Annotated in this window: 60 protein-coding genes, 2 tRNA genes and 4 pseudogenes; 26 read left to right on the plus strand and 40 right to left on the minus strand. The window is 64.4% G+C overall.

What is annotated here, in order from left to right:
• The 33 genes from ADT71_RS06580 to ADT71_RS35500 form a co-directional block, all read right to left on the minus strand.
• A partial coding sequence (locus ADT71_RS06580) for a hypothetical protein (protein ID WP_054435870.1) occupies positions 1-246 on the minus strand: 246 nt, incomplete at its 3' end.
• The gene (locus ADT71_RS06585) at positions 243-845 is read right to left on the minus strand and encodes a lysozyme (protein WP_054435871.1); all 603 of its coding nucleotides are present in this window, start codon (positions 843-845) and stop codon (positions 243-245) included. The genes ADT71_RS06585 and ADT71_RS06580, both read right to left, overlap by 4 nt.
• A 1-nt stretch (position 846) precedes the next feature.
• A complete protein-coding gene (locus tag ADT71_RS06590) occupies positions 847-1,206 on the minus strand; it encodes a hypothetical protein (RefSeq protein ID WP_132468726.1) in 360 nt (119 codons plus the stop codon).
• A 60-nt stretch (positions 1,207-1,266) separates the two neighbouring features.
• The gene (locus ADT71_RS06595; protein WP_156336499.1) at positions 1,267-1,572 is read right to left on the minus strand and encodes a hypothetical protein; all 306 of its coding nucleotides are present in this window, start codon (positions 1,570-1,572) and stop codon (positions 1,267-1,269) included.
• Positions 1,512-4,316 carry a hypothetical protein gene (locus ADT71_RS06600; RefSeq protein WP_054435874.1) on the minus strand — a complete coding sequence of 935 codons (2,805 nt, stop codon included), beginning with the start codon at positions 4,314-4,316 and terminating at the stop codon, positions 1,512-1,514. The genes ADT71_RS06595 and ADT71_RS06600 overlap by 61 nt, the downstream gene beginning before the upstream one ends.
• A gap of 1 nt (position 4,317) precedes the next feature.
• Entirely contained in the window at positions 4,318-5,559 is a 1,242-nt protein-coding gene (locus ADT71_RS06605) for a hypothetical protein (RefSeq protein ID WP_054435875.1), read from the minus strand.
• Positions 5,556-6,794, minus strand: coding sequence for a hypothetical protein (locus ADT71_RS06610; RefSeq protein WP_054435876.1), 1,239 nt, complete (start codon positions 6,792-6,794; stop codon positions 5,556-5,558). The genes ADT71_RS06605 and ADT71_RS06610 overlap by 4 nt, the downstream gene beginning before the upstream one ends.
• Positions 6,791-7,564, minus strand: coding sequence for a hypothetical protein (locus tag ADT71_RS06615; RefSeq protein ID WP_156336501.1), 774 nt, complete (start codon positions 7,562-7,564; stop codon positions 6,791-6,793). The genes ADT71_RS06610 and ADT71_RS06615 overlap by 4 nt, the downstream gene beginning before the upstream one ends.
• Positions 7,537-8,247 carry a transglycosylase SLT domain-containing protein gene (locus ADT71_RS31945; protein ID WP_369818191.1) on the minus strand — a complete coding sequence of 237 codons (711 nt, stop codon included), beginning with the start codon at positions 8,245-8,247 and terminating at the stop codon, positions 7,537-7,539. The genes ADT71_RS06615 and ADT71_RS31945 overlap by 28 nt, the downstream gene beginning before the upstream one ends.
• The gene (locus tag ADT71_RS31950; protein WP_054435879.1) at positions 8,142-9,371 is read right to left on the minus strand and encodes a hypothetical protein; all 1,230 of its coding nucleotides are present in this window, start codon (positions 9,369-9,371) and stop codon (positions 8,142-8,144) included. The genes ADT71_RS31945 and ADT71_RS31950 overlap by 106 nt, the downstream gene beginning before the upstream one ends.
• Positions 9,368-11,338, minus strand: a complete 1,971-nt coding sequence (locus ADT71_RS06630) for a hypothetical protein (RefSeq protein ID WP_054435880.1) — start codon at positions 11,336-11,338, stop codon at positions 9,368-9,370. Before ADT71_RS06630 ends, ADT71_RS31950 begins: the two co-directional genes overlap by 4 nt.
• Positions 11,338-11,814, minus strand: a complete 477-nt coding sequence (locus ADT71_RS06635; RefSeq protein ID WP_054435881.1) for a hypothetical protein — start codon at positions 11,812-11,814, stop codon at positions 11,338-11,340. The genes ADT71_RS06630 and ADT71_RS06635 overlap by 1 nt, the downstream gene beginning before the upstream one ends.
• The gene (locus ADT71_RS06640; protein WP_132468723.1) at positions 11,807-12,340 is read right to left on the minus strand and encodes a hypothetical protein; all 534 of its coding nucleotides are present in this window, start codon (positions 12,338-12,340) and stop codon (positions 11,807-11,809) included. The genes ADT71_RS06635 and ADT71_RS06640 overlap by 8 nt, the downstream gene beginning before the upstream one ends.
• Positions 12,333-14,018, minus strand: coding sequence for a hypothetical protein (locus ADT71_RS06645; protein WP_054435883.1), 1,686 nt, complete (start codon positions 14,016-14,018; stop codon positions 12,333-12,335). Before ADT71_RS06645 ends, ADT71_RS06640 begins: the two co-directional genes overlap by 8 nt.
• Positions 13,952-14,596 carry a hypothetical protein gene (locus ADT71_RS06650; protein ID WP_054435884.1) on the minus strand — a complete coding sequence of 215 codons (645 nt, stop codon included), beginning with the start codon at positions 14,594-14,596 and terminating at the stop codon, positions 13,952-13,954. The genes ADT71_RS06645 and ADT71_RS06650 overlap by 67 nt, the downstream gene beginning before the upstream one ends.
• Entirely contained in the window at positions 14,596-15,219 is a 624-nt protein-coding gene (locus ADT71_RS06655; protein ID WP_132468721.1) for a hypothetical protein, read from the minus strand. Before ADT71_RS06655 ends, ADT71_RS06650 begins: the two co-directional genes overlap by 1 nt.
• A gap of 21 nt (positions 15,220-15,240) precedes the next feature.
• Positions 15,241-15,441 (minus strand): hypothetical protein, encoded by a 201-nt coding sequence (locus ADT71_RS06660; protein WP_054435886.1) that lies wholly within the window; start codon positions 15,439-15,441, stop codon positions 15,241-15,243.
• 109 nt (positions 15,442-15,550) lie between these two features.
• Positions 15,551-15,991 (minus strand): hypothetical protein, encoded by a 441-nt coding sequence (locus ADT71_RS06665; protein ID WP_054435887.1) that lies wholly within the window; start codon positions 15,989-15,991, stop codon positions 15,551-15,553.
• Between the two features lie 61 nt (positions 15,992-16,052).
• Positions 16,053-16,970, minus strand: a complete 918-nt coding sequence (locus tag ADT71_RS06670) for a phage capsid protein (RefSeq protein WP_054435888.1) — start codon at positions 16,968-16,970, stop codon at positions 16,053-16,055.
• A gap of 244 nt (positions 16,971-17,214) precedes the next feature.
• Entirely contained in the window at positions 17,215-17,703 is a 489-nt protein-coding gene (locus ADT71_RS06675) for a hypothetical protein (protein WP_156336503.1), read from the minus strand.
• Between the two features lie 612 nt (positions 17,704-18,315).
• Positions 18,316-18,537 carry a hypothetical protein gene (locus tag ADT71_RS06680; protein ID WP_054435890.1) on the minus strand — a complete coding sequence of 74 codons (222 nt, stop codon included), beginning with the start codon at positions 18,535-18,537 and terminating at the stop codon, positions 18,316-18,318.
• A complete protein-coding gene (locus ADT71_RS06685) occupies positions 18,534-20,180 on the minus strand; it encodes a portal protein (RefSeq protein WP_054435891.1) in 1,647 nt (548 codons plus the stop codon). Before ADT71_RS06685 ends, ADT71_RS06680 begins: the two co-directional genes overlap by 4 nt.
• Before the next feature lie 97 nt (positions 20,181-20,277).
• A complete protein-coding gene (locus ADT71_RS06690; protein WP_156336505.1) occupies positions 20,278-20,967 on the minus strand; it encodes a hypothetical protein in 690 nt (229 codons plus the stop codon).
• Positions 20,968-21,021: 54 nt separating this feature from the next.
• A complete protein-coding gene (locus ADT71_RS06695; RefSeq protein WP_054435893.1) occupies positions 21,022-21,270 on the minus strand; it encodes a hypothetical protein in 249 nt (82 codons plus the stop codon).
• Between the two features lies 1 nt (position 21,271).
• Positions 21,272-22,816: a hypothetical protein gene (locus ADT71_RS06700; protein WP_132468718.1), complete on the minus strand. Its 1,545-nt coding sequence runs from the start codon at positions 22,814-22,816 to the stop codon at positions 21,272-21,274.
• The gene (locus tag ADT71_RS06705) at positions 22,813-23,427 is read right to left on the minus strand and encodes a hypothetical protein (protein ID WP_054435895.1); all 615 of its coding nucleotides are present in this window, start codon (positions 23,425-23,427) and stop codon (positions 22,813-22,815) included. Before ADT71_RS06705 ends, ADT71_RS06700 begins: the two co-directional genes overlap by 4 nt.
• A 1,334-nt stretch (positions 23,428-24,761) precedes the next feature.
• A complete protein-coding gene (locus tag ADT71_RS06710) occupies positions 24,762-25,424 on the minus strand; it encodes a hypothetical protein (RefSeq protein ID WP_054435896.1) in 663 nt (220 codons plus the stop codon).
• Positions 25,415-26,752: a hypothetical protein gene (locus tag ADT71_RS06715; RefSeq protein WP_054435897.1), complete on the minus strand. Its 1,338-nt coding sequence runs from the start codon at positions 26,750-26,752 to the stop codon at positions 25,415-25,417. Before ADT71_RS06715 ends, ADT71_RS06710 begins: the two co-directional genes overlap by 10 nt.
• Before the next feature lie 96 nt (positions 26,753-26,848).
• Positions 26,849-26,920, minus strand: a tRNA-Met gene (locus ADT71_RS06720).
• A gap of 18 nt (positions 26,921-26,938) precedes the next feature.
• Positions 26,939-28,144: a toprim domain-containing protein gene (locus tag ADT71_RS06725; RefSeq protein WP_082370191.1), complete on the minus strand. Its 1,206-nt coding sequence runs from the start codon at positions 28,142-28,144 to the stop codon at positions 26,939-26,941.
• Positions 28,145-28,300: 156 nt separating this feature from the next.
• Complete coding sequence (locus ADT71_RS06730; RefSeq protein WP_054435899.1) at positions 28,301-28,480, minus strand: hypothetical protein; 180 nt, start codon at positions 28,478-28,480, stop codon at positions 28,301-28,303.
• A gap of 40 nt (positions 28,481-28,520) precedes the next feature.
• Positions 28,521-28,748, minus strand: coding sequence for a hypothetical protein (locus ADT71_RS06735; protein ID WP_054435900.1), 228 nt, complete (start codon positions 28,746-28,748; stop codon positions 28,521-28,523).
• Positions 28,749-28,873: 125 nt separating this feature from the next.
• Positions 28,874-29,098 (minus strand): helix-turn-helix transcriptional regulator, encoded by a 225-nt coding sequence (locus ADT71_RS35500; RefSeq protein ID WP_082370192.1) that lies wholly within the window; start codon positions 29,096-29,098, stop codon positions 28,874-28,876.
• A gap of 95 nt (positions 29,099-29,193) precedes the next feature.
• On the opposite strand from ADT71_RS35500, the gene ADT71_RS30130 reads away from it, so the two are divergent.
• The 24 genes and pseudogenes from ADT71_RS30130 (at position 29,194) to ADT71_RS06845 (ending at position 40,484) form a co-directional block, all read left to right on the plus strand.
• Positions 29,194-29,559 (plus strand): helix-turn-helix domain-containing protein, encoded by a 366-nt coding sequence (locus ADT71_RS30130; protein ID WP_255351614.1) that lies wholly within the window; start codon positions 29,194-29,196, stop codon positions 29,557-29,559.
• A gap of 25 nt (positions 29,560-29,584) precedes the next feature.
• Entirely contained in the window at positions 29,585-30,001 is a 417-nt protein-coding gene (locus ADT71_RS06740) for a hypothetical protein (RefSeq protein ID WP_132468714.1), read from the plus strand.
• A 92-nt stretch (positions 30,002-30,093) separates the two neighbouring features.
• Positions 30,094-30,453: a hypothetical protein gene (locus ADT71_RS06745; RefSeq protein WP_132468713.1), complete on the plus strand. Its 360-nt coding sequence runs from the start codon at positions 30,094-30,096 to the stop codon at positions 30,451-30,453.
• Positions 30,450-30,752, plus strand: coding sequence for a hypothetical protein (locus tag ADT71_RS06750; RefSeq protein ID WP_054435903.1), 303 nt, complete (start codon positions 30,450-30,452; stop codon positions 30,750-30,752). Before ADT71_RS06745 ends, ADT71_RS06750 begins: the two co-directional genes overlap by 4 nt.
• Positions 30,749-31,012: a hypothetical protein gene (locus tag ADT71_RS06755; RefSeq protein WP_054435904.1), complete on the plus strand. Its 264-nt coding sequence runs from the start codon at positions 30,749-30,751 to the stop codon at positions 31,010-31,012. Before ADT71_RS06750 ends, ADT71_RS06755 begins: the two co-directional genes overlap by 4 nt.
• A complete protein-coding gene (locus tag ADT71_RS06760; RefSeq protein ID WP_054435905.1) occupies positions 31,009-31,200 on the plus strand; it encodes a hypothetical protein in 192 nt (63 codons plus the stop codon). The genes ADT71_RS06755 and ADT71_RS06760 overlap by 4 nt, the downstream gene beginning before the upstream one ends.
• 417 nt (positions 31,201-31,617) lie before the next feature.
• Entirely contained in the window at positions 31,618-31,914 is a 297-nt protein-coding gene (locus tag ADT71_RS31195) for a hypothetical protein (RefSeq protein WP_156336507.1), read from the plus strand.
• A gap of 368 nt (positions 31,915-32,282) precedes the next feature.
• Positions 32,283-32,507: pseudogene (locus ADT71_RS33080) on the plus strand (GapR family DNA-binding domain-containing protein); the annotation flags it as partial.
• Entirely contained in the window at positions 32,507-32,728 is a 222-nt protein-coding gene (locus ADT71_RS06775; RefSeq protein ID WP_054435907.1) for a hypothetical protein, read from the plus strand. The pseudogene ADT71_RS33080 and the gene ADT71_RS06775, both read left to right, overlap by 1 nt.
• Positions 32,721-33,089: a hypothetical protein gene (locus ADT71_RS06780; protein WP_054435908.1), complete on the plus strand. Its 369-nt coding sequence runs from the start codon at positions 32,721-32,723 to the stop codon at positions 33,087-33,089. The genes ADT71_RS06775 and ADT71_RS06780 overlap by 8 nt, the downstream gene beginning before the upstream one ends.
• A complete protein-coding gene (locus tag ADT71_RS31955; protein WP_054435909.1) occupies positions 33,089-34,141 on the plus strand; it encodes a DUF6551 family protein in 1,053 nt (350 codons plus the stop codon). The genes ADT71_RS06780 and ADT71_RS31955 overlap by 1 nt, the downstream gene beginning before the upstream one ends.
• A 228-nt stretch (positions 34,142-34,369) precedes the next feature.
• On the plus strand, positions 34,370-34,951 hold the full coding sequence (locus tag ADT71_RS06790) for a hypothetical protein (RefSeq protein ID WP_054435910.1): 582 nt from the start codon (positions 34,370-34,372) through the stop codon (positions 34,949-34,951).
• A pseudogene (locus ADT71_RS35505) lies at positions 34,944-35,162 on the plus strand (DUF4326 domain-containing protein); the annotation flags it as partial. The gene ADT71_RS06790 and the pseudogene ADT71_RS35505, both read left to right, overlap by 8 nt.
• 44 nt (positions 35,163-35,206) lie before the next feature.
• Positions 35,207-35,392 (plus strand): DUF4326 domain-containing protein, encoded by a 186-nt coding sequence (locus ADT71_RS33085; protein WP_054435911.1) that lies wholly within the window; start codon positions 35,207-35,209, stop codon positions 35,390-35,392.
• Positions 35,389-35,967, plus strand: coding sequence for a hypothetical protein (locus tag ADT71_RS06800; protein ID WP_054435912.1), 579 nt, complete (start codon positions 35,389-35,391; stop codon positions 35,965-35,967). The genes ADT71_RS33085 and ADT71_RS06800 overlap by 4 nt, the downstream gene beginning before the upstream one ends.
• Positions 35,964-36,866 (plus strand): hypothetical protein, encoded by a 903-nt coding sequence (locus ADT71_RS06805; RefSeq protein ID WP_054435913.1) that lies wholly within the window; start codon positions 35,964-35,966, stop codon positions 36,864-36,866. The genes ADT71_RS06800 and ADT71_RS06805 overlap by 4 nt, the downstream gene beginning before the upstream one ends.
• 46 nt (positions 36,867-36,912) lie before the next feature.
• A complete protein-coding gene (locus ADT71_RS06810) occupies positions 36,913-37,152 on the plus strand; it encodes a hypothetical protein (RefSeq protein ID WP_054435914.1) in 240 nt (79 codons plus the stop codon).
• Entirely contained in the window at positions 37,149-37,352 is a 204-nt protein-coding gene (locus ADT71_RS06815; protein ID WP_054435915.1) for a hypothetical protein, read from the plus strand. The genes ADT71_RS06810 and ADT71_RS06815 overlap by 4 nt, the downstream gene beginning before the upstream one ends.
• Before the next feature lie 87 nt (positions 37,353-37,439).
• Positions 37,440-37,745, plus strand: coding sequence for a hypothetical protein (locus ADT71_RS31960; RefSeq protein ID WP_197282934.1), 306 nt, complete (start codon positions 37,440-37,442; stop codon positions 37,743-37,745).
• A gap of 2 nt (positions 37,746-37,747) precedes the next feature.
• Positions 37,748-37,993, plus strand: a complete 246-nt coding sequence (locus ADT71_RS06825) for a hypothetical protein (RefSeq protein WP_054435916.1) — start codon at positions 37,748-37,750, stop codon at positions 37,991-37,993.
• A 32-nt stretch (positions 37,994-38,025) separates the two neighbouring features.
• On the plus strand, positions 38,026-39,036 hold the full coding sequence (locus ADT71_RS06830; protein WP_054435917.1) for a hypothetical protein: 1,011 nt from the start codon (positions 38,026-38,028) through the stop codon (positions 39,034-39,036).
• Entirely contained in the window at positions 39,033-39,341 is a 309-nt protein-coding gene (locus tag ADT71_RS06835) for a hypothetical protein (protein WP_054435918.1), read from the plus strand. Before ADT71_RS06830 ends, ADT71_RS06835 begins: the two co-directional genes overlap by 4 nt.
• A 322-nt stretch (positions 39,342-39,663) precedes the next feature.
• Positions 39,664-40,266, plus strand: coding sequence for a 5-formyltetrahydrofolate cyclo-ligase (locus ADT71_RS06840; RefSeq protein ID WP_231635661.1), 603 nt, complete (start codon positions 39,664-39,666; stop codon positions 40,264-40,266).
• 2 nt (positions 40,267-40,268) lie between these two features.
• A complete protein-coding gene (locus ADT71_RS06845; RefSeq protein ID WP_054435920.1) occupies positions 40,269-40,484 on the plus strand; it encodes a DUF2842 domain-containing protein in 216 nt (71 codons plus the stop codon).
• Positions 40,485-40,588: 104 nt separating this feature from the next.
• On the opposite strand, the gene ADT71_RS06850 is transcribed toward ADT71_RS06845, so the two are convergent.
• The 6 genes and pseudogenes from ADT71_RS06850 to thyA form a co-directional block, all read right to left on the minus strand.
• Positions 40,589-40,665 (minus strand) — tRNA-Asp (locus ADT71_RS06850).
• A gap of 266 nt (positions 40,666-40,931) precedes the next feature.
• Positions 40,932-41,528: a YdeI family protein gene (locus ADT71_RS06855; protein WP_054435921.1), complete on the minus strand. Its 597-nt coding sequence runs from the start codon at positions 41,526-41,528 to the stop codon at positions 40,932-40,934.
• A 13-nt stretch (positions 41,529-41,541) separates the two neighbouring features.
• A pseudogene (locus ADT71_RS06860) lies at positions 41,542-42,887 on the minus strand (dihydrolipoamide acetyltransferase family protein).
• A gap of 4 nt (positions 42,888-42,891) precedes the next feature.
• Positions 42,892-43,944 (minus strand): alpha-ketoacid dehydrogenase subunit beta, encoded by a 1,053-nt coding sequence (locus ADT71_RS06865; protein ID WP_054435925.1) that lies wholly within the window; start codon positions 43,942-43,944, stop codon positions 42,892-42,894.
• Positions 43,945-43,949: 5 nt separating this feature from the next.
• Positions 43,950-45,248, minus strand: coding sequence for a thiamine pyrophosphate-dependent enzyme (locus ADT71_RS06870; RefSeq protein WP_054435922.1), 1,299 nt, complete (start codon positions 45,246-45,248; stop codon positions 43,950-43,952).
• A gap of 153 nt (positions 45,249-45,401) precedes the next feature.
• Positions 45,402-46,366, minus strand: a pseudogene (gene thyA, locus ADT71_RS06875) (thymidylate synthase).
• A gap of 143 nt (positions 46,367-46,509) precedes the next feature.
• Here thyA and ADT71_RS34890 point away from each other — a divergent pair.
• Both ADT71_RS34890 and ADT71_RS06880 read left to right on the plus strand, forming a co-directional pair.
• A complete protein-coding gene (locus tag ADT71_RS34890) occupies positions 46,510-46,632 on the plus strand; it encodes a hypothetical protein (protein ID WP_255351613.1) in 123 nt (40 codons plus the stop codon).
• Positions 46,633-47,045: 413 nt separating this feature from the next.
• Positions 47,046-47,633: a hypothetical protein gene (locus ADT71_RS06880; RefSeq protein ID WP_054435923.1), complete on the plus strand. Its 588-nt coding sequence runs from the start codon at positions 47,046-47,048 to the stop codon at positions 47,631-47,633.
• Between the two features lie 545 nt (positions 47,634-48,178).
• Here ADT71_RS06880 and ADT71_RS06885 read toward each other — a convergent pair.
• Positions 48,179-48,841 (minus strand): SOS response-associated peptidase, encoded by a 663-nt coding sequence (locus ADT71_RS06885; protein ID WP_054435926.1) that lies wholly within the window; start codon positions 48,839-48,841, stop codon positions 48,179-48,181.
• Positions 48,842-49,162: the final 321 nt, after the last annotated feature.

The raw sequence follows: 49,162 nt of genomic DNA on the forward strand, positions 1-49,162 counted from the left end.
GCGCGCGGTGGCAACGTTGCGATCCTTCACCGCCACCGCCACCGCCGTACCGCCGGCGACGATCGCCAGCCCGGCCGGGAACAGCGTGCAGTATCCGGCAAGGTCAAATTCGCGCTGGTGGGCCAGCATGTCCCAAGCGATGAAAACATGGGCACCGGCAATGTAGGCCATGCCGCCGATGAAGCCGACCACGCGGTTGAGCTCGATCTGGCCGCCAGCACCGCGAAGGGCATTAGTCCAGCTCACGCCGCACCCCCAGCATAAAGCGCCGCCTCATCCGCGCGGCGGCGCTTCAGCCCCTCCATCACCGCACCGTCGTTGTAGATCCACTTGCCGAACTCGGCCGCCGTCCCGGCATAGTCACCGGCGACGTGGCGCCTCGTCAGCGTGGCCTTGCCGATCGCGCCGGTGTTGTAGTGGAACGAGACCAGCGCATCGAACTGCGCCTGCGTGGTGGGCGAACTGCCGATCGCCGCGCGCACTTCCTTTTCGTATCGCACCAGGTCGTTCACGAACCGCGCATCGCACTGCGCCTGAGACCAGACCGTGCCCGGGCCGATATCGCTGCCGGTGGAACCCCACCCGATCGTCCAGGGTTTGCCATCCTTGCTTCCGGGATCGGGATAGGCCTCGAACTGGCCATCGCTGCGCTTGCGCGCGCAGCCCTCCCACTTGTGCATCAGGGCGATGCCGGCCGCGCTAGTGCGCAGTTCGGTCACAACCGGCCGCGCCACCCCGAACGCATCCAGCAGGTTGTCCAGCGCCAGCACATTGCCGGCATCATTGAAAAGGCCCTTCGGCGCCGCACCGCGCACGGCATCGAAGATCGGCTTGCGAACGTCCATCTCAGTTCCCCTGTTGCCGCGCCGCGACCCGCTCGGCCGAGACGATCAGTTGTGCATGTTCCCGCGCTTCGCCGAGGCCCTGCCGCTGGGCGAGCAGCTGGATCACTTTCGCTTCGGCATTGGCGTGCGCCTGCCGGCATTCCGCCACTTCGGTTTCCAGCGTGGTAACGCGGTCGAACAGCCGGGCGACCTCGGCCTTCAGGTTCTCGATCACGAAGCGTGTGTCCTGGTCCAGCGCAGCCTCCCGCGCGTCCGTCCGCCCGGCGATGAATTCCAGCAGCCACTTCACGGCAAAGAACCCGCCGCCGGCACCGAACCCGCCGGCGGCCCATCCGCCAAATGCTTCGAGGATATTCGCCATCAGTATGTGCACCCCAACTTCAAGCGCTCAGAATAAGGAAAACAGGAAATCATCGGCCAATCAGCCGTAGACGAGCCACGGCGCATCGATCGTCACCCGGTCGTAAAGCTTGAGACACCCCGGCTTGTTGGGATGCACGCCGTCCGCCGTGTAGAGACTGGCATCCCGCGTCACACGATCACCACCCACGGACAGAGCAGCCGCGAAATCGATCACCGGGAAAACGCCGAAATAGTTCGCCAGGATATCCGCATTGATGGCGTCGATCTTGGTCTGGAAGGCGCCGCCCGCCGCACCGCGCGGGATCAGCGTGCACAGGATAGGAATGGCCCCTCGCGCCTGCACCAGGCTGATGATCGTGGGCATGTTGCGCGCCATACCGCCTGGGAAGGGTCATTGGTCCCTTCCTGAAGAACGACATAGGCAGGGTTCCAGATGCTGAGATCGGTGGCCAGGCGCGTGAGCAGGTTCGGCGTTTCATCCCCGCCGCGAAGGCCAAGAACAAGGTCGCCCCTGTTGCGATCGGCATCGAGAAGATAGGGCCAGCTAAAGTTCCAGTCGCTGGCAGGGGTGATATCCGATCCCTCGCCGATGCTGTCGGTCAGGATCACCGCCCACGGCTGCGGCCGAACGGGAATGCGATAGTCGAAGGCCGTCACCGTCGGCGTGCCGGCAAGGCAGATAACGCCCGGCGAACCATGGCAGGCGCCCGCGTTTGTGCCATCGCCCTGCGCCTGTGAAATAGAGGCGCTGAACGTCTGGTCCACCGTGTCGCGCAGCGTGATGACGTGGGATATCCCATCCTTGGCGACCTCCAGTTCGTAAACGCGGCCGGGGACCAGCGCAGACGGAAGAGCCACAGACTTCGCCAGCGTCCCGGCATTGCCCGGTCCGGTCCAAAGGTACAGTTCGAGATTGCCGCTCGTGCCGTTTACAAGGGCAACCGTGCCCCTGCTGTTCTCCTGCGGGGAGAAGCAGATGCCAACCTGGTCCGAGGCCGCATTGATCTTGATGCGGGCAGAGATGCGCTTCTTCGACGCCGACGAGGGCGTATTGTACAGGCCGACCTGGCCCCACCCGGCGGACGAGGCGACAAGCCCGTTGCTCCATGACCATCCGGTCAAGCCCCACGCAGTCGAAACAGTAGTGCCAACAAACACCTGCCGCTCGACGAGGAGAGACTTGTCGCTTGGGCGAGCGGCAAGGACCGACTTGGGAGGGTGCCCTACCGTTACCTCCAGTGCAAGCGTGGCAACGTTTTCGATCGTGGGTGCCATGCTCGCGCCAACACCCGTGTCGGCTGTGTTGAGGACGCTGTAGACCCGCCCTCCCGCGTTGTACCTCAGGTTGCTCGAAGAGATCGCCCGGTAGCCCACCAGCCAGTCGTCCGGCAGAATGTAGCCACCAAAGAAGGATGACGGGAATTCGTTCAACCCATCCGCGACCGTGACAGGGAAGATCTTCACATCTTCGATGTTGGAGCCATTGACCTTGTAGACGCGAATTTCCCCGGTGCCGCCGGTCAGAACCCGCAGCCGCACTTTTGACAGCAGCCCGCCTGCCGCCGTGGGCGGGTTCATGTAAGTCCGGGAGACATTCGCATTGGAAGTGTCGGGTGTATCCTGACCGATTGCGCTCAATGCGGAGTAGGTCGCAACCGCCAGCGCGGAAAGACTTGCTTGGTTGGCCGCCACCCCCGCTTCGGCGGAGGACAGCCTGGGCTCTACCGAAGTCGGCGAATAAATGTAATCGAACTGAAGCCCGATGATAAGATTGGCGTCGGTCCCAGCAACGGTCAGAACCGATCCAACCCCCGTATCATCGGCGGCAACAAATCTCGGAAGCGTATTCGTTCCAGCTGAATACCGAGGGCCATTCCCCGAAGAAACCTTGTAGCCGTACCGTGAGCCGGCAGGCAGATAAATGGCTGTAGACAGTGTGAACGGAACGATCCCCCCTGCTGCCGATACAACATTTTCGACGTAGACATTTTCATATCGGCCGTCGGGCCTCAGGCGGTAAAACCGCAACGAGCCAGCGAACGCGCCGGCAATGCTCAGCCGGGCCACCGTGACCAAAGCACCCCGATCCAGAGGCTTTGAAAGGTAGATATTGGCAGCGTTCGAATTCGTGCCCGAGGCAAGCGTGTCCCCGATTGTTGCCGTCACCACGTCGCGAAGGTCGGTGCCGATAGCAGCCTTCAGCGAAGGAAGGGCTGCCGTGGCCGCCGCCGCCGCATCCGCGGCGATCTTGCTTTCCAGCGCATTGCGCCAGCGCCAGCCCGCCGGGCTCACCGAATAACTGTACTGCCCGGCATTCGAAACCGTACCCCCTGCCACAGGGTCGGTGTGCGTACCGGTATCGCTGGAAAGAACTGAGGCAATCTGCCCTGCCGTGCCCACCACGGCCGCCAGCTCGGCATATGTGGCCTTCTGCAGCATGCCGCCCGTGGCCAGCGCCGCGTCGCGCGCTTCCCTGGCGTCGTCCGCGAAGCCGGAGGAATCATCGGCTGCCGTTTCCGCATCGGCCAGCGCCTGCTCTGCGCCGCCCTTCGCGTCCAGCGCCCCATCCTTGGCGGCTTCGGCACCGGCCTTTGCCGCCAGCGCCGTGGCGGCGCTATCGGCTGCCGATGCCGGATCGTTCGTCACGCCGGCAATCTCGCCGCCCACAAGCGCCAGCACCTGCCCGTCAGCCACGGCGCCCACGACCAGGCCGGTTCCGCCGCGCCGCACCTTCAGCGCCCGGCTGATATCGACGTCCTGCTCCTGGTCGATCAGCCGCGCCTTGTCGAGCGCGCGCTCGTGGCTCTGCGCGGGGAAGCGATCGGCGGTGGTGTAATCCGCGTCCTGGTCCCGCGTTGTCTCGCGCCAGGCATGCAGCTTCACGCCTGCGGCCGCCGGCGCCGTAACCGTCAGCGTGCCGCCGGCGTCGGTATCGCCGCCCGCCACGGTGAAGTTCACGCCATATACCAGATCCACCAGCGTACCGTCCGCCAGCTCGCGCTGCGCCAGGATCTCGCCCGGGTCCAGGAACCGGAACGGTAGCGGGAACGCGGTGGAAACGCCGTCCTCGATGTAGTCGACCGAAGGGGTAAGGGCGGCAACCGTCATCTCAATTCGCTCCTGCCACGTTGGAAAGGTCAGGCGCGCGCTCGGGCGAACTGTCGCCCGGCGCCCACCAGTAATCGGTGCCCTGTTCGTCGGCCCACTTTTCAGCACGCCGCCAGCTGCGCCGGTAATCGGGATCGATCTGCTCCTGGATCTGGTCCGCCACGGCCCGGTCGAACGCGGTGCGCAGGTACCAGAGCGTGCCGCCGGGCACTTGCGACTGCGCGAACTTCAGCGCGGCACCGCCATGGTTCTTCGAAGTGGCGATCGCCGCCAGGTTCTGCGCATCGCTCACCAGCGGGCCGGCCAGAGTGCCGGCAAGCCCGCCGCCTGCGCGGTTCTCGGCGCTGGCCAGGAAATCCCCGAAGATGCCGAAGCCGCCGCCTTGCAGCATCGCCTGCCCCCAGAACCCGGGGCTCATCTCCCATTCACCTGTTTTGTCATTGATGAAGGGCTTGTCTGCCGCGTTGCGCGGATCACGCCCCGCCGCGATGTCCTTCAGCCAGATCGCCATCCCGCCCATTGCCGTGGTGCCGATCACAAGTCCGCCGACGTATCCAAGCCGATTGGCCGGGGCGAGCTGCATGGCCCGGGCGCCGTGCTGCAGCAGCAGCGATATCCCGAACGACTTGAACAGGAACGCGCTCTTGACCATTTCACCGTGCCAGGTGCCTCGCGGCGCCACATCGGAAATCAGTGCCCGGGTGGCAACGTCCGGGGTGGGCACGGCGAAATCCGCTTCGCGTGCGGCCATTTCCAGCAGCCGGTCGCCCAGCTGGCGGTCCTCGACATTGGCGGGGAAGATCCAGTCAACGCCGCGATCGCGCTCCACCGGGGTCGCGCGGATCTTGTCCCACTCCGCCGAACCGATGCCGTAACGATCCAGCAGCCGGGCAAATCCTTTGTCCAGCTGGCCGAAGGCCTTGCCGCGCGCATCCGTGATCGCGCCCATCAGCTGCATGCCGTGCGCCCACCGCCCCGCCTGCGTCCAGCGCGCCAGTCCCGAAGCGCGCAGCACACCCTCGGCAAACCGGCGGCTAATTTCGCCGGTCAGTTCCTCACCCAGGTAGCGGCCTTGCGCTGCCGTGCGGTTGCTCCATTCATCCGCGATCAGGCCAAGCCGCACGGCCAGGCGCTGGTCCTCGATCGAACCGGGCTTGAACAGCTTTACATAGTCGCCCAGCATCCTGCGCACCGGCAACCCGTTGTACGCGCGCGTGGTGGCGCCGAAGCCCAGATCGGTCATGGCGGAAAGCATCGCCCCGCCCAGCTTGGTGGCGGTCTGCCAGCTGCGCAGCGCGGAAAAGCCCAGTGCCAGCCTGCGGCTTTCCGGCCGCTGGCTCGATCCCGTGATTTCCGCGTCAGCCGGTCCATCTGGCGTGTCGCCTTGTGGGCCGCGTCCGGCGCCTTGCTGTTCGCTGCAGCATCCTCGGCCGCGGATTTCGATATAACGTCCTTCAGCCAGCCCAGCGTGGAACTGGGATTGGGGCCAAGGATCTCCAGCATGGCGATATCGCGTGCCATGCCGTCGATATGGCCCATCATCGCATCGAACGCCGTCGCCGCGCCGAAGCGCTGCTGGTAATCGGTCCAGTCGTCGGCGGATTTGAACACAAGGAACCGGCTTTCCGCGCGGCGGTTCGCCAGGATCGACGTACCCTGAATTCCGGGATCGCGGTTGCTCCACCCGTCGGAACGGATCCGGTCGAAGGTTTCGCGCAGCGCGCCTTCGAATTCCGCATCGTTCAGCGGCTTTCCGGTTTCCACGTCCAGGATGCGCGCCCGGTCCAGTCGATCGGCGATCGCCGCGCGCCAGCTGTCATAACCGGCCTCGCGCACCAGGCGCGGATCGTGATACTGGGGCAGCCCCCAGTCAATTAGCTTGCCAATATCCCCGCCCGCCGCGTTGAAGCGCTGGCGCAGCATCTCGGCCGTCTGCGTCCAGGCGTCGGCCAGCTCGCGCGCGGAAAGGTTTCCGGTCGATCCCGGCTTGAACAGTTCACGCACCACATCGGCCAGCTCGGCCTTGTTGCGCACCCGCCCCATCAGGTTCGTGGAAAATCGGGACAGCACGCCGTCCATCATCCCATGCGCTCGGCCGCGAACGGCCCGCATGCGGTCATCCACGCTGGAAAATCCCGCCCGGTCACTGGGCGCCAGGAACGCAGGCCCGGCACGCGGATCTATGGTTCCCCCTCCGCCTGCCGGGCCGCCCCCCTGTCCGCCGTTGAACGAAGCGATATCCGCCTCGATCCGCTGGCGAGATGTCACCGCCAGCGCGGCAAGGTGCTTCTTCCGGTTCAGCTGCGCCTTCAGCCCGGCAATCGTCCGCTCGCTTGCAAGCGATGCGGCGGCCATCATCGGCATGTCACGCTGCAAACCGGCCAGGTGCCGGGCATAGAGTCGGTCCGCCTCCTGCGCCTGGCCCTTGGGTATCTTGCCCTCGGCGATCAGCCCGGCAACGCAAACGGAAATGCTCATGCCCCGCCTCCCGGAGGAACGGGCAGCAGGCAGTTTTCGATAATGGAAATGGCGTCCTCGTCCGCTTTTAGTTCGGCCTCGATCTCGGCGATGGACCGTTCACCCTTGCCGTCGCCCAGGTCGAAGGTCAGCTGTTCCGGCGAAATCCGCGCAGCAGCGGCCATCTGCGCATCATGCCAGGCAAGATCCGCCACGCGCCCGATTTCATCGCTGCCCGGTTCATCGAATACCTTGCCCGCCTCGGCATCGGCCACCACGGGCCCGGCAGCACCCCGGGCTTCCAGCTCATCGCGCAGCGACCCGTGCGATAGCGCCTCATCCCGGCTCGGCGGGGCCAGCGTCTCCACCCGTCCGCCCTCGATGCCGGCGCGCTCCATCTGCCGCTGCGCGCGGGGCCGCGTGGTTTCCCAACCGCGCACAGTGCCGTCCCGATCGACCAGCGCGTGAACGGGGCGAAGCTTGCCGCCCTGCGCCAGTTCGCGATCCCACCACCGGCCGAAATCGCCCACACCGTCGCCCATCTGGACGCCCGCGCGCGAAAGCGCTATATCGCGCATGGCTCCGGCGGTGGGGGAGGCCCCCGCTAAATCGCCCGCACGCATGTTCTCCGCTGGTGACGGGGCCGCTTCTCCACCACTCCGCATCCTTGGTTCTTCGCGTTGGAACGCGGTCAGCAGCCAGTTCTGCGCCTTGTCATCCCAGTCAAGCCGGACAACGGCCGTGTGGTCCATGCTTTCCAGCGTTACGCGGCCCTCGCGGCTGCGGTCCACGATCTCCATTTCCTCAAGGCGCGCAGCAGATCGTCCAGAACTTCGGGATGCTTGGCCGCTATCTTCTTCAGCCCCGCGCCGTCATCGCCCCACTTCAGGTCGATCGCGCCCAGCTCGGGATGCCACAGCGCGCCCTGCACTTCGCCCTGCCGGTCGGCCAGCAACCTGTCGCGCGCCTCGATCCAAATCGCCTGGCGGCCGCCGGCAGGATCGGTGCCAAACCGCTCCGCGTCCAGTTCGGCCTGGGCGCGCTGCCATTCCTCGTCACTGCGAAACCGCTCGCGGTCTAGCGCGGGCAGATCGCCCTCCTCAGCCGCGTCAACCAGCGGCCGCTCCGCATCCAGCTCGGCCGGGCGCGCCGGCGCAACCTCGGCATCAAATCCGGGAACATCGATCGCTTCGCCATCCCCGATGGCCGTGCGCCGCCGGAAGTTGGCAACATAGCCGCGCGTCTCTGCCGGAAGGAACGATACCCATTCGTCAGGCACCCCGGCGCGCCGCGCCCGGGCCATGGCGCCGCGCACGCCGGTACCGCGCCGGGCACTGCCGGCGCCGGCGTTGTAGGCGGCGGCTGCTTTCACCGGATCGCCATCGAACTGACGAAGCATTTCGCGGTAATAGGCCTGCCCCAGCGCCTCGTTATAGGCATGGTCGCTCCGATACCGGGTCTCATCCCACGGCAGCCCGGCAAGCCGCGCCGCCTCCGGCGCGTGCCCGGCATGACTTGCGCCGGCCCGATCGCACCGGCGGGAGACGTTCGAAACGATCCGTCGCGCGCGGTGCCACCCTCGATGCCGATGATCGCGCGCCAGGCAGTGCTGAAATCCGCGCGCAGCGGCGCGCCCGCGATCGGGCCTGCCCGCCGCGCCGGCGCAAGCGCCTGCGTGGCCGATCCCTCCGGCCAGCGTGACATGGCGGCAATCGTTTCGTCGATCCGCCGCGCGTGCGCTTCAAGCCCCTCATAAGTCCCCGCGAAGGGATTGGAGCTGTCCACCTCGAAACCGCGATCGATGATATGCAGCGCCGCCGCCTGGTCGGGCGTCAAGGCATAGTCCGGGGTGGAACTGCGCAGTGCCATGGCCGCGCGGACGTCCAGCGGCACCTTGTCCAGCGCCTTGGCCGCAAGCTTCCCGCCGCCGATCTCCAGCCCCTTGAACGCCGCGCCGCCCGCCGCCGCGAAACCAAGGTTCATGGCGACTTCCTCGCCGGTCAGTTCGCGGCCCTGCTTCTTGCGCTCCGCTGCGGTCAGCGGTGTTTCCACACCCTCGATCAGCGCGTTGATCCCGGCTTCCGCCAAGATCCGCCCGGCAACGCTGGTACCGCCAAAGCCGCCCGTCAGCACCATGCCGCCCACGTTGATCGGGTCGGTCAGGCTGCCAACCAGTCCACCGGCCAGCGTGCCTACAAATCCGCCGCGCTGCATGGTGCTGGCATCGCGCGCCTGCCGCGCTGCGAAGCGCGATCGCCATCCTTTTTCGAAAGTCTCCCGGTCGCCCAGTTCCTTGAAGGCATCGGGATCAGCCTTGCGCGCCGCGCCGATATCCCGCCACACGGCATCGTAATTGACCGGCTGCGCGCCATAGGGGTTCACATAGCGCCGCACGTCATAACCGCGCTCCTGAAGCGCGGTCACAACCGGCCCGTAGGCGCCCTGCCTCTCTTCGTCGGTATGGCCCGTCTGATCGTCACGGGCATAGCGGAACCCCGCTGCCGCCGTTTCGAAGAAGCCGGGCTTGGGGCGTGTGTCGGCCTGCCCGGTGTTCGGCAACAGCGCGATATCAAGGTCGGGATCATCAAGAATGCTCATCGCAGGAACACCTTGCGAACCCACGGCTTACCGTCCTTCCCGGTCACCACTCGGGTGCCGACGTAGAACCGGTATTGATCGTTACCGATGGCCTGAGGCCGCGCCTTACGGATATCAATCGGAGAGCCATCTGGATTGACAGGGAGATCTTGCGGATTGGCGCGGATGAACTGGTTGATCGCAGACTCAAATCCGGATTGAGTTATGCCATTCGGCAGCAGGTAGATCTTGTCACCCCACCAGCCCAAACCGCCCTTTTTCGACGCGCCGCTTCCGGTCGCCCCCAAAGCCGCATCAAGCGCCCGCGCCATCATGGCGCTGGTCATTTGCTTCTCGTAGGTTCCGTTGGATGCAAGCGCTTCGGCAGCGATGTTGTTCGCTGCATCAATAACTGCCGCGCGGCGACGGCTCGGCAGGACAGACAAAGCACCAAACGCCCCCTGCCGAACACCATTGATCCGGCCAGTCTCGTCATCGTCGTCGCTGTCAAGAATACGCGGATGGACCTTGCGGGTTTCCCGGCCGTTCACGGCCTGCCTCCAGGTGACCTCCGGAAGGCCCATAAGCACCCCCGCCAAATCATTGTCGGGCAACGCTTGGCGAACAGCCTGCCGAGCAAGGTCTATCGGGAACGCCGACAAATTACCCAGAACCTCGTACAGGCCAGCATCGCTTTCCTGCGCCCGTCGCCCCAGCGACGCAGCTTCAGCTTTGGTCAGCGGCTCCATGCTTCCATAAGATTTCGCGGCAGAGCGCACCCACTTCGCGCGAGCCGCTACCTCATTCGCAGAGAATGAACCCAAATCGGGCGGCCCATTTCCTGCGGCCCCATTCGTCAAAGCCCACTCTGCCGGATCGGAAGCGAAAGCGCTGTCCAATGAGGACTTGTGCTGAAGCTGCTGTTTCAGCTCGACACTCTGCGAACTTGACCGCTTGCCTTCGGGTATTGCCTGCAATTCTGCGATGCGCTGCTGGCGGATCAATGGGGATCGCTGCCCCCACACCTTCATAAAATCGGCCGTTTCACTCAATCCGCGAAGATCAGAGGCTGTCGATGTATCCCCATATGCCTCTGCCTGCGCAGCCAGCCCCGGCAGTTCAGCAGTGTGATCTTCGCCGCGTTCGATCTGGGATTTTACTGTGGCAACCGTTTCACGGAACCGGGTGATTTCTGCGCGCTGCTGTTCGGCCGTGGCAGCTTGTACCCGCCGGATCTCCACCTGCGAACCATTGCGCAGCTGATCGATCTGCTGGGGTGAAAGCAAGGTGTCGAATTGCCCAGCGTCGAGCGATGCCAGCGCCAACGCCGGATTGGTGTCATTCAAATGGTTGACGAAAGCGACCGCGTATTCCTGCTCGCCTTCGCGGCGGATTGCCTGCTTTTCTGCTGGCGTCAGCCGCTGCAGCCCGTCAACGTAGCTATGCCAGTCCTGCAGTTCTTCCTTGAACTCGTCACCGTTTTCGGAGCGACGAACCCGGTTCGCGCCCAGCTGCTTCACCGCCTGGGCATCAAGCCTCGTCTTGGCGATCTGCTGCCCCTCGGCGAAGTCACCTTCAGACCCCACCAGACGGGTACGGAAATCGTCCAGCTGGGCCGCTGCGCGCCGGCGCACACTATCTTCCGTGATGCCGTCCAGCAGCTGCTCGCGCGCGTCGTCGTCGGCCTTTGCAACCCGCTCCACATGATCGGCATAGTCGGCCGCTGTGGGGCTCGCGCGGATCTCGCGAACCGCTTCATCCATGGACTGTTTGTGCAGGGCGAACCGATGCGCGAAATCGCTGCTCTCCTGATCGGCCGTCTGCTGGCGCCGCACCTGGTACGCGCGGATCTCGCGCTGGTGGACGTCCTGCGCCACCTGCCCCACCGTGTCCGCCAGCTCGCCGCCGTAAGTGCGCGCACTGGCCATCGGCAGCGGCGCCGCCGCCGTAGGCATCACCCGCGCCTCGTATCCGGTTTCCTGCGCCATCAATAGATGCCCTGGAAGTTATCGGGCATGGATTGCATCGAAGCCTGCGACTGACCTTGCCCGGCCTGCGCCCAGTCATCGCGCATCCCCGAAACCGAACTGGCGGAACCCAGCAGCCCACTCGCAAGCGAGAACCAGCCTTCGGTCCGCTTCATCTTCGCCTCGTATCGCAGCGATTGCGCCTTGGTGCCCGCGTCGCGGATCACCGTCATGGCATCAAGCGCGGCGTTCACCTGGCTTTCGGTCAGCGCATCCAGCGCCGATCCGGTACCGCCCATGAACCCGTTGGAACTTTGCGCCGCCAGCTGCTGGCCGATCACCTTGCGCGCCTGCTCGCGGATACGCAGGCTCTGAGCGGCGCCGGCGTTTTCTTCCTCCCGCGCCTGCCGCTTCAGCGCCTTCGACTGCTGGCGGCTTGCCACGAAACCGCCGATGCCCTTGGTGACGTTGGCCGCCGCCGATGCAATCTCAGCCATGGTCCGTCCCTCTGCCGCTTGCCGGGCCGAACCATTCGAACAGCATGTGGGTATCGCCATCGGGGCCGTAGCGCTTCAGGACATGCGCCGGCGTGAAGCCCAGCATCACCGCCCACCGGCATTCCGGGGAAATGCGCGCCGGGCGCATCACCCATTCCACCGCCTTGTCGCCCTGGAAGGTGAAGGGAACTTCAGCCGCGCGCGCTATCAGCTCCACCCGTGCAAGCCGCGATCCCTGCAACTCTCCGCGTATGCGCCGGGTCACCGCCAGATGCGCCGCGCCCATTTCCCCCAGGATCGACCAGGCCACGCCGTGCCGGCCTTCATGGTGCTCGCCTATTCCGAACAGCGCGATCAGCCGCCCTTCGCACCGCGCCGCCCAGGCAACGGGCTGGCCGGCCAGGACTTCGGCCGTGTCCCAGTCGATATCGCCGGGCTCCGCGCCCAGCACGCGCGCCTGCGAAGGCTGGCGCTCGATCTCGAACAGGTCACCGGCGCGCAGCCGTTCGAACACGACATCAGGCATCGGCTTCATCCAGTTCCAGCGACATTGCCGCTGCGTTGATCGTTGCAGGCAGCGGATCGGAAGAGATGATCTTGATCCGCCCGTCCCGGGTCATGCTGGAGGAAATCGAACCTTGCGTGTCGCCGGTAAACAGCGGGATGGCGGCGTCCATGCTGTCCGTCGTCGCGCGCTCGATCGGCTCGTCCATCTCGCCTTCCACAAGGTCCGCCACCTTGATGCCCAGCGTTTCCAGCACACGCAGAACCACCTTGCGCACGCGCTGCTTCAGGCCCTGCGAAGGGCCGTTGCGCGTATCCAGATTGGGCCGCAGCGTCACCGCCAGCGCGGTGAACGGCAGCCCCACGGTCAGCGTGTAGGCGCTGGGCGGGACAGAGGTTTCCGGCAGCGTGAAGGAACCGTCAGCGGCCACCACCACGCCCGGCACCACGCCCCCGCCTGCCAGAACGGCAATCTGCTGGCCCGCCAGGTGCACGAACCCGGTGAAGGTCCGCTGGCCGCCGGCGGCCGCAAACTGCGTGCCCCCATCCACGAAGAAGGCAAGCCGCTGATCATCGCCCAGATCGCGCCAGGTGCTCTGCCGCCAGATCTCGCGCTTCACCCCGTCAGCCCGGGTGCGCTCGATCAGCAGCCACAATTCGTCGGTCTTGCCATCCTCGCCAACGATCACTTGCCCGCTCAGCGCCTTGGCGCCGCCGCCCAGCACGATCCGGGCAAAGCCCTTCACTTCCAGCAAGGTCTTGGGATGGACGATCACCTGGCCGTCGCCGCGCCCGGCAAACATCGTGCCGTAAGGCACGCGCTGATAGGCCAGCCAGGAAACCCCCGACTTGGTGATGTGGCGCGCCGCTGCCGTCAGATCCTGCGGCACATAGCGATCCTGCCCGATGTCGAAACCCACGGCACGGATGCGGCGGCCGCCACGCTCCACCGAAATTATCTGCGTGCCGATCTGCAGCGGCCACACCGGCTCGCTGCCGTAATAGCTCTGCGGCTTCAGGCTCACGTTGTCGCCGGCAACCGCCTGGGCGGAATTGATCGCGCCCACCACGGCCTCGCGGTCGGCAGTGCCGATGTACAGCTTGCTGTCCGGCGCGAACCACAGCGGCGGATTGTCAAGCGACATGGTACGGCGGAACGCAAGGTCGGCCGCCAGCACGCCCGAACCGGTATAGCTCTGGAAGTTCACGCGGCCGCCGCCATAATCGCCCACCACGCTGGCCGCGAATTCGAACAGGCGCTGATGCACCTGGCGCCCTTCCCAGTTCGTCACCAGCGATGGCCATCCTTCCACATCGGAAAACAGCGCGTGGGACCAGCGATACGTCCCCACGGTCATCACCTGGTCGGGAAGACGGCGCACCACGGTTGCCGTGCAGCTCAGCCCGCCGGCGGCAACAGCGGTGATGCGCACCTGGCCGAACCGATCGTGCAGGTACCGCCATCGAACGCCGTATGGGCCCTTGTCGTTGATGTCCTCCTTGCCAAGGCCATCCCATTCGGAACCTTCGGTATGGATCGGCGGATTGGTACCCGTCTTGCGGCCGCTACCGTTATTGTCGCACTGGTACACCTTGCCGTCGGACCGCACCTGGTCGCCTACGGCCACGTCCTTCATCCCCGCCTCCCACGCGGTGACGCTGGAATAATCCTTGGCCTCGATCTGGAAAAGCGCGCCCACATGCCCGGCCTGGAAGATCGCGGCGTGGCGGTGATCGTGGTGGAAAAGCCCACGGCAACCGCGCTCGCCGTCACCGTGATCGCCTCGTCCGTGTTCATGTCCTTGAACGGGCCGCCCAGAAATTGCTGCTCCGCCCAGGTGAACGTCACGGCGCTGGTGCGAAGGAGCGATGCCGGGCGGTAGCTGCCATGATCGATGTAAAGGCGATCATAGCTCTGCTGCGTCGAAAGGCGCGGCGCGGCCGCCGCCGCATAAGGCGTTGCCACCTCGTAGGCCACGCCGGGCGCCGTCTCGATCCGGCCGCCGTTGGTATAGAACCGCGCCTTCAGCTCGCCCCACTCAATCAGGTATTCCTGCGTGATCGAAAAGCGGAACGCCCCCAGCCAGGTGGAGGACGGATCGGCATCGCAGATGTATTCGAACCCGGGCCGCTTCACGATCGGCCCCTCGTTCGTCGGCACGAAGTTCTCGCAAGTGGTCAACCCGTAGGCATAGTGGTCCGTCTCGACCCGCCCATGCATCATCGGGTCTATCTCACCGGCCAGGAACGCCGTGATAAGCTTGCGCAGCCCCGCCATCAGGAGATTTCCCAACCAGGCAAACCGGCCGTGGGGAAGCCGCCGGTAATGCGCGCTTCTACCCAGGCGCTTTCCTCAACCTCGATCGGCGGGTTTTCCAGCGCGTCTGTCTGCTGGGCGTCGGCCACGGCTTCCCGGTAGCGCTGCATGGTCAGCGCCTTGTCGAACGCCGATCCGGCAATGCGATTGCCGCAGGTCAGCGCCAGGTTGCCGGCAAACTGGATAGCGGCCAGCGGATCCCATTCGGCAATTTCCGCGATGTCCATCAGGCAACGCACGTAAAGCGGACCAGGGCGGGCCGTCAGCACGCTGCGCCCTTCCAGCTGGTAATCGCTCGCGGTGTACTTGCCAGAAGCATCGAACACTTCGATCAAGCGGATCGCCTGCGCCGGCAGGCGGAACGAATGGGTAAATGGCGGCGAAACCGTGATCGCTTCGGCCGGCAGCGCTGCGCGGCGCGTCGCCCAGTTCCAGGAATAGCGGCGGATCAGGCCTTCCCGCAGGATATCCCATACCGCCTTCAGAGACCGCGCGGCGTCCTTTTCATCGTCGATCGAAAGCAGCCGCGTCTCTGTCCCGATGAACATCAGCGCCAGATTGGCAACAGAGGTCTGGGAAGCCATCGCGGCGCGGCCCGGTGCGGCTTAGTTGACCGGCCACCTGGCGGCGAACACAGCCGCCTTGATGTTGTCGATCGCGATCAGGGCCTCGCCCTTGGTGATCTTGTCGGCATCGATGTTCAGGCTGATGACATCGCGCGCTGCCTCGGCCGCACCGGCCGTGATCGCGATATCGCCGGAACGGGGCTTGCCGCGCGTGAAAGTGAACTTCGCCGTGAAAGCCATTGTCTCGCTCCCGATGGAGGGCCGAAAGAGGGATGCAGGGGCGCCGCCCGATGTCGCCGCGAATGGCGCCCCTGCGGCGACCGGTCAGGAAGGACCGGCCGCCAAAGCGTCAGAGCCCGATCAGTTCGAGCTCGAAGCTGAGATTGACCGCGCCGGCCACACCGGCGACGGCGAACGTCGCGTAGATATCTTCCTCGGCCACCGGCTGATCGGCCGCGAGCGTGCTCGCCAGCGGGCCCAACATGGTGGGCACGTTGGTGGCGGTAAGCGTGGCGGCGTTGACGTACTTAGCCGGAGCCGCAAGCGTGCCGATCGACACGGTTGCAGTGGCCAGGCTGGTATCGGTATTGCCGCGAACACCCACGATCTTGTCGCCGGCCTTCTTGGTGCCGAGGTACAGCTTGTCGGCGGCGGCCAGAGCCTGGCCTGACGGTTTCGTCGCCAAGATCTCGGAACGTTTGGCGTTGACCTCGCGGCCGTCCGCCTTCTTGACCGGAAATACCGTGCTGTCCGCGACGCCGATCTGCTGCTTTGCATAGTAAGTTGCCATTTACTGCTACTCCATCGAGCCAAAGAGCGACGGCAGAGCCCGGGGGCCCGCCGCCCCGGCGTCAGCCCTTGAGGTTGCGGATGATGCCGGACATGCCGGGCTGCGTGCGGGAAGCCGCGCAAGTCGTGCCGGCGAGGTATCCGGGCATGAACCGCTTTTCCGGGATCTTGCCCACCTCAGTGCGCAGCGCCTGCCAGAAGTTCAGCACGACACCGGGCTTCACCCAGAACGGGTTGAGCCGGTAGCTATTGGCGTCGGTCGCCAGAGCCGGGATCGTGTTGAGCAGCGGGTTGTCCAGCTCCAGATGGATGAACTTCCACCCCAGCAGGCCCATGATCTTGCCGTCCTGGAACGTGCCGCCATAGGCGCCCTTGAAATCGGAACTGGTCGCCGGGATTTCGGTCAGCAGCGCGTCATTGTCGTCGGCGGTCAGCACCATGAAGCGCTCGGCTTCATCCGGAACATAGGCCTGCGTCAGCATCTTGTTCGCGCCGCGCAGCTTCGCCGTGTTCATCTTGGCGGCCACGGCTGCGCCCACGTCCACGGCGATGATGTTGCCGGCAGGAAACGCCGTGGTGACCGTGCCGGTCTTGCCGGAAATGATCGGGCCGTAGAAGCCTTCGAGAATGCGCTGCGTCTTGGCACGATTGATGACGCCGCGACCGGACATCACCGCCGAACCCTGCAGGTCGATCGCCGTAGCCAGCTTGTCCGAATTCTCGATGATCTCGGCATCGTAAAGCTCGTTCGGCTTCGGGATCCACACGCCATCGAACTGCGTATTGTTCCACTTGGTGTTGCCGCCGCGCTCATCGTCTTCCTGGGGAGACTTGTTGCCGACGATATCCTTGATCTTGATCTTCTCAGCGCTGGCATCGCTCTGCACGGTTACAGCGGCTTCGAGGGGGGAGGCCTGCAGCTGCAGGGCCATTTCCAGATTGTTCTGGTACTTGAGCTGTGCGGTATTCTCGACAGACATGGCCTGGCGCCCTTCTATCAAACAAAACGGATGGGTTTGCTTGCGAAGGGCTAAGGGGCGAAACCGCCCGGCCACTCTACCGTAACAACGCCACGGATCGGCGGTGCATCCACACAGGGCCCGGGGCGTATCGAGGCTAGGCCGGGGCTACCAGGCGTCCGGGAGGACAGGCGATGAAGCCAATCGCTCCCGGGGCTTGGTTGCGGCGAAAATGAGTCAGACGACTCGTGGTGTCAAGCCGGTTTCAGCCTGCCGCCTGCTGCTGCTGTGCATAAGCGGTAGACTGGTTGAGCAACCGGTTCCAACGCGCATTTTCCGGTGTGCCGGGAGTGCCCACCGCCTTCGCAAAGACTGGATCGGACCCCGCCTTCACCTTCATGGCATCAAGCTCGCCCTGCGCCTCGCGTCCATTCACGCCGAAGCGGCCGGCGCCGCCCGGGTTGATGATGGTATCCTCGGCCAACCCCTCACCAAGGCGGGAGAACATGTCCAGCGCCCGGCTCACACCGTCCGCTGCCGTGCCGCCCTGGTCGATCGATGCGGCTGCCATCGCGTTGCGGATGGCAACCAGGTCGTTCGAATAGAGCCCCAGCGCCCGGATTGCGCCGTTGATAGCCACTTCCTTGGCCTTGGCCTGCGGTCCCTGCGCCTTTACCCATGCCTCGGCCGAGGATTTCAGGTCGGCATCGAACTGGGCCGCCTCGTCCATCTGCAGCCGCACGTACTCTGCCACCAGCCCGTTCATTGCCGGCGCGCACGCCAACCTCCAGCGCCTTGGGCAGCAACTTGCCCAGCAGGCCCTGGTCAAGCGGGATCACGTCGCCCCTTGCATCCTTGACCTCGGGCAGGCTGTAACCGTCTACCGCTTCCGGCACACCGATCGCCCGGTGGAAACCAGCGATTTCCTCAGCGGAAGCACCATCACCGGGCACCTTCACGCGGCCGCTGTCACGAAGCGCCGCCTGGTTGTCCCGGGCCACCTTCACCAGACCGTTCAGATCCTTGACGCCGGTGGATTTCACCCAGTCGCGGTGCGAAGCCGTCTCGCCGTCCGCATCGGCTGACAGTCCGCCCCACCAATCGGGGTCGGCGCCAAGCGAAGGATCGGCTCCGCCCTGCCCGCCATCCGCCGCCGTTGCTCCGCCCTCTCCGGCCGGGGCCGACGATGCACCGCCAAACAGGTCGGACGCACTGCCGAGGCTGCCACCCTCACCGCCGCGCCGGCACCGCCCTCGCCATCAATTGCCATCGTCAATCTCCATGAGTTTCTGGACCGTATTTTCGTCCAGGTTGAGGAAATACTGTATCCGCGCGAACACCTCGCGCCGCCCTTCGCGGCGCGCCATCACCAACGGATCCTTGTCAAAAGTCGAAACCATGGCCCCGCGAAACAGAACTTGCGCAGATCGCCCAGCACCAGCTCGCCCACCGGGTTCACACCGCCTGCAGGATCATCGAACAGCCAGCGGTAAAGACGGCCGGTCGGTATCAGGGTCCGGAACACGGTCTTGTAAACCTGCGAAGTCTTGATTGCCCAGGCACGGACCTGGTTCTGCACGCTGGTCATGCCGCCTCCGAAATCTGCCCAGCCTTCGCCAGGTTGAGCGTTGCTCCCGATGCCTGCTGCAGCAGGTCGGCCTGAAGGACTGCGTTCTGCTGCTCCTGCTCCTGCCGAACCAGCTCAGCCACTTCCTCATCGCTGCGCAGGTAGCTGGGCTTCACGCCCATTTCCTCGGCCATGCCCACCGCGATCGCATCCGCATTCACGCGGTGGCGAACGCGCGGATCGAATTCGTTGAGAACCGGCAGCGCCTGGACATAGCGGAGCGTCTTTGCCGTGCTCTCCGCGCGCGCCATTGCAGCCAGCATGTTCTCGTATTCCACCTGGGGCCAGGCGCCCGCCTCAAGCACTTCCGGTGGGAACGGCTCCAGCTGGTTGTTACGAATACACAGGTCCAGTTCGCGCTGCGAAATCGGGTTCTGCTTTTCGGTGGCGTACTGGCTTGCGAATGGCCGGACGAGAACACCCTGCTTCGCCATGACTTCCAAAACTTCAGTTGTCGTCATGCGGTTATTGGGATCGGTCAGGATCTTGTAGAATTCCTCAAGGAAGTCCGTTCGAATAGTTTCCTGCTCGCCGTTCATCATCTCCATCGCATAGGGCAATCCAGCCTCACCGCCGGGCATGCGATGGACAAGCACATTGCCCGCCTCATCAACCAACCCGGGGTTCATCCCGCCCGGACGGGACACCAGCTTTGTCACCCCGTTGTCGCTGTTGAACAGCAGCGCCGGATCAACAGCCTTGTGCCCTGCCCGCAACGTCGTGTTCTTCATGGCGTTAACGCCGTGAATTGTCGGCATCTGGTCAATACCGGGGGATCGGCCATAGATTTCACCGGCGCTGGTCGTGTTGCGCGAAACCGCGATCGGCATCGAATAGAAACCCCGCCGGCGCAGGTAGATCTTCTCGTCCAGGGCAAGATACCGCGAAACGATTGGCATTCTCCGCCAATCCAACTTTTCGCGATCCCAGTCGGTGTTCGGCACCACCAGGTGCAGGATCTCGAATTCCTCGTGGTCCTTACCGGGGGTTTCCAGCGCCTCGCGCATCTTGGGCGTCAGGCTGTCCTTGTCGAACTCCTGCGCCAGTTGGCGGGCCGTCCGCTTGTAGCAACGGTGCACGGTGTCCACGAGGCCAGCGTAATCGACATCGATGTAGACCTCCGAAAGGTGCAGCGTGCGGTAATACATGCCCCGCCCTGGTCGCCCATCCACCAGCACGGGCGACGTACCGTATCGGCCCAGCTGCCCCCAATCCTCATTCACGGCGGTACCGAAGCCAGTGCGTGCCGCGTGCCGGATGAAGTACATGCGGCGGCTGTTCCGCTCGCACCACAGAGCCACCCGACGGATCTTCATCAGGTCATCGTTGATAAACCTGATCCGGATATAATCCTTTTCCTCGGGCGTCGTGATCGCGACGCCGGCGGCCGCAAAGCGCTTCAATGCCGTGATATGGGTGGTATCGAAGTTTCGCGTGCCACGGATCTGCCCTGGCGTCGTCTGCATGAAGCCGCCCGCGCCGCTGGGGAAACGCTCGTCCACTTCCTGCCAGGTGCCCTCCCACACGCTGCGGATTTGCTTCAGCCGGTCATGGTCGCGGATATCCGCCTTCGCCAGTTCGTCGTCCTGGATCTGCTCGTTCATCGTCTCTCACTCCACAAGGCGGATCGCCCGGCGCAGGCAGGAATAGGAAAAACCGCGCCGGCCATGGGGCCAACCGGCGCGGGGGTGCGAGCGCAGATCAGAAAATCACGTCGCTCGCGAGATTGAAGGTCTGCCCGGCGCCGATCGTCAGCTGCCCACCGCCCTGCCGCTCGCACCAGGCCGAAAGGTCGCCATCAAGGAACAGCGCCCACCCGGTGATCCGCGCGGGCCCGGATACTTCCCAGCTCGCCAGCCCCAGCACGACGCCGGAACTCACGACGCGGAAAGCGGCAGCACCGCCGCTCACGCGCAGCGGCAGGATCGCGACCTCTTCGGTATCGTCCGCGAAGGCCACCACTTCCACCGTCTCGGCAGCATCGATCAATGCCAGCAACGCGGCCTGGTCATCCCGTGAAATCACCGGGAGATCGGCGGGCAGCTTGCGCGCCTTTGCCTGCGGATCCCGCGCGATGGCCTCGGCCAGCTCCGCTCGCGCCTTGGTTGTCTGCCCTTTTTGGGCGGTAAGCTGGCCTTTCAGCGCCTTCGCCTCACCCTGCGCCGCCGCCAGCTGCTCAGCCTGGCCCTTCAGCGCAGCGATCGCCACATCCACGGGATGCTCGCCGTCCTCGCCCTGAACCCTCATGGCGGCCAGCGCCTCGCCCAGTTGATCGATCTTGGCGTGGGCCGGCTCGGCCGCCGCAATCACGGTGTTGGCCTGCGCCAAATCTGCCGCCAGCGCATCCCGCTCGGCGGTCAGCTGGGCCACATCGATCGAACCGGCGCCCACCTGGTCGCCCGACGAATTCTGTTCCTCATTTCCGGACATAGTTCAGTTCCCTTCTCAGCTACCGGGCACGAAGCGGCCCGTCGTTCCCAGCGCCGCTTCGGCGCCGGTAGACCCGTTGATGATGTCGGAAGCCGCGCCTTTCCGGCGGCGCAGCTCATCCTCGTTCTCGATCTGCGCCAGCGCATCGTCGCGGGTCGGCGAAGCCAGCGCCGACGGCGCCTTGCTCTTTCCCGTGAGCCCCAGCAGCCCGCCGACCACACCTCCGACCAGAAACTTCCCCACGCCCTTCAAAACCTTGCCCATCTCAGTAACTCCCGCTGAAAACGTCAAAATCGCTATCGTTCACAAAGACCTGGCCACCCGATCGCGGTCGGCCGCGTATGTCGGAAATGACGTGCTCACCCTCGACAGCGGCGTACTGCTCTGCGTCACAGACATGGGTGTGGATGGTGTCCGCGATTTCCAGGTGCCCTCGCGTACCGCCGCCGCCCGGTATGTCGGCATTGCGATAGCGGTAGCCGCCCAGGTGCCCGCGAATGAGGTGCTTTGCCGATGGGTCCACGGCATATCCGTCGCGCTCGCCCATCGCCCGCCAGATCGCCTCGTTTCTCAAGGCCTGGCGGTTGGTCTTGCCCTTGTAGACCCGGTGACCCAGCCCTTTCTGGAAGGCCAGAACCCAGTCATGCTCGCTATCCTGGCGATCGCGGGCAGACCATGCCGCCGGATCGCCTACGACGCGCAGCATTCCCGGATCGAGATTGGGGAACCGTGCGGCGATCATCGAACGCACCATTGCGCCGGCAGCCGTCGGCCCGATCTTGGCCAGTGTCCTGCCGTCCTCACGAAACATCACCGCCTCGGCCAAAGTGCGAAACTCGCCCATCGACAGCCGCTGACTGGCGACCGCCGCCGCGAACAGGCCCTGGTCAAAGCCCACCAGCAGCGGCAGCCTGGGGTTAAGATCCAGCGGCCGCACATGGGCACGATAATCGAACTGGGGATTGACCGGCTGCCCGTGCTGCATCGGCACGAACTTGTTGTCGATCATTCGCGCCACGTAATCCGGCCGGTGCTTGTTCAGCGCCGCCTGGATCGCGTAATACCCCTTGGGCAGGTTGTGCAGGTTCTCCGCATCGGGCTCGCGGCCACCGGGCTGAAGGAACACTTCCATCAGCGGGCGATCACCCAGAGCTTCCATCAACCCCGGGTCAAGCAGCTCACCGAGGTTCTTCTCGATCGCCAACCCATAGATCCAGTTATCCATGTAGGGCGCGTTGAGCGAAAGGATGATCTGCTGATCGACCACCAGCGAAGGATCGAGATCCGAAGCACGCCCCACACGGCCCGATAGGAACGCAAGCAGGTCAGGCGGCTGCAAATCCGCCTCGTCGATCATCACCGCCACGACTTCCCAGCCACGGCACGCCTCTTCCACCGAACGATCGCCGATCGCGCGAAACTCGATCTCGAAATCGCAGACATCGTTGGGGCGGCCGAACTCGTCATGGCCAAGGATCAGCGTCAGCTTGTGGGTAAACGGCGCCTTCCAGGTGAACTTTCCATCCGTCTCCGGATGAATGCGAAACCAGGAGGGAAGCGTGTTCTTCTCGATGTTCGGGTACGTCTCGCGGATCACGCCTACGCGCGCCTTGCGCCGCAACACGCCGTTCGCATCCCGGCGGCCGCCCTGCCGGGTACCGACACGCCGCAGCGCACGAAGCGCGGTTATCGTCTTGGCAGAGCCGACAGGACCGATGATGATCTTCAGGAACGCCCGGGACAGCAGGAATTGATCCGAGATCGGCCCGGGCGAGTTGAGCCGGCGGATTTCCATTTCAGGCCCGCTCATCGCTCGTCCTCACCGTCAGCGGGATGCGCCACGCCAAGGATTTCGCCGTCGATCATCGCGCCCCGCACGGGACGAACCTCGCCGATTTCCTCCTGGACGATCACACCCCGGATCGTCGCGTCGATCGCCACAGGTTTCTTGCTATGGATGAACGGCATAAGCGCTTCCGCACATCGCGTGCGCAGTGCGGTTGCGGCCTCGTAAGTCATTTCCTCAGTGAGCTCGACAACCCGCGCGCTTTCACCCTTGCCGATCACCTTTTGCCGAACGCGCCGCGATCGGGCCATGTGCACCTCTTCCGGTGTCGACTGCAGCTGCATGAGCGTTACGGCCGGATCCTGGCCGAACTGCGCGATGTACCGCGCGAAATCGTCAGATCGCTTGTTCTTCGCCCCTTTAGGACGACCCCGCCGCGCCTCACGGGCATGGCGCATCACCGTGAGCCCACCGGCATTCGGGCCGAGGTCTTCGCGAGCCTCCGCCAGTTCCTCAGGTGTCAGTGGATCAAGAAGCTCAAGCTGTTCCTGCTCATGCTGTGCCGTCTCGTACAGTGACTTGGCGCCAGCGATCATGCCGTCGGCCTCCTGTTTTCCGCCGGCCTCAGTTGACATGCGCGCCTCCAATCGTACCGTGCAGCCGTCGCCGCGGCTTTCCCCGCACCTCTGCGCCTTCTCCCCGACCCGGTATTTCTATTCGGGCCGCGCGCACGGCAGCCCCCAACCCCGACCCGATCGTGCGCCTCACAGTTTGGCCGCTCTCGCCCAGCTCGCGCACCGGTCCGGGACCGAAGGGGGTAAGGACGATCCAAATTTCGACGCGCTCGTGCGCCGAGGTGCTCGGGGGCTGCGCCGTCGCGATGGGGGCAAGGGGGGGTGCCGAGGGCTCGGCGCGACCCCCCGGGGGCGGTCGAGGGGGTGCCGCGCATAAGCCTGACAGGCATCCGACGATGCACGCGAACCCACGCATTTCCGCGCCTTTCGGCCATGCCTTCCAACATCGCCCTTCCAACACGCGCCGCCGCGACGTGCGAGAACCGCAGAATTCCGCCATTCTGCCCGCTCCTGGTCGCGGCATCGGATCCGCCCAGGTCGAGCCGCTCGATCGGCCCGGCCGAGCCCGCCCCGCCGCCCGCCCGCGCGCCACGCCCGAAAGTTTTCGCCGCCGTCCCGTCAATTACGGTGCTGGAGCGGCCCTGGCCGATGGCGACGGCCAGCCCGGCCGAATATCCGACCGCTATTTTATTGGTTTCGCTAGGTTTTCCGCCATTCCGAGCCCAAGCGGTGGAAGCCGTTCCAGATGGAACCGCCGTGGAACTGCAATGGAACCTCTATCTATATGATTTATATAGATAATGGCTAGCGTTCCACGGTTCCACTATTTGGCGACCCCTCACATGTGTGTGTGCGCGCATACGTGCACACGCGCACATGTACGCGAGGCGCAAAGTGGAACCCGTGGAACCGCTCGAAAAGTCCAGCAATGTCAGTGAGTTGAAGGTTCCGCCACGGTTCCGCACTGGTTCCGCTTGGAACCGCGATCCCTGCCCCGTTCGGGCACCCGGAATGGCCAGCCATGATCTTGGACTGTGAGCGGGCCGGGGTCAACGGTGAGGATGCGCTAGGACGCGCCGCAGCGCTCCCGCACAGACCACAGGGCGCCAGCGGGCCGGGGTAGCGTCGGAAGGAGCGGCCGCGCTCCGCGCCCGCTGCGCGGTCGCTGCGGCCGCACGTCGGCGCCAGGCCGATCGCCTTCATCCCGGCACGCTGCCAGGCGCTCAGCGGGTCGGGGAGCGCATCAGATGAGCGATCGCGCACCGCTTCGGCTTCGCCTCCGCTGCGATCGCAGGCAAGTCCGCGAAGGCGCGGAGAAGTCATTTTCTGCAACCTGTCAAGTCCCTGAATTGGCACGATATTTAGGACCGCAATAGCGGACCTATCTTCCCCGCTCATGCCTCGCCCTCCAACTGCGCTGAAAGCCACTCGGCAAGGCGATCGGGATGGCAGCTCTCGGGCAAATCCTCTTCGTCCAGAACGGCCGACAGAGGCACCAGCACGGCCCGCACGGAAACACCTGGGGAGAACTTCACCTTCACCCCCTCGATCGCCCCCTTGTTGCGCGCCAGGGCCTGCTTCCACACGCCCCCGTTCCACTTGGAGCCTTCGAACAGGCGTCCCAGGCCGTTGTGCTGCCCGGCAACCGCAAGGAAGCCCGGTTCGTCCTTCTGGAAGGCGCTGGTACCCCAACGGGCCGGGGAAACCTTCCCGCCCTCGATCTTCTCCGGATGGCGCACCGCGTTCACCAGCTTGAGGCCCAGCTGGTGCAGGCGCTCGTTCGCCTTCTCCGCCTGGGCGAAAGCACCGCCGTTCTCCACCAGCACCGGCCGCATGGCATGGCTGATGGATCGGCCTATCCAGGTGCCCACGGCCTCACGCTCATCACCGCCGCGCGATTGCACCAGCGAGGTGAGCATGTACTGCACGCAGGCAACATGGTCCGGCGTGGTATCGGTGATCTCGGCCAGGCGCTGCGGCCGGCACTTGTCCGCCCAGAACGCAATTTCCTCGTCGTCCGGCAGCCGGTCCTCGGTGTCGTGGTCGTTCAGCACCACGTCGCAGCCGCCAGCAGCGTGGCGAACTGGTCGCACGCTCGCGGAGAGTGGCCCGCCTCGGTCATTGCCTCGTGGAACTTTAGCTTGGTTTTGCCGAACCGCGCCCAGCCATCGATCATCCGGCGGGTCAGGGCCGCGCCGATCGCCTCGAAATCATACTTCGCCAGGTCCAGCGGCGGCGTGCCGTCCGGGATGGGATCAAGCTCTAGGATGGCGAAGCGGCTGCGGTCCGCAGGCTCCATCGGCGGAATATTGATCGAAGAAAACCAGAAGCAACTTTGCAGCGTGAACTTGGCCGCGTTGTGGTCCGATCCGCCGCGCGTAAGTTCATCGCCGCTGGATGCAATACGCGCCAGCGTGATGACTTCCTGCACGCGGTCGTTATTCTTGCTGGCTTCGAATTCGTCGATCATCACCGGCACGGTCGAATTGCGCAGGCTCTGCCGCACACCGGCCGCGCTGGTATCGGCGGTGCGGAACACGCCGTTGCCGAATACGCGGTGAACCACGCCGTCCTTGCCGTTGAGCGATGACTTGCCGGTCCCGGCGCCGCCGGTCACATAGATATGCGGGCGCCACGGGCTGGCGCCGCCCACCGGCCCCAGCGCGATCGCGCCCAGGGCAAAGCGGGCATCCAATAGCTTGCGCTTGAATTGCCATGTCTGCAGCAGGCCCAGCAGCTGCTCGGCCGCGCCGGTATTGCATTTGTCGTGATGCGGCCGCGCGATCGGCTCGGCCGCCTGGTAGACATAGCGCTCATGCAGACCGGCATCGACATAGAGCCAGTCCTTCACCGACCCGTCCACCCGCTGCACAGGCGTCAGCAGCACATCTCCGCAGTGAAGAACCAGGCCCTCGCCCCGCGCCGGCTTGTGCGCGCCGCGCCCGCGCATGCGCCCGGCAGGATCGAAGATCCCCTTGCGCACGCATTCCTCGATCAGCGCCCGGCTCGCCTCGGCCTGGTCGAAGCCGATCGGCTTGCTCTCCACGATGGTAACCCACTTGCCGTCCACGCGCTCGCGCACCGGCTTGGACCACATCGTCCAGTTCGCCTCCAGCCAGTCAGACTTCGGGCCGAACAGCGCGATCAGCGAATTCTTGCCGTGCCGGTTTCCGGCCTCCAGCCCCACCAGCTGGCCGTTGACGTCGAGGTAATAGCACTTCTGGGATCCATCGATGGAACTCGATATGCCCAGCGCCTTCACCGGGCAGCCCAGCGGGAACATCGGCCGCTCGTATTCCCCCACCTCGGGGCCCACGTCACCGGCCTGCGCGAATTCCGGCGCCGGTTGCGGATTGGCCAGTGCATCCTGGATCGGATTGCTCATAGCGCCGCGTCCCTTGCCGCCGAAGAAGCCCGCCGCGCGGCAGGCCCCTTCGGCAGCGCCACGGGGGCGGGGGTGGGATTACACCCGTGGATCCGGTTGCAGGGGCGGGACTTGAACCCGCGACCTTCGGGACATGACCCCGACGGGCTGCCGCTGCCCTACCCTGCGAAGTGATTTCTGAATGGCTCACGCCGCCCCTTTCCGCTGGCGCGCACGGCTGTTCAGCCACGCAACCAGCCAATCGTTCATGTCTTTCACGGCCTCGCCGTCGTGTTCTTCGGGTGGCATCACCATGCGCACGTCCAGCCCGCGCGCCTGTTGCTGCGCGATGGATCGCTCCAGCTGCTCCTGCGCTTTCAGCTTGCTGTCCCGGTCCGCCACGATCACCAGGCGCCGCGCCGCTGCCGGCAGGCGGATGGCGCCGATGTTGCCCAGCGAAATCGCGGAAATGATCCGCGCGTCCGGCATCATCATCCGCACCACCAGCGCGTCCTCGATCCCTTCCGTCACATAAACCGGCTCGCCCGCAGGCATATCGCGCATGGACTTGCCGCTGGATCCCTTGCTGATCGGGATGAAGCCGCCCCACATCTTGCCCAGCACCTTCTTGGGCTTGGGCACCTGCAGCTTGATCCACGCCATTTCGGGATTGCGGTGCAGATAGGTGCGGTGGGTCGCCACCTGCTCTCCGCTGGCGAGGTAGACGGCAGCCAGCATCGCCGGCACTTCCATCTTCCGGTGCTCGTCCTGGTACCAAACCTTGTCGCGGAACCGCAGGACGCCGGGCCATTCTTCGCAGAACAGCGAACGCCCCTTCAGGTATTCCTCCGCAGGCGTTCCCGCGATCCGCACACCACCCAGGTACAGGCTCTTCGCCCGCTTCGCGGCCTTGGCGCGCTCGGCCGCTGCCTCGTCTTCCCGCCGCTCTGCCCGCTCCTGCGCCTCGCGTGCCCGGCGTGTCCGCTCTTCCGGCGGCAGCAGCGCCGGCTTTCCCGGCTTCCAGTCGTCCACGATGCCCAGGCGGATCTTGGCCTCTTCCACCGCCGCGCGCGCATCTGCCAACCCCAGCTTCAGCCGCAGCAGATCCAGCATGTCGCCCTTGTCTTCGCCGGCGGCGGCATTGCCGTAATCGAACCACTTGCCCTGCTTCGTGCCCGCCAGCTCCACATAGGCACTGTGAGACTTGCCGGTGTCCGCGATGCCGGAAAAGTGCCAGCGCGTGCGGTTGTGGTTGTACTGGCCGTTCGGCAACAGATCCGGCGCCAGCTCGCGGGCCATGCCGTTGATCTTGTCGGCGATCTCGGAGACGGAATACACAGTCATATCCACGCCTTCCGCCGGTCCGCCTTGAAGACGGACGGCTTCCGGCCATCGTGTCAGCGCCAACTCCAACACGAAAGGGACGGTTATGGCTGAAACGAAAGACGACGGTTCGAATTCGACTTACGGTGTCGCCTATAAGATGTGGAAAGACGTTCGCTACACCTACAGCCAGCCCCAAAACCTTGACGAAGATCTTGAGATTTTCATCAAAGTGCCGACGCGCCGTTATCCGGGGCGAACTTCGCTAGAAACCATCTGGTCGCGAGACCAGCCTGAACCATCCTTCCCATCGGCAGCGTTTCCGCCGTTGACGAAGGCCAGCATTCTCCGCGCCTCGTCGACGTTACCGTTGGCGAGGCGCAAGCATTCGAGCGCAACGTACTTTTCGTCGTCAATAGGCCGCATAGAAACGCTCCTTCCTGATGAGTGCTGAAAAAACCCGCCATCAGCCCAGCCCCGCGTTGCCGTCGATCAGCTCGGCGGCGGTGGCGATATCGGTGGCCAGTTTGGCGGCATCCTCGCTGGTCAGCTCAGCCAGCACCACGGCGCCGCGCAGCAGCGCCACGCGCCAGCCATCCCTATCGCGGCGGCCCACGGCATAAATCGTGCCCAGCCCGGCAGTAGCCTCGAACATTCCCGGCCGCTTGTCGAAGTGCTGCCCCCCGCGATCCATCAGGACACCGGGCGTTTGCTATATTTGTTAACCAAGTCGAGAAACTTGGAACATACCAACGACTTGCCCGAAAGCACTCCGCAGGCGGAGCTAACAATCTGGGGGGATTGATGAATATCCACGGCTCAAGCCGCTTCATCGAAGCTGGGGAAAAAAGCGTCCGCCGGAACCTCACCGCCAGTCAGTTCACGCACCTTAGGCATGTAGGTACTATTCGGCCTGCGCCGCCCTCGCTCCCAATCATACCAAACGCTGCGCGAAGTTCCGATCGCATCGGCGCACTGCTGCAACGTCCAACCCTTGGCTTTCCGCCACTTACGCAGGGGGTGAAGATCTGGGTGCTGTTCCATGAGAAGATTAGTAAGCGATACGCTAACCTCTTGACAAGACCGAGTTCGGAAATAGGGCTCTAGGCGTGTCAGCGGAAATCTTACATTTTGTGCCTGTGAGTGAGGCACCAAACCGTATCCGAGAGCTGCGATCGCAGACAAACCCCCGGCTTTCGCAAGAAGCTCTGGGGCAGATGATCGGTGTCTCGAAGGTCACAATCAGCGACTTGGAGCGTGGCGAGATGGCATTGACCGTCGACTACATGCGCCGGATCGCTGACGCGCTTCGCGTTACACCCGCCGACCTACTGTCGCACCGCGACAATCCAGATGCCCTCAACCTTGATGAGCGACATCTGGTAGAACAGTTGCGACAGGCCACCCCCGAACAGCGAGAGCAGCTGCAAAAAGTCGCAGATGTGATAGCCCCTCGGCCATCGTCAGCAACCATCGAAACTTTCGGGACACGCAAGCGCGCATAGCATCCTCTCCATAAAGGAAACGGATATGCGCTGGTTTCGCAGAACACCTAAATCCAGCAAGCCGATTAAAGAACGGCACCCGCTGTCAGGAATGGCGTTCAAGTCGAACGAAGCCTTTTACGACTATCAATCGATGTTTGGCGACACAAAACTCCGCCATGGTCAGCCCTGCTTCGGGCTTGTCATCAAGGATTGCTCCGATCTTGTGCCAACCACACCTCCTGAGCGAGCGTTTCTAATCAGCCTCGCATCTCAAGATGGCGGGATTTCCAAAATTGCCAAGCACAACCAACTCAAGGGGCCCATTCGACCCGGAGACTTGATCGCTTGGGTTCCCCTAACGCAATACGGACCCGAAGAGACCGAATGGGACGGGGCCCTCATTGCACTTTGCGCACCCGAGTTTAACGACAACGGAGTGAAGGTTATAACCTACTTCTGAGAGTCACTAGTTAGCGTATCGCGAACATTTATGATTGACAGAGTTAGCGATTAGCGAACATATAGGCCTCGTTCACACGAACGGAGGCCGCTTTGTCCTTACGTCCCCACATCAATCTGGATACCGCCGAGAACACGGTGGATATCTGGTATCTCCGCCGCCGCCTGGGCGTCACCCAGTTCAAGAGCACCCGGCTCAAGCGCTACCTTTCGCTGCTCATCAGCGAAAAGAGCTTCCCGCCCCCGCTGCCCGCCATGGTCGGCCACGTCCTGCGCAATGACGTAACCGTCACCAGCCAGTGGATCCGCAATTCGGTAGAGGCGTGGCTGGACAACTTCCTGCCCCCTGAGAACGCCGCGCAGGCCGATCAGACCGCCATGCGGGCCGCCGCGCTCGACATGGACGCCAACGCCGGAAACCTCCGCCTCATTCGCGGGGGAAAAGTGGCATGATCGGCCGTGAAACTGCACGCTTGCAGATCCGCAAAGGCCTGATCGAAGCAGGCTTGCCGGCCGCCGACGCCAATCAGATCACCGATGTTGCCATGCACGCGGTTGACCAGGCGATCGACAGCCTGTGCCGGACAACTGATATGCTCAATGGCGGCAATTGGTTCACCTGCCACACGATCGCGCTTCAGGCGCTTCGCGACATCGCCAGCCACCTCCACCAGCAAGCAATCACGGAAGCCAACGCCCTCGGCCTTCAGTACAAGGCTACCACTACCGTTCGCGTGGATACCCGCGCATGATCGCCCGGGGCGCCCGCCGGCCGCAGCGGCCTATCCAGCTTTCGCCCGCTCTGCTTCAGCAGCAGTGCGACGACTTCAACGCCCGGTTCCCGGTCGGCCAGAAAGTCACCGTCCGCAGGGACGACGGCGAAGGCCTCATCACCAACACGCGCTCGCGCGCAGATGTGCTGTCAGGCCATTCGGCCGTGATCTGGCTCGATGGCATTTCCGGATGCTACCTGCTCGATCGCGTCACCCCGCTGACGGAAAACGCGGCATGAGCCCCCGCCGGATCTTCTGGCTGCTGGCGCGCGTCGCCTCCAACGATCCCCGCGCCATCGCGCAGGCCCACCGCCTTCAGGCCGCTGCCGGCGGCTTCGCGGGCGCCGCGATCGGGCTGGCCTTTGCCTTCATCCTGCTTCCGGCGCTGGTCCGGGTGCTGGAACTTGCCGGGTATGGCTGGCGATGAACCGCGGCCTTGCCCTCTACCTGCTGGCTTTGCCGGCGGCTGCGGCGCTGGGCGCCCTGTTCGCCGCGGCGAGTGCCAGCCTGCAGATCGGCAGCTGACCATGTTTCACGATTTCCCGTCTCTGGCGCAGGCAACTCGCGAGGTTCGTCTCTGGAAACGGCGGGGAAAGAAGGTCCGGAGAGCGGCGCGTCAGCGCTCTCCGGATCGACCCAAGAATTCGATACCGTCCAGTCACCCATGCTGGACGGCCGCGCGCCGGCGGAGGCAATCCCCCCCGCCGAAACCGGCGCGCAAACCCTTCACCAGACGCCCCTCGGGTCGCACCAGGGCGGGGGCGCGTTCGCCCCGGTAGCTGATATCCCCCAACCGGCTACCGGGCCGCAGGACGCGCCCCACACAACTTTCGGCGGCGTTCCCGTGCGGGCCATGGAAGATGTCATGGCCTGCCGGGCGCAGCAGATCTTCACGCACGGCCACACGCCCGAGAAGGATCGGGAGGGCGACTTGTGGAGCCCCCGTGAATTCGGCGCGGGCGGCCGCCGCAGCATCATGCGCCAACTGGCGCGGCAGCTGGCCACCGCCACCGAATACGCCAGCCTCGGCCGCGCCAAGCATGACGTCTGCCGCCGCGCCCTCGTGCGCCTGGCCGCGCTCTGCCTCGCCGCGATCGACTGGATCGATGCGGAGGAAGCCGAAGACCAGGTGCAGCCATGAACGGCCGCGACCGGCTCCCGCCCGAAGCGTGGACCATCACCCTCATCATCGCCGGCACATGGATCGCCGCGATTTTCGCCTGAGAGGAAACCATGGCCGAACCTGACACCGAGAAGCTGCGCAAGATCATAGCCGAGATTGACGTGATGCTGGGCGATGGCGTCGAACATGCCGATGTGATCGCTCACCTGGTCGCGGACCATGATGGGAAGCTGAACACCACCAGCCACACCTACACGCTGCGCCTGGCGGGTGTCACCGGCACTTGCACCTATTCCGCCTCCACCGGCCTGCTGGCCAGCTGGCGCCGCAATGCGGAAAAGCGCACCGGCCCGGGGCGCAACACCGATGACGGCAATGTCCAGGGCACGGACGACCGCCTTCGCCTTCTGGTCGAACGCATCGAGCGCCTGGAGGAAGAGGAAAAGGGCCTGAAGGACGACAAGCGCGACGTCTACAGCGAGGCCAAGGCCGTCGGCTACGATGCCAAGATAATCCGCAAGATCATCCGTATCCGGAAAATGAAGCCGGACGATCGCCGCGAGGAGGAAATGCTCCTCGACACCTACAAGTGCGCGCTGGGGATCGACTGATGGCCCTGCCCGAGAACCCCATCAGCGGCGATTACCGCTGCACCAACCCCGGCCTCGACGATCACTGGATCTGCCCCAACTGCTACGCGACGCACACCGGCTCCCTCGAAGACGAGACGGTCGACTGCGCATGCGGAGCGCGCCTGGAGCTGACGATCGAGCAGCAGCCGGTGTGCGTCGCCACCTGCATCGATCCCGAGGAGGACCAGGTCGATGACTGAAGCCACTCCCACGGATGACACCTGGGCAACCGATCTCACCCGCCATAAGCGCGGCGCGATGCTGGCCGCCAGCCTCGCCAGCGACGCCACCACAGAGCTACTGCGCTTCAACCTGGAAGGCCCGATCTGCAACTGGCCATTCGGGGATGCCGCGCCGATCGAGAAGCTGGCTGAAGCACTCCTGCATGCCGGGCGCCTCGAAGTGCAGATCCTCGAAGCCCAGCCCATGGCAACCGAGTACCGCGACGGCCTCGGCCAGCTGGCGGCCGCCTGCGTGAAATTCCTCGAAGACCACTGCAGCGGTTCGCCCGTGCTGCTCGGCGTCGCAGAGGACATCCCCGAAAGCGAGGTTCCCTACTGATGGCACAGCAGCCCGCTCCGAAACTCAAGCTCAACAAACCGCTCGGCCGCCTGCCGGTGCTGCAGTTCCTGCCCCCGTCCGAACTGGCGGTGGATGCCTGCTATCAGCGCTCGGCCGCAGGGGCCGATAGCCAGCTGCTGATACGCCGCATCGCCCAGAACTGGGACTGGGATCTGTGCCTGCCGCTGGTGGTCGCCCGCCGCATCGATGGCGAAACGGAAGCGCACTATGTGATCGACGGCCAGCACCGCCTGGAAGCCGCAAAGCTGCGCGGCGATATCGGCCAGTTGCCCTGCGTCGTGCTCACATATGCCGACGTCGCCCGGGAAGCCGCCAGCTTCGTGAAGCTGAACCAGGAGCGAAAGCCCCTGAAGAAGCTGGACCTGTTCAAGGCCGCACTGGCCAGCGGCAACCCGGAAAGCTGCGCCATCGCCCAGGCCATGGCCGATGCCGGCCTCTCGATCGCGCCCCACGGCAATCACATCGCCTGGAAGCCGGGCATGGTATCGAACATCGGCGGCATAGAGGCAGCCTGGCGCCGGCGCGGCGCGGAACAAACCGCCACGGCACTGCATATCCTCTCGCAGGCCTTCGCCGGCCAGGTGCTGCAATACGCCGGCACCATCTTCCCCGGCATCGCCCTCGTCTGCGCCGTCCAGTACAAGCGGGACGGCAGCTTCACCGGCGACCTGCTCGAAAAGTTCATCACCATGCTGGCTATCCGCAGCCAGGATGACTGGCGCAGCGAAGTTGCCCGCGCCCGCGTGGACAACCCGGGGCTCAACTTTTCGGACGCTGCCGGCGCCGTGATGACCGCAGCCTGGATGCGCGCCAAGGGTAGCCCCCTCGCACCGGCACCAGCCCCCCAGGCGCCAGCGCCGGCACCGTCACCGGCACCCGCGCAATCCCACACGCCGCTGCCCACCACCTCGCCGCGATCGGCCCGGCCCTTCACCGGCAAACGCTGGTGCGACCAGTGCGACCGCAACGTGGACCTGCGCGAAGCCGGCAGCTGCACAGACAAATTCTGCAAGCAGAAGGCGGTGGCCTGATGCGGCAGCCGTTCTCTCGCCCCCGACTGATGAAGGAAGGCCGCGATGCCATCATCGCGGAACGCTTGGGCGGCGGCCCCCCGGCCAAATGCCCTTACCGGCCGCAAAGCCAGAGCCGATCCTACTGGCAACGCGCGCCCGCCGCGCCCAGGACGCAATCGACCGTCTGATGAGGATCGGCAGCTAGCCGTCCGAACACCCACCAGATCCACCGAAAGAGAAGTCACCATGTCAGACAGAAAACCACTCACGCGCGCCGATCGCATCACCCTTGCCATGCAGGCCCACTCTGAACACCGCATCATCCAGCACAATTGGCGAGTTCAAGACAATCAGGGACGCGTACTCGTTTGCGCCCTCGCCGCCTTCGGGCCTGATATCAACTCAGCCAAACACTGCCCCGCAGACTTGATGCCGCAATGGGTTGCCGAGCTTATCCCTGCGATCGACGACGGCATTGCTGCTAACCAAGTGCAATGGTTTTCCGGCGAATTGATCACGCGCGCCCGCAAATGGCACGTTCTGGACGATGCTGCCTGGGAGCGAATCCGCACCGGCTTCATGATCGCTGGCATCAAGCAGGCGATTGCCGCCGCGTCTAAGGCGCAGCCCGATCCCGTGCCGGAATACTGGCAGCAGGTAACCACCGCATGCAACAACGTCATCGAAGCGTTGCAGTCCGGGAAGGATTTAGCGGCGGCTAGGGCGGCGGCTTGGGCGGCGGAAACGGCGGCGGCTTGGAAAGAGATCGCCGTAACCCTCTTCGCCTTGATCGACGCAGAGCTTCCTGCGGAGAACGTTGATGCCTGACGCCTTTAGGATCGGGTGTGCTACGCACTCCCGATCAACCCCCGGCGCTTCAAGGGACGCCACAACTTCCATCTCTAACCTTCGCGTGCAACGCACCCGCAAGAAAGGGTCCGCGATGCCGGGCGGGGCAATCTACGTCGGCCGCCCGACAATGTGGGGAAATCCATTCCAGTCGCGCCGATGGGGCCACGCAAAGAGCGTGATCCTCCACGATCGCTGGCTGCAAGGACTCTCGGCGCCCTCAGCCTGGAACGAATGGACTTCTGCCCGGCCGAGATCGAGGCGCTCTACCGGATGCGCGAGCGGGTTCTCACAGGCCTCCATCACATCGCAGGCCATGCACTCGCGTGCTGGTGCCCGCTTTCAAGCAAGTGGTGCCATGCCGAAACCCTGATCCGCATGGCCAATGTCCATGCCGACTACGAAAAGTTCGCGGCATGACCGCCCCCGATCGCATTCCGCCCCATCACGCCTTCCCGGACGTGTCCTGGATCGACCTGCAGGCAGAGCTGCGCCGCGAACTGGCGCGCCGGCGCGAGGCGTTCCCCGCGATGGTCCGCAAGGGCCAGATGACGGAACAGGAGCGCCAGCACCAGACGGACCTGTTCAGCGCCTTGCTGGAAGACGCCCAGCGCTTCCAGCAGGCCATGGCCCCGCTGGATCAAGGCAAGCCCTGCACCAATCCGCTGAAGCTGCACAAGCTGCACGGCTACACCTGGCACCAGCGCCGCGCGGCGATCACGCGCGAACTGGATAACCGGCACCGGCTCTACCCGCTCTGGATCCGCAAGGGCCAGCTCACCCAGCGCGACGCGGATCTCTTCACCCGCCGCCTCACCTGCATGCGCGCGATCTACGAGCTCGGCTACGACTGGAACCCCAGCAACGGCGCCCGCTGCCACTTCGCCAGCGCCGCGCCCTCCCCGGCCGAACGGGACGCCCGCGAACAGTGGCACATCATCGAAACCGAAATCGCCGCCCGCGACGGGCAGGCACAGGAGGCAATGGCGCTATGAGCTGGCAACCCGACATCGTCATCTATCATGACAAATGTATCGACGGCTTCACCGCCGCCTGGTGCTGCTGGCGCAGGTGGCCCGACGCCGAATACATCGCTCGCAACTACGGGATGGGCCCGGGGCTGGGCGATGCGCGCGGCAAGCATGTACTCATCGTCGACTTCAGCTTCCCGCAGAAAATGCTTGAAGACATGATCTGGCGGCATGGCATCGCCTCGATTGTCATCCTCGACCATCACAAGACGGCAGAGGCCGCGCTGGAGCCGTTCCGCTTCAGGGAGAACGCGCCTGGCACGATAGCACCCGGCGATATCCCCGGTATGCTCCGCGATCTCAATGAGCTCAACGGGCGACCGCCCATTATCGCTCTGTTTGACATGCAACGATCCGGTGCCGGCATGGCATGGGATTTTACGTTCGGTCGCCGGGTCGGACGTCCGAGCCTCATTGATTTGGTCGAAGCGCGCGACCTTTGGCGCCCCGATCGCGGGGAGCAAGCAGATCACCTTCACCTTGCACTGTCATCAGGCAACAAGACGTTCGAGCGCTGGGATGCCGTCGCCGAGGGTCTTTCAAATTTCGTGAACATCGGGGCGTCGATCGCCGCCTACCGCGATAGCCTGATCGAGGAGATCATGGACCGCGCCTGGATGACCGAGATCGATGGCATGCCGGCCGTTACGGTCGATTGCCCGTACTTACTCGTCAGCGAGACGGGGCACAGACTGCTCGCGAAGTTCCCCCAGGCATCATTCGCGGCACTCCGCGTCGCCGGTGAGAACTCCATCACATTCTCCCTGCGGTCGGAGGACCAGCGCGAGGACGTGTCCGCGATCGCTTATAAGTTCGGCGGAGGCGGCCACCGCAACGCCGCCGGCTTCCGCGCCCCGCGCTGACGAGATCCGCGCCGGCCGGTCGCCGGCATCATCACCAGAGGTAGATATGACCGACGCCATCCACCCCGCACCGAAGGAATTCAGTGCGGACCAACTGCAGATCGACCCCATCTTGCGGTACTTCCATTACAGCCATCTGCCGGACAAGCTGCAGGGCGCCTCAAGGCCGTTCTGCGACCTTGCCGGCCACATCGTCGACACGCTTCCCCGCAACCCGGAACGCACCGTAGCTCTGCGCAAGCTGCTCGAAGCGAAGGACGCAGCCGTTCGGGCGAACGTGCAGTGAACACCCCTCATGTCGAGCGCATGATCGTCGAGGCGCGAGAACTGGCAGTCAGAAGCTACGCACTCACCACGTTTCTGGAGGGCCAGGTGTTCAGCACGCTCGAACCCACCGATCAGCAACTGCTCCGCGCCCAGTACGCATCCATGGGCGCCTACCTCACGATCCTGAACCTGCGCATCGCCCGGGCGGGCGCAATCTGAAACCCCAACCATGGCGGGAGCTAGCCTCCCGCCTACACGGCGCGGCGGCCAACTGGGCCCCGCCATGGTCAACCGAGGACCGGCTACATGCCCCAATTCCCCGACATACAGATAGAAACGTTCTCGGCCGCCGTGACGGCCCTGGGCGGCCAGACCGTCACCGCGCGGATCCTGGACGTCACCCCGCGCGCCGTCCGGCGCTGGCTGACCGGCGAACGCCCGCTCCATGATGGCATCATGCGCGAAGTCGGCCGCGCGCTCATCCGCCATGCCGATCACTGCCGCAAACTGGAACGGCAGATCTCGCCCGCCTTCGCCGGCAACCTCACCGAACGCCAGCTTCAGCGCATGGGCAAGCCCGACGCCCGCCGCGCCGATCAGAGGAAGGGCTGACCATGGCCAAGATCCGCATCCCCCTCCTGGTCGGGAAGACCAACAAGGCCGGCATCACCAGCTGGTACTGGCAACCCAGCAAGACACTGGCCGACGCCGGGTGGAAACCCATATCGCTCGGCAAGGATGAAGGCGCTGCCCTTGCGGCCGCGCGCGCGGAAACCGCAAGGTCGAAGAATGGAAGGCCGGCGGTGATCGCCCGGCCGGCATCGACAAAAAGCAGCAGAACGGCACGTTCGGCGCGCTGATCGAACGCTATCGGCGCGAACGGCTGCACGGCGTGAGCGCATCCGGCCGGCCGCTGCTGAAGCCGAACACCGTGAAGACCTACAAGCCCGCCCTCCGCAGGCTTGAGGAATGGGCTGGCAAGCACCCCGTCGCGTTCGTCACCGCCGCCCGCGTCACTGCCCTGCGCAAGGCGGTGGCCCGGCCGATCGCCGATGGCGGCCTCGGCCACGCCGGCGCCCATCACCTGCTGAAAACGCTGCGCCTGGTCATGGCCTTTGCCGAGAGCGAAGACATCATCCCCAAGGGATCGAACCCTGCCACCAGCTTCGGCCTGGGTGCCCCGCCCTCCCGCAAGGTCATCTGGACGCCTGAAGATGACGCCGCATTCGATGCCGCCGCCTATGACCTTGGCCTGCCCTCGATGGCGCTCGCGCGCGAGCTGGCGCTGTTCACCGCCCAGCGTGAAAGCGATCTCATCGCCTTCACCGAAGGACAGCTTACCGAACTGGAGATCTTCGATCGCGGCACGCGCGAACTGCTGGCGGGCGAAGACGGAAAGGTGATGGGCTGGACCTTCGCCCAGGAGAAGACCAGCGACGACGACGCCGACACCTGGATGGAAATCCCGATCGAACCGAAGCTCCTGGTCAAGGTGAACGCCGCCCTGCGCCGCAACCGTGCGCGCGATCGCGCGGCGGAACCGCGCCGCCTGCTCTCCTATGTGATCGTTGATGAGGACAACGACGGGATCCCGTTCAACGAACGCCGGTTCATCCGCCGCTGGAACAAGGTGATAGACCATGCCGTGAAGACAACCGGCCGCAAGAGCATGGAGAACCTGGTCTGGCACGACCTGCGCCGCACCCGCGTCGTCCGCCTGCGCCGGCGCAAGATGCCCAAGGAAATGATCGCGTCGATCACCGGCCACTCCCTCGCCGCGATCGAGGCTATGCTGAAAGTCTACGGCCCGGTAGACCCCACGATCACCGCCGCCGCGATCGCCAGCTCACTGGACACGCCGGCAGCGACGCCGATCGCCGACGAACAGGAGAAGAGCGCGTGACGATTTCGGAAATTGAGAACACGCTGCGGAGCATCCTTTACGGCGAATACTCGTCGCTGCAATTGAGCTTCAATGATGGCAACGGTCCAAACTACATGACCGTCGCAGAATATCTAGACAGCAGCGCACCAGGCTCCGATCCGGAATGGGCCTCGGAAGAGGAAAAGGCGAAGGCCATCGCAACGAATTCAATGTGGATGTTGCAGTGGTACCCGGACACCCCAATAGGGTCTTATACCATTGCGGCGTCTACATTGCCCGCACTCTTCGACCATCTGGCGGCGATGCGCTTTCTGCGCGGATGACGCTCAAGTTTACCACGCCCTTGATCGTTCCAACAAAATCCCCAAATAGGACACATGTTTGAAGGAAATTTCCTGAAAACTGGCGGAAAGCCGTAGGTAGGTAATCTTTCTAGGAAACGACCCATGGTGGACCCGTCACCCACTTCATCAGCATAGAGGACATCGCCCATCCTCGACCTTCCGATGGGCACTGACCTCACCGGGGGCTCTTGTTGTTCCCGCAGCCCCTGACGCGCCGGCATTCATTGCCGGATTTCCGACATGCCGCGAGAGACCTTCGGTGGTATTGTTGCGGCCCGATCATCCAGAAATGGGACTCACGGTGGATTCGTCGCCTCCTCTCTCCCCTACGAGCAAGAAAATCGCGCTGCGCAAATCGCACCGGGCTGCCCGCGCGGAGCATGTCGCCTCGCTGCCCCAGGGCATGCGCGCGCTCGTGCTGAACCGCCCGCCCGCACCGGTCGCGGAAATGATACCGGAGGGACTGACCATCGGCCTTTACGCACCGGTTGGCGATGAGGCACCGGCCTTCGGCTGGGCGCGGTGGCTTTCCGAACATGGGCGGAATATCGCGCTCCCCTGGTTCGCCGCCCGCGAAAGCGCGATGGAATTTCGCGAATGGGCAAACCCCTTCGACGAGGAACAACTCACCCTGGGGCCCTGGGGGGCACTGCAGCCCCTCGCCAGCGCCAAGGCCGTGGTTCCGGCCATCCTCGTAGTGCCGCTACTTGCCTTCACGGCGCAGGGTCATCGGCTCGGCCAGGGCGGCGGCCATTATGATCGCTGGCTCGATGCCAATCCCGACGTTCCCGCCATCGGCCTTGCATGGGATTGCCAACTGGCCGAAACCCTGCCGGTGGAAGCGCACGACCGGATACTGGATGCCGTGGTAACGCCGACGCGGATCTACGAAGGGGAAATCTGACCTTGCGCGAAACACCGACCTGGCGAATCCCGTTCGGCGTATTGGGGCTGCTGCTTGTCCTGTGCGCCTACGGGCTGCTGATAGCGCGCTACGTCGCCCCGCTGATGTCGGATTGGCATGTCCTGCTCCAGACCCCCATCTACCTCTTCATGGGGGTAGTATGGATCATGCCCTTGCGGCGATTCCTGATCTGGATGGAAACCGGGCGCTGGGGATGATTCCCCGGCGCTTTCATTTTTTCCGCATATCGCAGGCAAAAGAAAAGGCCGGGATTTCTCCCGGCCTCTTTCATGATATTGCTTTCCTCTTCCAGTCAAGGAAGTGGCGCGAGTGACGGGGCTCGAACCCGCGACCTCCGGCGTGACAGGCCGGCACTCTAACCAACTGAGCTACACCCGCGTTCTTGCGGTTGCGTCCGCTTGGGAGGCCGCCCTCTATGTCAGCACCGGGTGGCTGTCAACGCACTATTCCAGCCCAAGAGAGATTTTTACGACCACGCCGCGACTAGCCTGTGGACAGTTTTGCCGATGGCGCGATTCAGCCGATGTTTTTGCGATTTTCACCTCTCGAAAACACCTCACGGGTGGGCCGGCCGAAGGAAAACACGCGGAAAAAATTTTGAAACCAGGGCCGATCCACCGCCCTGCCGCGTCCCGTGCAAGACGTCAGGCGTTCCTGCGGGGCTTCTCGTACTTCCAGTTGCGTGTCTTTCCCTCGGCGATCCACTCGGACGCCTGTGCCATACGCTTGTCCCGCGTGGCGGCAGTCTTCGCTTCGGTGATCCATTCAAGATAGTCGCGGCGCTGGGAGGGTGTGAACCGGCCGAAGGCATCCTGCGCCTCAGGCGTTGCGGCCAGCAGGGCCGCAAAATCATCCGGCATCGGTATCTCGGGACGAGGCTTGCGTGTGCCGTCGATCCGGAGTGCGGTACCCTTCTCCAGCACCCGGTCCAGAGCCGCCTGAAGATTCGCGGTCAGCACGGCTTCGTCCGGCAGGTCGGCGATCCCTGTGATTCGCCCGAACTGGCCCATGGCGTCGCCTTGCCGGCCATCGCCATGAATCACGAACGTGCAATGCGCCTTGAACGCCGCCATCCCGGCCACGTTCTTCCCGCTCACCGTGAAGTGCGGCATGCCCCACTTGATCGCCTCCTCCGCGCCGGGAAGCACGCGGTGGGCCAGCGCCCGCAGATGTTCGAGGATAGGGCGGGCAAAGTCCGCGGCTCCCTCGATATAGTCATCGACGCGCGGATCCCTGCCCATTCCCTTTCTCCCGTTACCCCGCAAGAATGAGCGCGGGAGCCTCGATCAGCTTCTTGAGGTCCTGCGCGAAGCTGGCAGCATCCCAGCCATCTACCACGCGGTGATCGCAGGACATCGAGATATTCATGATCTTGCGCTTCTCGATGCGCTCCACGCCGTCCGCACCCTTCACGAACATCGGTCGCTCGACGATGCGGTTCGGCCCGATGATCGCCACTTCGGGACGGTTGATGACCGGCGTGGTCGCCACCCCGCCCATCGGCCCGAGCGAGGTCACGGTGATCGTCATCCCGAAAGCTCGGACGACCTGGCCGAACCGTCCCGCGCAGCCTGTGCCAGACGGCCGATCTCGGTGGCCAGTTGCCACAAGTTGCGGTCCTGCGCATCGCGGATCACCGGAACCATCAGCCCCGCCGGGGTCTGCGCCGCCATGCCCAGATGCACCGAGCCGTAGCGCGTCACCACGCCAGCCTCGTCATCATAATGCGCATTAAGCATCGGATACTTGGGCAGCAGCTTGCAGATCGCGGTGATGAGGAACGGCAGCATCGTCAGCTTCGGCCGGTCGCCCCGCCCTGCGTTAAGCTGCGCGCGAGTTTCCTCCAGTGCCGTGACGTCGAATTCCTCGACATAGGCGAAGTGGGGTATCTGGCGCTTCGACGCAGCCATATTCTCGGCGATGCGGCGGCGCAGGCCGATCACGCGCACCTGCTCGTCCTGCCCCTTGCGCCCGGCGGGCTGGAACCCGCCGGAAGCATTGTAGGACAGGAAGGCGTCGAGATCCGAATGACGCAGGCGGCCATCTTCGGCCGGGCGCACTTCACCCAGATCGATGCCGAGATCGGCTGCACGCTTTCGCACGGCCGGGCTGGCCATGACCTTGGCGTGGGGGGCAGTCGGTTTTGGCGTGGGCGTGGGTGCGCGGGATTCGACGGGCTCAGCCTGAGCGGGGGCCGGCTTTGGCGTGAGAGCTGTGGGGGCGGGGACAGGCTTCGCCTCCGGTGCCACCGCGCTTTCCACGCGCGCCACATCGCCAGCATCGGGCGTTTCCACCTCGATCCGCTGCTCGACCACTTCGGCCTTCGGCGCAGGTGCACGGTCGACTTCGTTACCCGTGCCTTCGACCTCGATCACCACCAGCGGCGAGCCGATGGCGATCACGTCGCCCGCTTCGCCCGCGACCTCCACGACCACGCCCGAAACCGGGCTCTCCATCTCGACCGTGGCCTTGTCGGTCATCATGTCGGCCAGGCGGCCGTCTTCCTCGACCGTATCGCCGACCTTGACGTGCCAGGCGACGATCTCGGCCTCTGCGATGCCTTCGCCGATGTCCGGCAGGCGGAATGTGAAACGACCCATCGGATCAATCCTCCATGAGCCGATCGACCGCCTCGCCAATGCGGACGGGACCGGGGAAATAGGCCCACTCGAGGCTGTGCGGATAAGGCGTGTCAAAACCGGTCACGCGCTCCACCGGGGCTTCGAGATGATAGAAGCAGCGCTCCTGCACGAGCGTGACGAGCTCGGCGCCGAAACCGGAAGTGCGGGTCGCCTCGTGTATCACCAGGCATTTCCCCGTCTTCTCCACCGACTTTTCCACAGTATCGATGTCCAGCGGGACGAGGCTGCGCAAGTCGATGATTTCAGCGTCGACACCCTTCTCGGCCAGCACCGCCTCGGCAACGTGGACCATGGTGCCGTAGGTTACGACCGTCAGCGCGGCACCTTCGCGCACCACGCGCGCCTTGCCGAGCGGAATGCGGTAGTAACCCTCCGGAACCTGGCTCCCGGGCAACCCCTTCCATGGCCGCGAGGGTCGGTCGTAATAGCCGTCGAACGGGCCGTTATAAATGCGCTTGGGCTCGAAGAAGATGACGGGATCGTTGTCCTCGATCGCCGCGATCAGCAGGCCCTTGGCATCGTGAGGCGTCGCAGGGATCACCGTCTTGAGACCGGCGACATGGGTAAACAGGGCCTCCGGGCTCTGGCTGTGGGTCTGGCCGCCGAAGATGCCGCCACCGAAGGGCGAACGCACCGTGATCGGCGCCACGAACTCGCCCGCCGAACGATAGCGCAGGCGCGCTGCCTCCGAGACGAGCTGGTCGAGGCCGGGATAGATATAGTCCGCGAACTGGATTTCCGGCACTGGGCGCAGGCCATAGGCCGCCATGCCCACGGCGGCGCCAATGATGCCGCACTCGTTGATCGGCGTGTCGAACACGCGGTTCTTGCCGAACTTCTTCTGAAGGCCCGCCGTCGCGCGGAACACGCCGCCGAAGTAGCCGACGTCCTCGCCCATGATGACGACATCGGGATCGCGCGCCATCATGATGTCGAGCGCATCGTTGATCGCCTCGATCATGTTCATCGGACGGCTTGGCGCGTCGTGGAGGCTGACGGGGTTTTCCTCGATCATGGTCCTCACTCCTTCCACTCCGGCCATTTGGTCTGTCGCTCGCGGATCGCCTGTTCGGCCTGTTCCTGGAGATGCCAGGGCAGTTCCTCGAACACGTCCTCGAACATCGTATGGAACGGGTGGTGAAGGCCATGCCCGAGGATGCCGTTCTTCTCGGCCTCCTTGGTGGCGACCTTGACCTGTTCGGCCAATTCGCGGTCCATCGCCTCGTGCTGCTCCTCGGACCATTCGCCCAGCGCGATCAGGTGCTTCTTGAGCCGCGTGATCGGATCGCCGAGCGGCCAGTCCTCGGCCTCGCGCGCGGACCGATAGGCGCTGGGATCGTCCGAGGTGGAGTGACCTTCGGCGCGGTAGGTGAAGTGCTCGATCAGGGTTGGGCCCTTGTTGGCGCGGGCACGGTTCGCCGCCCATTCCATCGCCGCATAGACCGCCAGGATGTCGTTTCCATCAACCCGCAGCCCGGCAATGCCGTAACCCGCCGCACGCGCTGCAAAAGTCGTGCGCTCGGCCCCGGCAAAGCCGGAGAAGCTGGAGATCGCCCACTGGTTGTTGACCACATTGAGCACGACCGGCGCGTTGTAGACCGCCGCGAAGGTCATCGCCGCGTGGAAATCGCCCTCGGCGCTGGAGCCTTCGCCCACGAAACTGGTGGCGATGCGGGTATCGCCCTTAATCGCGCTCGCCATCGCCCAGCCCACCGCCTGCGGGAACTGGGTGGCGAGATTGCCGGAAATCGAGAAGAATCCGTAGTCCTTGGCGGAATACATGATCGGCAACTGCCGCCCCTTAAGGGGGTCGGCGCGGTTCGAGTAGATCTGGTTGACCATTTCCACCAGCGGATAGCCGCGGGCGATCAGGATGCCCTGCTGGCGGTAGCTGGGGAACACCATGTCGTCTGCTGCAAGGGCGTGGGCACAGGCGATGGAGATAGCCTCCTCGCCGGTGGACTTCATGTAGAAGCTGGTCTTCCCCTGGCGCTGGCCGCGATACATGCGATCGTCGAAGGCGCGGGTGAGCGCCATCGTTGCCAGCATCCGGCGCAAGGTCTCGGGATCGAGGCCGGGATTCCACGGGCCGACGGCGCGATCGTCGTCACCGAGGACGCGGATCATGTCCAGCGTGAAAGGCCAGGTTTCCCGCGCCTCACAGGCCTCGTCCGGCCGGGCCAGAAGGCCCGGTTCGGGGATTTCCAGGTGGGTGTAATCGACCGTATCGCCGGGCCGATATCTCGGCTCGGGGACATAGAGATCGAGTGGCGGCAGATTGCCGCGTGACTTGCCTGTACGAACCGGGCCTTCGGCCATTCTGGTTATCCTCTCCCGCCTTTCCGGGCCGTGAGAAGCCGAACCGCGCAAGGAAAAGGGACGAACCTGGCGCGTTTCAAAATTCCACGGTCAGGTCATAATATTTCAACCATCGGCAATGTCAATCCACACAGAAAGGCACAAGAACGACACCTAAACGGCCACAGGAGCGGCAATATGCGCTTGCGGCGCGTAGCCTTCGACCACGAAATCCTCGATCCGGTAATCGAAGATCGAATCGGGCTTTCGCGCGATATCGAGTCGCGCTTCGCCTGCCGGCTGCCGCGCCAGTTGCTCTTCGACCAGCGCGGCGTGGTTGAGGTAGAGATGGACATCACCACCCATCCAAACCGCCTCGCCCAGCTCAAGGTTGCATTGCTGTGCGAACATCCGCGTCAGCAGCGCCAACGACCACATGTTGAAAGCAAAGCCGAGTCCGAGATCGCAGCTCCGCTGATAGAGCGCGCAGGACAGCCGGCCGTCGGCGACGTGGAACTGATAGCTCTTGTGGCACGGCGGCAGCGCCATCGAATCGAGTTCGGCCACGTTCCAGCCCTCGATGATGTGGCGGCGGCTGCCCGGATTGTTCCTGAGGCTCTCGATCACTTGCGCGACCTGGTTCACGCCTTCCGCGCGCTTGCGATAGAGGCCGCCCTCCGCCGCTTCGTAGACCGGCCAGTCCACCCACTGCTTGCCGTAGACCGGCCCGAGATCGCCCCACTCCTGCGCAAACCCGGCATCTTCCACGATCCGGCGGGAAAAATCGGCGCGGAAATTTCCAGTCCGGTTTCGCGGCGATAGCGGTCCAGCGGCCAGTCGGTCCAGATTTCCACGCCCTGCGCGCAAAGCGGGCGAATATTGGTTTCCCCGGTCAGGAACCAGAGCAGCTCGCGCGTCGCCGTCTTCCAGTAGACCCGCTTGGTGGTGAGCAGCGGCATCGCGCCGCCCGACAGATCGAATCGGATCGTCGCACCGAACACCGAGCGCGTGCCGATGCCGGTACGGTCCACCCGTTCGTCACCCTCGTCCCAGATGCGGCGCATGAGGTCGAGATATTGCCACTCCCAGTGGCGGGCGGTGGCGGAGACGGCGGAATCGGCAATGAGCGTTTCGGTCATGGCCCGAAACCTAGACCATCGCGCCCGCGAAGGAAAAGGGCGGCCGCCCAACCACCCAGCAAAAGCGTGACAATCTTTTAAGCACGGACGGCCGCGCCGTTAGCTAATGCTCTGCGCAAATGGGGTTTTACAGGGGGCTGTAAATGAACTGGCTGATTTCCGCCGCGCACTGGCTGCGCAAGCATGTTTCCGTGCCCGCCCGCTGCGCGCAATGCCCGCCGGGCGACATGTGCGAGGATTGCCTGGGCTTCTGGCAGGTGCGCTAAAAAAGGAAGCTTCGGTCGCTCCGCCGTTGCTCGTCCAGCGGCGGAACCATGCCATCGACGGAAACATGACCCAGACAGCAAAAAGCCCGGCGTAAAACGCCGGGCTTTTCGTTGGTCGGGGAAAGAGGATTCGAACCTCCGGCCCCTGCCTCCCGAAGACGTAGCGCCTAGGCTCATACGGCGGTTTTCCGTGCTTCGGCAGCGAGAACAGATCAAGTCCATTGGCGGATGTTCTCGTTTGATTCACCCCGTCAGGTTCAGGGCGAACCTTCAACCCCTGTCCATTCTCTTCGCGAAGGAGGGCGCGCACCATGGGTAAACCGCGCCCTTCCCCCATCCCTGGCTGGGTTACGACCTCGGCCCCTTGCTTGCCCCCAGCCGCCGATGAAGTGGAAGCTGTGAAGCAAGCAATCTTGGCAAAGATCCCCGACGTGCATGGTCTGATCAGCCAAGGGCATTACCGCCTCGCCGCCGGTCAGCTTGCCCAGGCCGCCGTGCAATCCCGGAGCGCCAAACCTGTGCAAGATCGGCACGAGTTGGATCAAGTCATGGAAACGGCTGACAGACTGGCGCGGCGCATGGGCGGTCGGTTCGTTCCGCATTCCGACCATATCGGTGACGCCAACGGAATGGTCTTGGCCGAACCTGCGGGCGAGGAGCCGGTGTCGCAGGAACTGGAAGACGCGCTCAACGATATCCTGTCGCCTTTCCACTGGGAGGCATGGAAGGCCGCTCTGTTCTCCGATCACGAGGAGGGTTGGCCGGACGATGACGAACAGGAGGCAATCGTTCGTCGCGTCGATAGTGTTGCTGTGGGCGAGCACTACCAAGCATGGGCAGAGGAGGTGCGCGCCAAGCTGATCGCCGCACTAGCTGCCGAGCACGCCGAGAGGATCGAACACCCCACCGCGGCCGACTGGCGCAATCGCGCCGAGCGCGCGGAAGCCGAATGCAAGGAACTCAGGGCGGCGCAGGAGAAGTGCCAGAAGGAGGTCAGCTAGCGCCATGGGATACGTCATCTCGGTCCGCTGCGACATCCAAACCGGGAACCCGATCGAGAAGGAGCGGTGCCACTCGGACCGCCAGGCGCGCACCTCCGTTCCCAGTTCCGAGAAACCTGCCAGCCGTGACGCGGTCGTGGATACAGAGTGGCAGGCCGCCACGACTGGCTGGCGCAAAATCCGCCGCACAGGTTGGCCCCTTAAATGGGCCTGCCCGGCCTGCGCTAAGACGATCTAGCGCTGCGCCCCTCCTGCCGGACGGCAGTTGCGATAAGGCCCCCGTCGCGCATTCGCGGCGGGGCCCATCTCATGCGAATGGATCTGGAGAGGTAAACCAGTTCCCATCGGCACGACGCATGCACGACATTGCCGACACCTGCGGACCTAAGCACGAATCCGCCGGAATGGTTCCGGCCCGCCATTGGGCGTGCGACGGCCGAAGCAAATGCTCCCGTTTCGGACCACCATTCCGAACCCATCTCCAGTTGCTGGCAAAGCGGCGTTGGCCGACTATCGCGGGATGGCACTCAAGATCGAAGCGGGCATCATAGGAGCGTTCCTGGTGTGGGGCTACCTATCCCAGATCGCGCAGGTTGTGCGCTGGCTCTGGTGAACCAGGCTGCGTCGGTCCGGTCGACTATCAAGGCCCCAGCGTAAGTCCGGCACAGGGCGAACGCTTCATTCGGCGTTCCATCCGTCCAGCACTCCCAATCTGCCGGCGCCAGGATCGTGGGCATCCGGTCATGAACGTCGGCCATCTGTTCGCAGCCGTCGACCATGACCATTGAGTAGGCATTCCCCCACTCGTCGGTTGGGCGCCAGATGCCGGCGACGGCAAACAGCTCCTGATCCGGCAACGAATACCAGGTCCGCGTCATTCGGCCCGCTTGGCCCTCTGCCTCGGCCCACGCCGTAACCGGGATCAGGCAGCGCCGATCGCGAAAGCTATCCCGCCACATCGGATTGCCGCGCAGTTTGTCATCGCGAGCATTGTTCGTGGCAGTGGGCTTCAAGACCTTGCCCGTCTTCTTGCTCACCGCGTGACGGGGGAAGCCCCAAGTCATTGCACGGGCCTCGCCCTCGGCGATCACGAGCCCGGTGTATTTCGGATAGACTTCGGCCGCGAAATTGGGCGCAGCGTCGCTCTTGGCCCGGAACAATCCAGCCACCGCACCAGCCGGCATCGTCATGCGATACAAATTGCACATGGCGCGAGTGTCGCTCAACGCAGGGGATAGGCCCATCAAATTCTTCCGTGCGATCCTAATAGCTTAGACCAGCCCATGGCCTCCGGTGCGAGTCGGCGCGCACGAGAATTGATGAGAACAAAGTCAGAACATGCTACAGGGCAGCACAATGAGTCGCGAAAGGATTTCCGATGGCAGACGATCAACTAACCCTCCCGCTGGCAGACGATGACCTGATCCGTCGTAAGCGTCCGCCCTCCGGCGTGTTGCGGCATTCAGGCTCGGGGCTGATGGACCTCCGCTAAGGGGTCTCTTTCTGGACTCCAGAAGGAGGCCAAGTGA

It is taken from the genome of Novosphingobium sp. ST904 (assembly GCF_001298105.1).
Taxonomy (GTDB): Bacteria; Pseudomonadota; Alphaproteobacteria; order Sphingomonadales; family Sphingomonadaceae; genus Novosphingobium.

Excerpts from the sequence above, each read along its gene's own strand:
- ADT71_RS06585 (WP_054435871.1), bottom strand. The coding sequence starts at position 845 with ATGGACGTTCGCAAGCCGATCTTCGATGCCGTGCGCGGTGCGGCGCCG.
- ADT71_RS06590 (WP_132468726.1), bottom strand. The coding sequence starts at position 1,206 with ATGGCGAATATCCTCGAAGCATTTGGCGGATGGGCCGCCGGCGGGTTC.
- ADT71_RS06595 (WP_156336499.1), bottom strand. The coding sequence starts at position 1,572 with ATGCCCACGATCATCAGCCTGGTGCAGGCGCGAGGGGCCATTCCTATC.
- ADT71_RS06600 (WP_054435874.1), bottom strand. The coding sequence starts at position 4,316 with ATGACGGTTGCCGCCCTTACCCCTTCGGTCGACTACATCGAGGACGGC.
- ADT71_RS06605 (WP_054435875.1), bottom strand. The coding sequence starts at position 5,559 with ATGACCGATCTGGGCTTCGGCGCCACCACGCGCGCGTACAACGGGTTG.
- ADT71_RS06610 (WP_054435876.1), bottom strand. The coding sequence starts at position 6,794 with ATGAGCATTTCCGTTTGCGTTGCCGGGCTGATCGCCGAGGGCAAGATA.
- ADT71_RS31950 (WP_054435879.1), bottom strand. The coding sequence starts at position 9,371 with ATGAGCATTCTTGATGATCCCGACCTTGATATCGCGCTGTTGCCGAAC.
- ADT71_RS06630 (WP_054435880.1), bottom strand. The coding sequence starts at position 11,338 with ATGGCGCAGGAAACCGGATACGAGGCGCGGGTGATGCCTACGGCGGCG.
- ADT71_RS06635 (WP_054435881.1), bottom strand. The coding sequence starts at position 11,814 with ATGGCTGAGATTGCATCGGCGGCGGCCAACGTCACCAAGGGCATCGGC.
- ADT71_RS06640 (WP_132468723.1), bottom strand. The coding sequence starts at position 12,340 with ATGCCTGATGTCGTGTTCGAACGGCTGCGCGCCGGTGACCTGTTCGAG.
- ADT71_RS06650 (WP_054435884.1), bottom strand. The coding sequence starts at position 14,596 with ATGGCGGGGCTGCGCAAGCTTATCACGGCGTTCCTGGCCGGTGAGATA.
- ADT71_RS06655 (WP_132468721.1), bottom strand. The coding sequence starts at position 15,219 with ATGGCTTCCCAGACCTCTGTTGCCAATCTGGCGCTGATGTTCATCGGG.
- ADT71_RS06660 (WP_054435886.1), bottom strand. The coding sequence starts at position 15,441 with ATGGCTTTCACGGCGAAGTTCACTTTCACGCGCGGCAAGCCCCGTTCC.
- ADT71_RS06665 (WP_054435887.1), bottom strand. The coding sequence starts at position 15,991 with ATGGCAACTTACTATGCAAAGCAGCAGATCGGCGTCGCGGACAGCACG.
- ADT71_RS06670 (WP_054435888.1), bottom strand. The coding sequence starts at position 16,970 with ATGTCTGTCGAGAATACCGCACAGCTCAAGTACCAGAACAATCTGGAA.
- ADT71_RS06680 (WP_054435890.1), bottom strand. The coding sequence starts at position 18,537 with ATGACCAGCGTGCAGAACCAGGTCCGTGCCTGGGCAATCAAGACTTCG.
- ADT71_RS06685 (WP_054435891.1), bottom strand. The coding sequence starts at position 20,180 with ATGAACGAGCAGATCCAGGACGACGAACTGGCGAAGGCGGATATCCGC.
- ADT71_RS06695 (WP_054435893.1), bottom strand. The coding sequence starts at position 21,270 with ATGGGCAAGGTTTTGAAGGGCGTGGGGAAGTTTCTGGTCGGAGGTGTG.
- ADT71_RS06700 (WP_132468718.1), bottom strand. The coding sequence starts at position 22,816 with ATGAGCGGGCCTGAAATGGAAATCCGCCGGCTCAACTCGCCCGGGCCG.
- ADT71_RS06705 (WP_054435895.1), bottom strand. The coding sequence starts at position 23,427 with ATGTCAACTGAGGCCGGCGGAAAACAGGAGGCCGACGGCATGATCGCT.
- ADT71_RS06715 (WP_054435897.1), bottom strand. The coding sequence starts at position 26,752 with ATGAGCAATCCGATCCAGGATGCACTGGCCAATCCGCAACCGGCGCCG.
- ADT71_RS06730 (WP_054435899.1), bottom strand. The coding sequence starts at position 28,480 with ATGCGGCCTATTGACGACGAAAAGTACGTTGCGCTCGAATGCTTGCGC.
- ADT71_RS06735 (WP_054435900.1), bottom strand. The coding sequence starts at position 28,748 with ATGGATCGCGGGGGGCAGCACTTCGACAAGCGGCCGGGAATGTTCGAG.
- ADT71_RS35500 (WP_082370192.1), bottom strand. The coding sequence starts at position 29,098 with ATGGAACAGCACCCAGATCTTCACCCCCTGCGTAAGTGGCGGAAAGCC.
- ADT71_RS06740 (WP_132468714.1), top strand. The coding sequence starts at position 29,585 with ATGCGCTGGTTTCGCAGAACACCTAAATCCAGCAAGCCGATTAAAGAA.
- ADT71_RS06750 (WP_054435903.1), top strand. The coding sequence starts at position 30,450 with ATGATCGGCCGTGAAACTGCACGCTTGCAGATCCGCAAAGGCCTGATC.
- ADT71_RS06755 (WP_054435904.1), top strand. The coding sequence starts at position 30,749 with ATGATCGCCCGGGGCGCCCGCCGGCCGCAGCGGCCTATCCAGCTTTCG.
- ADT71_RS06760 (WP_054435905.1), top strand. The coding sequence starts at position 31,009 with ATGAGCCCCCGCCGGATCTTCTGGCTGCTGGCGCGCGTCGCCTCCAAC.
- ADT71_RS06775 (WP_054435907.1), top strand. The coding sequence starts at position 32,507 with ATGGCCCTGCCCGAGAACCCCATCAGCGGCGATTACCGCTGCACCAAC.
- ADT71_RS06780 (WP_054435908.1), top strand. The coding sequence starts at position 32,721 with ATGACTGAAGCCACTCCCACGGATGACACCTGGGCAACCGATCTCACC.
- ADT71_RS31955 (WP_054435909.1), top strand. The coding sequence starts at position 33,089 with ATGGCACAGCAGCCCGCTCCGAAACTCAAGCTCAACAAACCGCTCGGC.
- ADT71_RS06790 (WP_054435910.1), top strand. The coding sequence starts at position 34,370 with ATGTCAGACAGAAAACCACTCACGCGCGCCGATCGCATCACCCTTGCC.
- ADT71_RS33085 (WP_054435911.1), top strand. The coding sequence starts at position 35,207 with ATGGACTTCTGCCCGGCCGAGATCGAGGCGCTCTACCGGATGCGCGAG.
- ADT71_RS06800 (WP_054435912.1), top strand. The coding sequence starts at position 35,389 with ATGACCGCCCCCGATCGCATTCCGCCCCATCACGCCTTCCCGGACGTG.
- ADT71_RS06805 (WP_054435913.1), top strand. The coding sequence starts at position 35,964 with ATGAGCTGGCAACCCGACATCGTCATCTATCATGACAAATGTATCGAC.
- ADT71_RS06810 (WP_054435914.1), top strand. The coding sequence starts at position 36,913 with ATGACCGACGCCATCCACCCCGCACCGAAGGAATTCAGTGCGGACCAA.
- ADT71_RS31960 (WP_197282934.1), top strand. The coding sequence starts at position 37,440 with ATGCCCCAATTCCCCGACATACAGATAGAAACGTTCTCGGCCGCCGTG.
- ADT71_RS06825 (WP_054435916.1), top strand. The coding sequence starts at position 37,748 with ATGGCCAAGATCCGCATCCCCCTCCTGGTCGGGAAGACCAACAAGGCC.
- ADT71_RS06855 (WP_054435921.1), bottom strand. The coding sequence starts at position 41,528 with ATGGGCAGGGATCCGCGCGTCGATGACTATATCGAGGGAGCCGCGGAC.
- ADT71_RS06865 (WP_054435925.1), bottom strand. The coding sequence starts at position 43,944 with ATGATCGAGGAAAACCCCGTCAGCCTCCACGACGCGCCAAGCCGTCCG.
- ADT71_RS06870 (WP_054435922.1), bottom strand. The coding sequence starts at position 45,248 with ATGGCCGAAGGCCCGGTTCGTACAGGCAAGTCACGCGGCAATCTGCCG.
- ADT71_RS34890 (WP_255351613.1), top strand. The coding sequence starts at position 46,510 with ATGAACTGGCTGATTTCCGCCGCGCACTGGCTGCGCAAGCATGTTTCC.
- ADT71_RS06885 (WP_054435926.1), bottom strand. The coding sequence starts at position 48,841 with ATGTGCAATTTGTATCGCATGACGATGCCGGCTGGTGCGGTGGCTGGA.